The 57,671-nt window shown below is 68.7% G+C and carries 38 protein-coding genes (2 of these 38 cut by a window edge); 4 read left to right on the top strand and 34 right to left on the bottom strand.

The features are described from left to right. From JOE46_RS24265 to JOE46_RS24245, 5 genes are all read right to left on the bottom strand, one after another. A protein-coding gene (locus JOE46_RS24265; protein WP_209928708.1) for a non-ribosomal peptide synthetase crosses the window boundary here: on the bottom strand, nt 1-16,623 show its 5' portion. Its footprint begins 16,065 nt before the window's first position; 16,623 of the gene's 32,688 nt are visible here — the first part of the coding sequence; its start codon is at nt 16,621-16,623; its stop codon lies beyond the left edge, outside the window. Nucleotides 16,624-17,252: 629 nt separating this feature from the next. Next, nucleotides 17,253-17,678 (bottom strand): PPOX class F420-dependent oxidoreductase, encoded by a 426-nt coding sequence (locus JOE46_RS24260; protein ID WP_209928707.1) that lies wholly within the window; start codon nt 17,676-17,678, stop codon nt 17,253-17,255. A gap of 41 nt (nt 17,679-17,719) precedes the next feature. Continuing rightward, nucleotides 17,720-18,469 carry an SDR family oxidoreductase gene (locus JOE46_RS24255; RefSeq protein WP_209928706.1) on the bottom strand — a complete coding sequence of 250 codons (750 nt, stop codon included), beginning with the start codon at nt 18,467-18,469 and terminating at the stop codon, nt 17,720-17,722. Next, complete coding sequence (locus JOE46_RS24250; RefSeq protein WP_209929250.1) at nt 18,466-19,473, bottom strand: phosphotransferase family protein; 1,008 nt, start codon at nt 19,471-19,473, stop codon at nt 18,466-18,468. Before JOE46_RS24250 ends, JOE46_RS24255 begins: the two co-directional genes overlap by 4 nt. Nucleotides 19,474-19,484: 11 nt before the next feature. Next, nucleotides 19,485-20,693 carry an acyl-CoA dehydrogenase family protein gene (locus tag JOE46_RS24245; RefSeq protein WP_097211106.1) on the bottom strand — a complete coding sequence of 403 codons (1,209 nt, stop codon included), beginning with the start codon at nt 20,691-20,693 and terminating at the stop codon, nt 19,485-19,487. A 145-nt stretch (nt 20,694-20,838) separates the two neighbouring features. Between JOE46_RS24245 and JOE46_RS24240 the strand changes: the two genes are divergently transcribed. Further along, nucleotides 20,839-21,732: a TetR family transcriptional regulator gene (locus JOE46_RS24240; RefSeq protein ID WP_280923555.1), complete on the top strand. Its 894-nt coding sequence runs from the start codon at nt 20,839-20,841 to the stop codon at nt 21,730-21,732. Between the two features lie 8 nt (nt 21,733-21,740). Here JOE46_RS24240 and JOE46_RS24235 read toward each other — a convergent pair whose 3' ends face one another. Beyond that, entirely contained in the window at nt 21,741-22,655 is a 915-nt protein-coding gene (locus JOE46_RS24235) for an SDR family oxidoreductase (protein ID WP_209928704.1), read from the bottom strand. Nucleotides 22,656-22,682: 27 nt separating this feature from the next. Continuing rightward, nucleotides 22,683-23,147, bottom strand: coding sequence for a MarR family winged helix-turn-helix transcriptional regulator (locus JOE46_RS24230; RefSeq protein WP_097211104.1), 465 nt, complete (start codon nt 23,145-23,147; stop codon nt 22,683-22,685). A 57-nt stretch (nt 23,148-23,204) separates the two neighbouring features. On the opposite strand from JOE46_RS24230, the gene JOE46_RS24225 reads away from it, so the two are divergent. Next, nucleotides 23,205-24,737, top strand: a complete 1,533-nt coding sequence (locus JOE46_RS24225; RefSeq protein ID WP_209928702.1) for an MFS transporter — start codon at nt 23,205-23,207, stop codon at nt 24,735-24,737. Nucleotides 24,738-24,871: 134 nt separating this feature from the next. Next, nucleotides 24,872-25,867: a DUF6777 domain-containing protein gene (locus JOE46_RS24220; RefSeq protein WP_307861331.1), complete on the top strand. Its 996-nt coding sequence runs from the start codon at nt 24,872-24,874 to the stop codon at nt 25,865-25,867. An 18-nt stretch (nt 25,868-25,885) separates the two neighbouring features. Here JOE46_RS24220 and JOE46_RS24215 read toward each other — a convergent pair whose 3' ends face one another. From JOE46_RS24215 to JOE46_RS24160, 12 genes are all read right to left on the bottom strand, one after another. After that, nucleotides 25,886-26,641, bottom strand: coding sequence for a FadR/GntR family transcriptional regulator (locus JOE46_RS24215; protein ID WP_097211040.1), 756 nt, complete (start codon nt 26,639-26,641; stop codon nt 25,886-25,888). An 88-nt stretch (nt 26,642-26,729) separates the two neighbouring features. After that, nucleotides 26,730-27,467 (bottom strand): ABC transporter ATP-binding protein, encoded by a 738-nt coding sequence (locus JOE46_RS24210; protein ID WP_097211039.1) that lies wholly within the window; start codon nt 27,465-27,467, stop codon nt 26,730-26,732. Further along, entirely contained in the window at nt 27,464-30,181 is a 2,718-nt protein-coding gene (locus JOE46_RS24205; protein WP_209928700.1) for an ATP-binding cassette domain-containing protein, read from the bottom strand. The genes JOE46_RS24210 and JOE46_RS24205 overlap by 4 nt, the downstream gene beginning before the upstream one ends. A gap of 27 nt (nt 30,182-30,208) precedes the next feature. Continuing rightward, the gene (locus JOE46_RS24200) at nt 30,209-31,432 is read right to left on the bottom strand and encodes an ABC transporter substrate-binding protein (RefSeq protein WP_179800490.1); all 1,224 of its coding nucleotides are present in this window, start codon (nt 31,430-31,432) and stop codon (nt 30,209-30,211) included. Between the two features lie 203 nt (nt 31,433-31,635). Beyond that, nucleotides 31,636-33,594 carry an acetoacetate--CoA ligase gene (locus JOE46_RS24195; protein ID WP_209928697.1) on the bottom strand — a complete coding sequence of 653 codons (1,959 nt, stop codon included), beginning with the start codon at nt 33,592-33,594 and terminating at the stop codon, nt 31,636-31,638. A 15-nt stretch (nt 33,595-33,609) separates the two neighbouring features. After that, nucleotides 33,610-33,957 carry a carboxymuconolactone decarboxylase family protein gene (locus tag JOE46_RS24190; RefSeq protein WP_083742898.1) on the bottom strand — a complete coding sequence of 116 codons (348 nt, stop codon included), beginning with the start codon at nt 33,955-33,957 and terminating at the stop codon, nt 33,610-33,612. Nucleotides 33,958-34,022: 65 nt separating this feature from the next. Next, nucleotides 34,023-35,219, bottom strand: coding sequence for an acetyl-CoA C-acetyltransferase (locus JOE46_RS24185; protein WP_097211035.1), 1,197 nt, complete (start codon nt 35,217-35,219; stop codon nt 34,023-34,025). A 59-nt stretch (nt 35,220-35,278) separates the two neighbouring features. After that, the gene (locus tag JOE46_RS24180) at nt 35,279-36,115 is read right to left on the bottom strand and encodes a CoA ester lyase (protein ID WP_209928696.1); all 837 of its coding nucleotides are present in this window, start codon (nt 36,113-36,115) and stop codon (nt 35,279-35,281) included. Then, nucleotides 36,112-36,597 carry a MaoC family dehydratase gene (locus JOE46_RS24175; protein ID WP_077040797.1) on the bottom strand — a complete coding sequence of 162 codons (486 nt, stop codon included), beginning with the start codon at nt 36,595-36,597 and terminating at the stop codon, nt 36,112-36,114. Before JOE46_RS24175 ends, JOE46_RS24180 begins: the two co-directional genes overlap by 4 nt. Continuing rightward, nucleotides 36,594-37,757: an acyl-CoA dehydrogenase family protein gene (locus JOE46_RS24170; protein WP_097211033.1), complete on the bottom strand. Its 1,164-nt coding sequence runs from the start codon at nt 37,755-37,757 to the stop codon at nt 36,594-36,596. Before JOE46_RS24170 ends, JOE46_RS24175 begins: the two co-directional genes overlap by 4 nt. After that, nucleotides 37,754-39,799 carry a biotin carboxylase N-terminal domain-containing protein gene (locus JOE46_RS24165; RefSeq protein ID WP_097211103.1) on the bottom strand — a complete coding sequence of 682 codons (2,046 nt, stop codon included), beginning with the start codon at nt 39,797-39,799 and terminating at the stop codon, nt 37,754-37,756. The genes JOE46_RS24170 and JOE46_RS24165 overlap by 4 nt, the downstream gene beginning before the upstream one ends. Nucleotides 39,800-39,804: 5 nt before the next feature. After that, nucleotides 39,805-41,406 (bottom strand): carboxyl transferase domain-containing protein, encoded by a 1,602-nt coding sequence (locus JOE46_RS24160; RefSeq protein WP_097211032.1) that lies wholly within the window; start codon nt 41,404-41,406, stop codon nt 39,805-39,807. Between the two features lie 116 nt (nt 41,407-41,522). On the opposite strand from JOE46_RS24160, the gene JOE46_RS24155 reads away from it, so the two are divergent. Beyond that, a complete protein-coding gene (locus JOE46_RS24155; RefSeq protein ID WP_209928694.1) occupies nt 41,523-42,122 on the top strand; it encodes a TetR/AcrR family transcriptional regulator in 600 nt (199 codons plus the stop codon). A 111-nt stretch (nt 42,123-42,233) separates the two neighbouring features. Here JOE46_RS24155 and JOE46_RS24150 read toward each other — a convergent pair whose 3' ends face one another. From JOE46_RS24150 to JOE46_RS24080, 15 genes are all read right to left on the bottom strand, one after another. Then, nucleotides 42,234-42,905: a YoaK family protein gene (locus tag JOE46_RS24150; RefSeq protein WP_209928692.1), complete on the bottom strand. Its 672-nt coding sequence runs from the start codon at nt 42,903-42,905 to the stop codon at nt 42,234-42,236. Nucleotides 42,906-42,962: 57 nt separating this feature from the next. After that, nucleotides 42,963-43,226: a GlsB/YeaQ/YmgE family stress response membrane protein gene (locus JOE46_RS24145; protein WP_179800489.1), complete on the bottom strand. Its 264-nt coding sequence runs from the start codon at nt 43,224-43,226 to the stop codon at nt 42,963-42,965. A 182-nt stretch (nt 43,227-43,408) separates the two neighbouring features. Next, a complete protein-coding gene (locus tag JOE46_RS24140) occupies nt 43,409-44,518 on the bottom strand; it encodes an NDMA-dependent alcohol dehydrogenase (RefSeq protein ID WP_209928690.1) in 1,110 nt (369 codons plus the stop codon). Nucleotides 44,519-44,540: 22 nt separating this feature from the next. Then, the gene (locus JOE46_RS24135; protein WP_209928689.1) at nt 44,541-46,043 is read right to left on the bottom strand and encodes an aldehyde dehydrogenase family protein; all 1,503 of its coding nucleotides are present in this window, start codon (nt 46,041-46,043) and stop codon (nt 44,541-44,543) included. A gap of 85 nt (nt 46,044-46,128) precedes the next feature. After that, nucleotides 46,129-47,796: a sigma-54-dependent Fis family transcriptional regulator gene (locus JOE46_RS24130; RefSeq protein ID WP_097211028.1), complete on the bottom strand. Its 1,668-nt coding sequence runs from the start codon at nt 47,794-47,796 to the stop codon at nt 46,129-46,131. Between the two features lie 12 nt (nt 47,797-47,808). After that, the gene (locus JOE46_RS24125) at nt 47,809-49,482 is read right to left on the bottom strand and encodes an AMP-binding protein (RefSeq protein WP_097211027.1); all 1,674 of its coding nucleotides are present in this window, start codon (nt 49,480-49,482) and stop codon (nt 47,809-47,811) included. 159 nt (nt 49,483-49,641) lie between these two features. Beyond that, nucleotides 49,642-50,976 carry an MFS transporter gene (locus JOE46_RS24120; protein WP_097211026.1) on the bottom strand — a complete coding sequence of 445 codons (1,335 nt, stop codon included), beginning with the start codon at nt 50,974-50,976 and terminating at the stop codon, nt 49,642-49,644. A gap of 128 nt (nt 50,977-51,104) precedes the next feature. Beyond that, a complete protein-coding gene (locus tag JOE46_RS24115; protein ID WP_097211025.1) occupies nt 51,105-51,623 on the bottom strand; it encodes a hypothetical protein in 519 nt (172 codons plus the stop codon). 99 nt (nt 51,624-51,722) lie between these two features. Continuing rightward, nucleotides 51,723-52,577, bottom strand: a complete 855-nt coding sequence (locus JOE46_RS24110; protein WP_307861330.1) for an alpha/beta hydrolase — start codon at nt 52,575-52,577, stop codon at nt 51,723-51,725. A 62-nt stretch (nt 52,578-52,639) separates the two neighbouring features. Then, nucleotides 52,640-54,211: a long-chain fatty acid--CoA ligase gene (locus JOE46_RS24105; protein WP_097211024.1), complete on the bottom strand. Its 1,572-nt coding sequence runs from the start codon at nt 54,209-54,211 to the stop codon at nt 52,640-52,642. Nucleotides 54,212-54,254: 43 nt separating this feature from the next. Further along, nucleotides 54,255-54,902 carry a 3-oxoacid CoA-transferase subunit B gene (locus tag JOE46_RS24100; protein WP_097211023.1) on the bottom strand — a complete coding sequence of 216 codons (648 nt, stop codon included), beginning with the start codon at nt 54,900-54,902 and terminating at the stop codon, nt 54,255-54,257. 76 nt (nt 54,903-54,978) lie between these two features. Then, nucleotides 54,979-55,743, bottom strand: coding sequence for a CoA transferase subunit A (locus tag JOE46_RS24095; RefSeq protein WP_097211022.1), 765 nt, complete (start codon nt 55,741-55,743; stop codon nt 54,979-54,981). Further along, complete coding sequence (locus JOE46_RS24090) at nt 55,740-56,321, bottom strand: alpha/beta hydrolase (protein ID WP_097211021.1); 582 nt, start codon at nt 56,319-56,321, stop codon at nt 55,740-55,742. Before JOE46_RS24090 ends, JOE46_RS24095 begins: the two co-directional genes overlap by 4 nt. 158 nt (nt 56,322-56,479) lie before the next feature. Continuing rightward, nucleotides 56,480-57,535 carry a 3-keto-5-aminohexanoate cleavage protein gene (locus JOE46_RS24085; RefSeq protein WP_097211020.1) on the bottom strand — a complete coding sequence of 352 codons (1,056 nt, stop codon included), beginning with the start codon at nt 57,533-57,535 and terminating at the stop codon, nt 56,480-56,482. A gap of 58 nt (nt 57,536-57,593) precedes the next feature. Beyond that, nucleotides 57,594-57,671: the final stretch of a TauD/TfdA family dioxygenase gene (locus tag JOE46_RS24080; protein WP_097211099.1), read on the bottom strand. 771 nt of this gene lie beyond the right edge of the window; the window shows 78 of its 849 coding nt (coding positions 772-849); its start codon lies off the right edge, out of view; it ends in the stop codon at nt 57,594-57,596.

Genomic DNA, 57,671 nt, shown 5'->3' with positions numbered 1-57,671 from the left:
CTCGAAGGCGACCCGGTCACCGGCGAACGTCTGCGCGGCCGGACGGGGTCGGTCCGACGGCAGGTCGAGCTGGTCCGGCACTCCGTCCAGCGCCTCGCGCCAGTGGTTGATCTGGCGGGCCAGCAGGCTGTCGGGATCGTCCTCGTTGCCGAGCACCGCGCGCTGCCAGAGGCTGTAGTCCGCGTACTGCACTGCCAGCGGAGCCCAGTCCGGCGCCGCCCCGGCCGTGCGGGCCGAGTAAGCCAGCACCACGTCACGAGCCAGCGGGGCCATCGAGAATCCGTCCGCGGCGATGTGGTGAACCACCACCAGCAACACATGCTCGGTAGGACTGACCCGGTACAGGCGCACGCGCAGCGGCACCGCGTCGGTGACATCGAAACCGGTGCCCATCTCCGTGGCTGCGGCCGTCACCAACCCGGCCTCGTCGACGTCGATCGGGACCAGCTCGACGGCCACCTCGGTCACCGGCAGGATCACCTGCGACGGTCCTTCCGGCCCGTCCGGGTACACGGTGCGCAGCACCTCGTGCCGGGTGAAGACGTCCGCGACCGCGGCCCGCAGCGCGGCCAGGTCCAGGGTCCCGGTGAGTCGGATGCCGGCCGGCACGTTGTAGGCCGCCGAATCCGGAGCAATCCGGTTGAGCACCCACATCCGCTGCTGTGCCAGCGAGAGGGGGATCCGTTCCGGACGCTCCCCTGCCACCAGTGCGATCCGGTCGCCTGCACCGACGTGCGCCTGCACCCGCGCGGCCAACTCGACCACGGTCGGGGCCTCGAACAGCCAGGCCACCGGGATCTGGGTGTCGCGCGCGGCGCCCAACCGGGCGGCGACCTGGGTGGCGATCAGCGAGTTGCCGCCGAGAGCGAAGAAGTCGTCATCGAGACCGACGGCGTCGAGGCCGAGCAGGTCGGCGTAGACACCGGCCACCAGCTGTTCCGCCTCGGTGCCGGGCTCCCGGAACTCCGCAGCCTCGAACTCGGGCTCCGGCAGCGCCTTTCGGTCGATCTTGCCGTTGATGTTCAGCGGCAGCGCCTCGAGGACCACGAATGCCGCCGGAACCATGTAGCTCGGCAACGCCCCCGCCACGGCGGCCTTCAGGTCGGCGGTGTCGAGCACCGCACCGGCGGCAGGCACCAGGTACGCCACCAGACGGTCCCCGGTGCGCTCGTCCGATCGCGCGGTCACCACGGCGGCGGCGACCGACGCCTCTCGGGTGAGGGCGGACTCGATCTCACCGAGCTCGATCCGGAAGCCGCGCACCTTGACCTGGAAGTCGCCGCGCTCGAGGTATTCGAGTTCGCCGTCCTGGCGCCAACTGACCAGGTCGCCGGTGCGGTACATCCGCTCACCCGATGCCCCGAACGGGTTGGCCACGAAGCGATCCGCGGTGAGGTCCGCACGGCCGTGGTAGCCCCGTGCGAGCTGCGCTCCGGCCAGGTAGAGCTCCCCCGCGACCCCAACGGGAACCGGGTTCAGGCGACCGTCGAGCACGAACACTCGGGTGTTCCACTCCGGGACGCCGATCGGCACCGACGCGATATCGGCGTCGGTGACCTCGTGCGCAGTCACCGACACCGCGGCCTCGGTCGGGCCGTACAGGTTGAACAGGCGGGCAGCGTTCGCCGCCAGGAAGTCCTGCGCCGCGGCAGCGGGCAATGCTTCGCCGATCGCGAGCACGCGACGCAGCGAATCAGACAACGCCGCACCGGAAGCCGCCGCCGAGAGCATCGACACCGTCGAGGGCACCGCGTGCAGCGTGGTCACCCGCTGGGCACGCAGTAGGTCCAGCAGGTAGCCGGGATCCTGCTGGCCGCCCGGCTTTGCGATGACCATCCGGCCACCGGAGACCAGCGGGGACCAGAACTCCCACACCGACAGGTCGAAGGTCGCCGCGGTCTTGAGCAGCACCGAATCCGACCCGTCGAGCCCGAAAGCGTTGTTCTTCCACACCAACTGGTTGACGATCGCGGAATGACTGACCGCGACGCCCTTGGGCTTGCCGGTCGAGCCGGAGGTGAAGATCACGTACGCCGGGTGCTCCGGACGCAGCGGACGGATCCGCTCGGCGGCCTGCACCGGTCCGGCGGGGAATCCGGTCAGGTCGGCGCTGTCCAGGAAAAGGACAGACCTGTCCCCTGCATCGCGGAAATCATCTCGCGCGGTGGACAATACGCAGACCGGTGCCGCGGTCTCCAGGATGTGACCGGTCCGTTCCGCCGGCTGGTCGGGATCGACCGGCACGTAGGCGCCACCGGCCTGGACCACCGCGTACATGCCGACCACCAGGTCGATCGACCGACGCATGGCGAGGACGACCAGGGATTCCGGTCCCACGCCGAGCTCGATCAGCGCGCGGGCGACGCGGTTGACGCGCGCGTCGAACTCGCGGTAGCTCAGTTCCGTGCCGTCGAACCACAGCGCCGGTGTATCCGGGGTCGCCAAGGCCTGGGCACGGTAGAGATCGGCCAGGGTCTGGTCCGCGACGTCCGCACGGGTCTCGTTCCAGCCCGTCAGCACCTGCGTGCGTTCGGCCTCGTCGAGGACCTCGATGTCGCCGACTGCGGTGTCCGGCTTCGCGACTCCGACCTCGAGCACCCGCACGAACCGGTCCGCAAAGCGCTCGACCGTCTGCTGGTCGAAAAGGTCCGTGGCGAAGTGGAACAGCGCCTCGACACCGTCGGGAGAACCGTCGGCGGCGAATCGTTCGACGAGGAACAGCTGCAGGTCGAACTGGGTGATGCCGTTGTCCACGTCCAGTGCCGACACTGTGAGACTGGGCAGTTCCAGACTCGTCTGTGCGAGGTTCTGAAACGAGAACCCGACCTGGAACAGCGGGTGCCGGGCCGTGGACCGGGTGGGGTTGAGGACCTCCACGAGGCGTTCGAACGGCACGTCGGCGTTGCCGAAGGCCGCGAGGTCCGCATCCTTCACCGTGGCCAACAGCTCGGCGAAGGACTTGCCGCCGTCCACCGCGGTTCGCAGGACGAGGGTGTTGACGAACATGCCGATCAACCCGTCCATCGCGGCCTCGCCGCGACCGGCCGTCGGTGTGCCGACAGAGATGTCGTCGGTTCCGGACAGCCGGGCCAGCAGCACCGCCAGCGCGGTGTGGGTGGCCATGAAGACCGTGGCCCCCTCGCCGCGAGCGAACTCGGCAAGGTCCTTGTGCAGCTGCCTGTCCAGCTCGAAGACCACCCGGCCGCCCCGGTTGGACCGCACGGCGGGCCGGGGCCGGTCACTCGGAAGGTCGAGCTGGTCGGGGCTGCCGGCGAGCGTGCGCTGCCAGAAGTCGAGCTGCTGCCCGGCCACCGACCGCGGATCCGATTCGTCCCCGAGTACCCGTCGCTGCCAGAGCGCGTAATCGGCGTACTGCACCGGAAGCTCCACCCAGGCAGGCGCAGTCCCGCCGAGCCGGGAGGTGTACGCGGTCATGATGTCACCGACGAACGGCGCGATCGACGAACCGTCTGCCGCGACGTGATGGATGACCGCGGCCAGGACGTACTCGGTCGCCGACAGCTGGAACAGGGCGATCCGAAGCGGGATCTCTGCCGTCACGTCGAACCGGGTGGTCGCGAGTTCGTACAGCCGCTGGGGCAGTTCCTCGGAGTCCACCCGGATCTGGGTCAGAGCCGGGACCGCGTCCGCGGGCGCCGCGATGACCTGAATCGGGCCGTCCTCGGTCTCCGGGTAGTGGGTACGCAGCGACTCGTGCCGCGCGGCCACGTCCGCGAGTGCGACCTCCAGCACCGCGATGTCGAGCGCGCCGGTCAGTCGAATCGCCATCGGGATGTTGTAGGCAACCGACTGCGGGTCGAATCGGTTGAGGAACCACATCCGCTGCTGCGCCAGCGACAGCGGAATCCGTTCCGGCCGGGGCTGGGCCACCAGTTCCGGACGCGCTCCACTGCCCGCGAGGCCTGCGACTGCGGACGCCAGAGCGGCGACGGTCGTCGCCTCGAACAGCAGTCGCACCGGCACCCGGGCCTCGAATGCGGCACCCAGTCGCGCCGTCACCTGCGTGGCGATCAGCGAGTTGCCACCGAGCTCGAAGAAGTCGTCGTCCAAACCGACCCGCTCGAGACCGAGCACCTCGGCGAACACGGTCGCGACAAGCTCCTCCTCACGCGTCGACGGAGCCCGATACGCGGTCGCCTCGAAAACCGGTGCGGGCAACGCCTTCCGGTCCAGCTTCCCGACCGGAGTCAACGGAATCCCGTCGAGCACCATCACCACCGCAGGCACCATGTGCCCGGGCAACGACTCCGCCAACGCCGCCTTCAACGCAGCCGGCTCCAGAACGACCCCGTCCGAACCGAGCACATACGACACCAACGACGTCGTCCCACCCACACCCTGGTGACCCACGGTGACCGCGAACTCCACACCCGACAGCGCCGACAGCGCCGCATCGATCTCACCGAGCTCGATCCGGAACCCACGCACCTTCACCTGGAAGTCACTACGACCCAGGTAGTCCAGATCACCATCGGCAGTCCACCGCACCAGATCACCGGTCCGGTACATCCGATCACCCACCACCCCGGTGGGATCCGCCACAAACCGGTCCGCCGTCAACCCCGGCCGACCCCGGTAACCACGAGCCAACGCCGGCCCCGCCAGGTACAACTCACCGACAACACCGACCGGAACCGCACGCAGGCGACCGTCCAGCACCATCGCCCGCACTCCGCGCACCGGGGGTCCCAGTGTGATCGGCTTTCCGGGGACCAGTGGGGCGGTGGTCGTGACGACGATGGTGGCCTCGGTCGGACCGTAGCCGTTGAGGAAGATGTGGTCGTCGGCCCAGCGTGCCATCAACTCCGGCGGGCAGGCCTCACCACCGACACCGACCACCCTCAGGTCCGGCAACTCCTCCGGCTCGACGCTGGCGAGCGCGGCCGGGGTCATCATCACGTGGGTCACCCGTTCGCGGCGCAGCAGGTCGACGAGGTCGGCGCCGCCGTACACGGTGGTCGGCGCGATGACCAGCGTCGCGCCGGCGCCCGCGGCGAGGAGCATCTCGTTGACGGAGATGTCGAAGCTGGGCGACCCGATGTGCAGCGTCCGGTCGTCGGCCGAGATCCAGTAGTCCGCCTGCTGGTAGACGCTGAAGTTCGCCAGACCGGTGTGGCTGACGACCACGCCCTTGGGCAACCCCGTCGAACCCGACGTGTAGATGATGTAGGCGGGGTTCGTCACCCGCAGCGGGCGGAGTCGGTCGGCGTCGGCGATCGGCGCTGGCGACATGCTCGCGCATCGGCTGTCCATCTCGGCGCCGTCGAGCACCAGCCACGGCACCGAAGCGGGCAGCCCCTCGACATGTGCACCGATCGTGACACCAAGCACCGCACCGCAATCCGTCACCATGTGGGTGACACGGTCGGTCGGATACTTCGGGTCGACCGGCACGAACGCGGCACCGGACTTGGCGACGGCCCAGACCGCGAGGACGGATTCGATCGAACGGGGTATCGCGATCGCGACCGCGGTCTCCGGCCCGGCACCGGCCTCGATCAGGACGCGAGCCAGCCGTGACGACCGCTCGTCGAGTTCCTGATAGGTGACGTCGACGCCCGACAAGGTCAGGGCGACGGCCGACGGCCGCAGCGCCACCGCGGTGGTCAGCACGTCCGCCAAGTTCCTCGGCTCGACATCGGCCCCACCGGTGCGAACCGGAAGGGTGGCGCGTTCCGTGTCGTCGAGGATGTCGATGTCGCCGACGACGACCTCCGGGACGGAGGCCACGGCCGCCAGCACCCGAACCAGTCGACCACCGAACCCGGCCACCGTGGCCTCGTCGAACAGGTCTGTGGCGTAGCCGAGTTCGACCGCCAGCCCGGCGGGGACGCCGGCCTCGTCGATCGACTCCGACACCGTCACCTGCAGGTCGACCTTGGCCACGTGCGCGTCGAACTCGACCTGGGTCACCGTCAGACCGGGCAGTTCGAGACCGGGGAGCCCCAGGTTCTGGAAGGAGAGCGCGACCTGCGCCAGCGGGGCCCGCGCCTGCGAGCGGGTCGGGGACAGGACGTCCACCAATCGCTCGAACGGTACGTCGGCATTCCCGAACGCGGCGAGATCGACCGACCTGGTCCTATCGAGCAACTCGGCGAATGGCGCACCGGAATCCACCTCGGTGCGCAGCACCAGGGTGTTGACGAACATGCCGACGAGATCGTCCAGCGCCGCCTCGCCGCGACCGGCGATCGGCGCTCCGACCGCGATGTCGCTGGTTCCCGAGAGCCGTGCCAACAACGCGGACAGCGCCGCGTGCACGACCATGAACATCGTCACGCCGCGGTCCCGGGCCAGACCGGCCAGTGCCGCGTGCAGGTCGGCGTCGACCGTGAGGTGGTGCGCTGCACCACGGCCCGAGGCAACCGCAGGCCGCGGCCGGTCACTCGGCAGGTCCAGCTGGTCCGGCAACCCGGACAGCGCGGACTTCCAGTAGTCGATCTGCTTCGCCGCCAACGACTCCGGGTCGTCCTCCGAGCCGAGAACCCCGCGCTGCCACAGCGCGTAGTCGGCGTACTGCACGGCCAGTGGGGCCCAACCCGGCTGCTGACCGGCGACTCGGGCCGAGTAGGCGACCATCAGGTCACGCATCAGCGGCCGCATCGAGAACCCGTCGCCTGCGATGTGGTGCACGACGAACACCAGCACGTGTTCGATGCCGGGTTCGAGGACGAACAGTCGGACGCGCAGCGGGACCTCGACGGTGACGTCGAAGCCGGTGCCGGCCTCGCGCAGGATCTCCGCGAAGAGGTCATCCTCCGCCAGTGGGGTCGGCGCAAGGTCCGGGACGGACTGCTCGGTGGGAACGACGACCTGGATCGGACCGTCGACGGTCTCGGGGTAACGGGTCCGCAGGATCTCGTGGCGATCCACCAGGTCCGCCACTGCGGCCTGCAGGGCCGCGGCGTCGATGGGGCCCGAGAGTCGAATCGCCGCCGGAATGTTGTTCACCGCGGATGCGGTGTCGAACTGGTTCAGGAACCACATCCGTGACTGGGCCGGGGAGAGCGGAACCCGTTCCGGCCGAGGCTGCGCGACCAGTGCGGGCATGGCTCCGCCACCGGCCAGCGCGTCGACAGCGCCGGCCAGTCCCGCCACGGTGGGCGCCTCGAACAGGACGCGCACCGGCACCTTGGTCTCCAGTGCCGCACCGATCCGCGCGGCGACCTGCGCCGCGATCAGTGAGTTGCCGCCGAGGTCGAAGAAGTCGTCGTCCAGACCCGCCCGGTCGAGTCCGAGCACCTCCGCGAACACCCCGGCCACGACGACCTCGCTCGTCGACACGGGGGCACGGAACTCGCGTACTTCCACGGCAGGCGCGGGCAGCGCTCGCCGATCGAGCTTGCCGTTCACGGTCAGCGGAATCTCTTCGAGTACAACGAAGTTCGACGGAACCATGTACTCGGGCAGCACGCCGGCCAATCCCTCGCGCACCGCCCGCACATCCAGACCGGTGGTCTCCTCGGGCACCAGGTACGCCACGATCCGGGCCGAATCGGCGGTATCCTCGCGCACGATCACCGCCACCTGTGCCACGCCCGGCTCCGCCAGCAGCGCGGCCTCGATCTCGCCGAGCTCGATTCGGAAGCCGCGCACCTTCACCTGGTCGTCGGCACGTCCCAGGTACTCGAGCTCCCCGTTGCGGTTCCACCGAGCGAGGTCACCGGATCGGTAGAGCCGGCCCGATCCGAACGGGTTGGCGACAAAACGAATTGCGGACAGATCCGGCCGGCCCAGGTAGCCGCGCGCCAACTGAACGCCGGCCACATACATCTCACCGGGAACTCCGATCGGCACCGGCCGCAGCCGGTGATCGAGCACGAAGACCTGCAGGCCGGCGATCGCCTGACCGACGACGCTGCCGGCGGCCTCCGCGACCGTCCTGGCGTCGAGCGCCCGGAACGACACGTGCACGGTGGTCTCGGTGATGCCGTACATGTTCACCAGCACCGGGGTCTCGCCGCGGCGCCGGTACCAGTCGGACAGCCGAGGCAGCTCGAGCGCCTCACCACCGAAGATCACGTAACGCAGCGCGAGCTCGGCCGGGTTCCGCCGATCGGCCTCCGCCAGCTGGTAGAACGCCGACGGAGTCTGGTTCAGCACCGTCACCCGCTCGCGGGCCAGGAGGTCGAGGAACTGCTCCGGCGAACGCGACGTGTAGTAGTCGACAACCACCAGCGTCCCGCCGTACAGCAGCGGACCCCACAGTTCCCACACCGAGAAGTCGAATGCATAGCTGTGGAACATCGTCCACACGTCGGAGGAATCGAATCCGAACCGGCCCTCGGTGTTGCGCATCAGACGGGTCACCGTCCGATGCGGCACCTGCACGCCCTTCGGGCGTCCCGTAGACCCCGACGTGTAGATCACGTAGGCCACGTTGGCCGGGCGCAGCGGCGCGATTCGGTCCGAATCCTGCACTGCGGCCGACGAATGCGACGACACGTCCACCACGTCGATCTCGACGACCGGCAGGTCAGTCGGCAGATCCATCTCACGGCCGACCGTGGTCACCACGCACACCGGTGCCGCGTCGGCGAGCATGAACGCGATCCGGTCCGCCGGATACGTCGGATCCACCGGCAGGTACCCACCACCGGCCTTGAGCACCGCGAGCAACGCCACCACCAGGTCCGCAGACCTCGGCAGCGCCACCGCCGCGAGCGTCTCCGGTCCCACACCCATCGTGATCAACTCGCGTGCCAGCTGGTTGGCCCGCGCATCGAGCTCCCGGTACGTCAGGGACGCACCGTCGAACCGAACAGCGACGGCATCGGGACGAACCACTGCCGCGGCATCGAATGCCTCGACCAGGGTCGCGTCGACACCCTCGTCGACTCCGGAGGAGTTCCACGACGACAGCAGGGATTCCCGCTCGACGGGCTCGAGCAGGTCGATGTCGCCGACGACGACGGCGATATCGGCCACCACCGCCTCGAGCACTCGCACCCACCGGTTCTCGAACGCCCGCATGGACGGCTCGTCGAACAGGTCGGTCGCATAGGTCAGTTCGGTGACGATCCCAGCGAACTCATCTGCACTGTCAAAGGACTCAGTCAGGTCGAGCTGAAGGTCGAACTTTGCGACCTGCTCGTCGTACTCCAGCGCACGGATGCTGAGTCCGGGGAGTTCCAACTCGGTCTGTCGCTGGTTCTGGAAGGCCAGCGACACCTGGAACAAGGGGTGACGTGCCTGCGAGCGCGCCGGGGACAGCACCTCCACCAACCGCTCGAACGGGACGTCGGCATTGCCGAGGGCAGCCAAGTCGGTCTCCTTGGCCCGGGCGAGCACCTCCGCAAAGCTCGCACCGGGGTCCACCTCGGTGCGCAGTACCAGGGTGTTGACGAACATGCCGACGAGATCGTCGAGCGCCGCGTCACCACGGCCTGCCACCGGGGTACCGACCGCGATGTCCGTGGTTCCGGAGAGCCTGGCAAGCAACACCGACAGGGCCGCGTGCACGACCATGAACAGGGTCACGCCCTGCTCGCGAGCGACCCGATGCAGTTCCCGCTGCAGCGACGGCGCCAGCGTGAAGCGGTTCGTGGCGCCCCGATACGAGGCAACCGCGGGCCGCTGCCGATCGGCCGGCAGGTCCAGCTGGTCCGGCAATCCCGACAGCACGGACTTCCAGTGGTCGAGCTGCGTCACCGACAAGGACTCCGGGTCGTCCTCGGAGCCGAGCAGCTCATGCTGCCACAGCGCGAAGTCGGCGTACTGCACCGGCAGCGGCACCCACGCGGGCTCGACGCCCTGCGTCCGCGCCGAGTAGGCGACCATCACATCGCGGGCCAGGGGCGCCATCGACCAGCCGTCACCACTGATGTGGTGCACCACCATCGCCAGCACGAACTCGCCGGCGGCGCCGTCCGCACCGGCCACCCGGAACAGGGCGACGCGCAGCGGAACCTGCACGGTGACGTCGAAGCCCTTGGAGAAGAAGCCGACCAGCGTCTGGGGCATTTCGGAGGCCGCGACGACGACCGGTGCGAGCTCGGGAGCGACGTCTTCGGCGTCCAGGATCATTTGCCGCGGGACCGAATCGACCTCTGGGAACAACGTCCGCAGCGACTCGTGCCTACCGATGACGTCGGCGATGGCGGAGCGCAGCGCAGCGACGTCCAACTCACCCGAGAGAGAAAGGGCCAACGGCAGGTTGTACGCGGTCGACTCGGGATCGAACTTGTTGAGGAACCACATCCGCTGCTGCGCGGCGGACAACGGAATCAGGTCCGGGCGGGGGCCCGCTGCCAACGCCTTGCGGCCGACTCCGGCCAGGTCCTCGACGCGGGCGGCGAGTGCCTCGACGGTCGCCGCCTCGAAGAGCAGTCGAACCGGGACGACGGTGTCCAGTGCGGCACCCAGTCGCGCCGTCACCTGCGTGGCGATCAGCGAGTTGCCACCGAGCTCGAAGAAGTCGTCGTCCAAACCGACCCGCTCGAGACCGAGCACCTCGGCGAACACGGTCGCGACAAGCTCCTCCTCACGCGTCGACGGAGCCCGATACGCGGTCGCCTCGAAAACCGGTGCGGGCAACGCCTTCCGGTCCAGCTTCCCGACCGGAGTCAACGGAATCCCGTCGAGCACCATCACCACCGCAGGCACCATGTGCCCGGGCAACGACTCCGCCAACGCCGCCTTCAACGCAGCCGGCTCCAGAACGACCCCGTCCGAACCGAGCACATACGACACCAACGACGTCGTCCCACCCACACCCTGGTGACCCACGGTGACCGCGAACTCCACACCCGACAGCGCCGACAGCGCCGCATCGATCTCACCGAGCTCGATCCGGAACCCACGCACCTTCACCTGGAAGTCACTACGACCCAGGTAGTCCAGATCACCATCGGCAGTCCACCGCACCAGATCACCGGTCCGGTACATCCGATCACCCACCACCCCGGTGGGATCCGCCACAAACCGGTCCGCCGTCAACCCCGGCCGACCCCGGTAACCACGAGCCAACGCCGGCCCCGCCAGGTACAACTCACCGACGACACCGACCGGAACCGCACGCAGGCGACCGTCCAGCACCAGTGCGCGGACGCCCGTCACCGGGCCGCCGATGGTGATCGGCTGACCGACCGCGAGCGGTCCGGTGGTGGTGGCGATGATCGTTGCTTCCGTGGGACCGTAACCGTTGACGAAGTCACAGACAGGACTCCACCTGGCGACCAGTTCCGGCGGGCATGCCTCGCCGGCGACCATCACCATGCGCAGGTCGGTCAGGTCCGACGGGTCGACCGCGGCCAGCGCGGCCGGGGTGACCGATGCATGTGTCACCCGCTCGCGCCGCATGAGCTCGGCGAGTTCGGCACCGCCGTAGATCGTCGGCGGAGCAATCACGACGGTGCCGCCCGAGCCGTAAGCCAGCAGCATCTCGTAGATGGACACGTCGAAGCTCGGTGATACGAAGTGCAGGATCCGTGAATCGCGCGTCGTACCGAAGGACGCGCGCTGATCGGCAACGACGGCGGCCAGCCCGTCGTGTGTGACCGCGACGCCCTTCGGCCTGCCGGTGGAGCCCGACGTGTAGATCAGGTAGGCGACGTTGGCGAACTGCAGCGGACGCACCCGGTCCGGGTCGCCCACCGGTGTCAGTGCCAGTGCGGCGAGTTCGTCCTCGACTGCGTCTGTTCCGAGCGCCAGCCACGCGATGCCAGAGGGCAACTGACCGAGGAAGGTGTCGACGGTGACGCCGACGACGGCAGACGAGTCCTCGATCATGTAGGCAATACGGTCGATCGGGTAGTTCGGGTCGACCGGCACGAACGCGGCACCGGTCTTGGCCACCGCCCACACCGCCAGCACGGATTCGAGCGACCGGGTCAGCGCGACGGCAACTGTGGTCTCGGGCCCTGCGCCGCGGGTGATCAACAGCCGGGCCAGCCTCGACGACGCCTCGTCGAGGTCATGGTAGGTCAGTTCACGCCCCTGATCGGACACGGCGACACCGGTCGGATTCACGGCTGCAGCACTCTGGAGGATGTCAGGCAAGAGCCGCTCGGGCTCCCCCTCACGGCCGGAGCGGCTCAACAGGTCGATTCGCTCCTCGCCGGAGAGGATCTCGATGTCACCGACCGGGCGACTGGGCTCGCGCAGCGCCGACCGGAGGATCCGGACGAACCGCTCCGCGAATCCGGACACCGTCGACTCGTCGAACAGATCTGTGGCGTAAATGAATTCGGCGTCCATTACGGAATCGGAACCGCCGCGCAGGGTCAACTGCAGGTCGAACTTGGACAGATCGACCTCGACCTCGCTGGCGGACACCGACAGCCCCGGGAGCTCGAGGGTGGTCGCGCCCATGTTCTCGAACGACAGCGCCACCTGGAACAGCGGGTGCCGGGAGGTCGAGCGCGCCGGGTTGAGCACCTGGACGAGTTGCTCGAAAGGCACGTCGGCATTGGAGAATGCGGCCAGGTCGACGTCGCGGACGCGGGCAAGCAGATCGACGAAGGACGAACCGGCATCTACCTCGGTGCGCAGCACCAGGGTGTTGACGAACATGCCGATGACGTCGTCGAGTGCCTGCTCGCCTCGACCGGCGACCGGGGTACCGACCGCGATGTCGGTGGTACCGCTGAGGCGTGCCAACAGCACGCTCAGCGCCGCGTGCACAACCATGAAGGCGGTGACGCCCTGGGCCCGGGCCAGCGCGCCCAGCGCCCGGACCGTGTCCTCCTCGATGGTGAAGCGGACCCGGCCGCCGTCGAAGGACTGGACAACCGGGCGGGGTCGGTCCATGGACAGGTCCAGCTGGTCGGGCAGCCCCGCCAGCACCTCACGCCAGTGGCTGATCTGCTTGGCGGACAACGAGTTCGGATCGTCCTCGGATCCGAGCACCTCGCGCTGCCAGACGCTGTAGTCCGCGTACTGCACTCGCAGCGGCGCCCAGTCCGGTGCCACACCCGTGGCCCGGGCGGTGTAAGCCGTCATCACGTCACGAGCCAGAACCGCCCACGACATGCCGTCCGCGGCAATATGGTGAACGACCAACGCAACGGCGAGTTCGTCCGCCCCGACCGCGAACAGTCGCACCCGGAAGGGGATCTCCTCCGCCACGTCGAATCCGAGGGACGCGAAGTCCGTGAGCCGAGTCGCCAGTTCGTCCTCGGTCACCTCCTGCGCGACCACGTCCAGGTCCACTTCTGCGAGGGGCAGGATCACCTGGAACACGCCGGCCGCCGACTCGGGGAACACCGTGCGCAGCGCCTCATGCCGGCCGAGCACGTCGAGCAGGGCCGCGCGCAGGGCAGGCACATCGGTGCGTCCGGCGAGCCGGACGACGAGCGGCAGGTTGTAGGTGGCAGCTGCGGTGTCGTACTGATTGAGGAACCACATCCGCTGCTGCGCAAGCGACAGCGGAAGCTGCTCCTGCCGAGTCCTGGCCACCAGTTGCGGGCGCTGCTCCCCCTTGGCGCTGGCCTTCTCCGCCCGGTCCGTGATCGCCGCGACGGTCGGGGCCTCGAACAGCGTCCGCACGCCGAGCCGGATGCCGAATGCCGCGCCAATCCGGGCGACCACGTGGTTGGCGTTGAGCGAGTTACCGCCCAGCTCGAAGAAGTTGTCGTCCAGGCCCACCTGATCCGCGTCAAGCACGTCCGCGAACACCGAGGCGACGATCTCCTCCGCGGGAGTCCGCGGGGCACGATAGACCCGCTCACCGAGCGTGAACACGGGCGCGGGCAGCGCCTTGCGATCCAACTTGCCACTGGCGTTGAGCGGGAACGCCTCCAGCACCGTCAACGCCGACGGCACCATGTATGCCGGCAGCACACGCTCGACTGCGGATCGCAGCTCGTCGACGTCCAGCACGGCGCCCGCCGACGGCACCACGTAGCCGACCAACTGCTCGCCGGCCGCCGAATCCGCGCGCACCACGACCACACACTGCGCCACCTCGGGCAGCGCACAAAGCACCGCCTCGATCTCGCCGAGCTCGATCCGCAGACCGCGCAACTTCACCTGGAAGTCGGTGCGGCCGATGTAGTCCAGCTCGCCGGAGTCGTTCCAGGACACCAGGTCACCAGTCCGGTACATCCGTTCACCGGACGCCCCGAACGGGTTCGCCACGAACCGATCCGACGTCAGGTCACTGCGACCGACGTACCCGCGAGCCAACTGCCCACCCGCCAGATACAACTCACCCGGCACCCCCACCGGCACCGGCCGCAACCGCGAATCCAACACGAACACCTGCGTGTTCCACACCGGCGCACCGATCGGCACCGACACCTCATCCGCCGCAGTGACCTCATGGAAGGTCACGTCCACCGCGGCCTCCGTCGGCCCATACAGATTGTGCAAACGCGACGACGGCAACACCTCACGCAACAACGCCGCCGTCTGCGCGGGCAACGCCTCACCCGAAGCGAACACCCGCCGCAACGACACCGCCTCCACCACCGACGGCTCCGCCACGAACACCGCCAACATCGACGGCACAAAATGCGCCGTCGACACCGACTCCTCCACGATCACCCGAGCCAGATACGCCGGATCCCGATGACCATCCGGCACCGCGATCACCATCCGGGCACCAACCTGCAACGGCCAGAACAACTCCCACACCGACACATCGAAGGTCACCGGAGTCTTCTGCAACACCACATCATCAGCCGACAGCCCGTACTCGCCCTGCATCCACAACAGACGATTCACGATCGCCGCATGGCTCACGGCCACACCCTTCGGCCGACCCGTCGAACCCGACGTGAAAATCACATACGCCGTATTGGACGGCACCAACGGCGCCAACCGATCCACATCCGACACCGGCGCATCCGAGAACGACGCCAGGTCGACCGCGTCGATCTCGACGACCTCAGCCCCCGGGGCCGTGAACTCGTCACGCGACGTCGAGAGAACGCACGCGGGCTCGGCGGTGTCGAGGATGTTCCCGATTCGATCCGCTGGCTGATCCGGGTCCACCGGCACGTACGCACCACCGGCCTTGACCACCGCGTACACACCGACCAACAGATCGATCGATCGACGCATCGCCAACGCCACCAACGATTCCGGACCGACACCGATGGAGATCAGATGTCGCGCAAGGCGATTGACCCGAGAATCGAAATCCGAGTAGGTCACCGACTCGCCGTCGAACGACAATGCGACCGCACCGGGCGACCGCACCACCTGAGCGTCGAACATCGACACCAACGTGCCGTCCTCGACCACCCGATCGGTGGCGTTCCAACCCGACAGTGCGAGGGTCCGCTCGGCCTCGGTGGTGACGGTCAGGTCCCACACCCGCTGGGCCGGGTCCGCGGCGAGGAACTGATCGAAGAAGGCGAGGAACCGGTCGTGGTGCCCCTTCGCCTGCTCCTCGGTGTACAGGTTCGGGTTGGTCTCGAAATCGACGTGCGTCCGGGTGCCTGCGACGCTCTGGTAGAAGTTGACGGCCAGGTCCTCCACCGTGCCGGTGGACAGAATGCTGAGCTCACCGACGACGGGACCGAGGGCGAGCTCGTTGTGGAACAACATGATGTTGACCAACGGGCCGAGCAATTCGCGCTGCATCGTGCTGTTGGACGAATCGCGCCGGATGTCCTCGTGACGGTACCGCTGGTGGCGCAGCGCCCCGGCGACCGCGACCTGAACGGACTTGAGCAGCTCTTCGACGGTCGTGCCCGTGCCAACGTGCAGCCGCAGCGGGACCACGTTGGAGAGCATGCCGCCGGACTTGCGCATCGAGGCCGTCGTCCGAGCCGTCACCGGCAGGCTGAGGATCACGTCGCCGGCATCGGTCATCTGGGCCAGGTACGCGGCGAACGCCGCGATGAGCATCCCCGACGGCGAGGAGTCGTGCCGGGCCACCGATTCGGCCATCAGCGCCTCGGTGCCGGCGGACAGCGCCGCGCTCGCGATGCCGTTGAGCGCGGCGGGCGGCGCGGTCCGCTCGGTCAGGCTGGTGCCCTCCTCCATGCCCTTGACGCGGTCGGCCCAGTAGGCGGCGTCGGACTGGAACCGGGTGCTCTCGCGGTACGCGACCTCCGATTCGTAGAGGCTGCGCAGCGTGCTCGCCTTGGACGGGGTGGGCTCGTGCCCCTCGATCAGCGTCGAGTAGAGCTCGGCGACGCGGGTCATGTAGGCCATCGCACCGAAGCCGTCGAGCGCGATGTGATGCACGCGGGAGTACCAGAAGTACCGCTCGTCCTCGATCTGCAGCACGACCGCGGCGATGAGGCGGTCCTCGAGCAGGTCGATCGGTGCGCTGAATTCGGCCTGCATCCAGTCCTGCGCGGCACGTTCCGGGTTCTCGTAGCCGCGGAAGTCCTGGTAACCGACATGGTCGTCGATCGTCAGGTCGATCACCTGTTGCGGGGTGCCGTCCACCTCGATCAGGCGGAGGAACCCGGTGCCGAACTCGGCGGATCCGATCTGGCTGGCGTCGTCGAGAATCTGCAGATCGAGCGGGCCACGCAGGTCCACGAACTGCGCGATGTTGATGGGGACCTCAGGGTCGACATGCTGCGCGTACCACATTCCGAGCTGCGCGGGCGACAGCGGAAAGACATCGGACTGGCACTCGATCGAGCTGCGGCCGTCGTTGTCTTCGTTGAGCATGATCGGCTTCAACTGATACCTCATTTTCCGGAACACCGCGGAGTCCCAAACAACCACTTGAATCCCCTCGCCCCCAGCCCATGGGCGCAGCAAAGACAGGTAAGGATCCAAATCAGATTCGACAAGGAAGAGACCGCATCGCCGATACGCGCGAGCGGGAACGGGTGCGCGCCGAGCGCACTGAGAACTATCGTCTGGTCATGCGACCTGTCACGTGGTCACACAACTTCCCGCGGTTCGCGCGATCGCCGAACTGCGACGAGGTCTCAACCTCATCGTGAAGGACACCGAAGCAGCCCCCTGCGCACCGAGTCCATGGATCCACCCTGCGCTCATTGATCGCCCTCCCGAGGAACAATCACGCCGCCACGAGTGGCAACGTCCCGAAATCGCGGCGAGTTCTGCCCGCACCGCAGGATGTAATCTACATCTCAACCAGGTCCGCTCATGCCCTTTTGGTATTTCTTCTAACAAGCGTCCAAGACCTGGCCCGGATTGTCGCGATCCGCACGCTCATCCAGCGCTTCGACGCGGCGGACGCTCGATCATCTTCCCAGCTCAGCGGCGTTTCACAGCACGCGAACGCACCTTGTGCGCTAGTCACAGCGGTATTGTGATTCGGTCACAGGCCGTGACCTTGGGACACGATCCGGTCAGCCGGTGACGTCCAGATCGGCGATCACCTTGGTCGGACGGAGCCGCACCACCAGCTCCCCTGGCACGCCGTTCCGACGTCCGAACTCCTCCGCCCGGTCCGGCCCCATGTACCGGCCACCGATCGCGGTCGCGATGCGGATCAGCTCCTCGGGGTCCTCGGACACGGTGGCCACGCCCTGCACCTGGACGAAGGCATACGGCGGCTGTTCGAGGTCCACGCAGAGCACCACCCGGCCGTCGCGCGCCACGGCGCGGCCCTTGGCGGAGCCGGTGCCGGTGTTGAAGACCAGATCGTCACCGTCGACGACGAACCACACGGGAGCGACCAGCGGCCGGCCGTCGGACGCGGTGAAACCGAGCTTGCCCGTCCGGGTGCCCGCCGACAGGAACTCGCGTATCGCGGGATCGGCCAGAGTGATCACCCGCGGGAGGCTACGCGGTCGGGCCGTCGCGCGCGCGACTTTCAGGCGCGATAGCCGTCGGTGCCCGCCCTGGCCATGATGATATTCGGGATCACGGCCCGCGACGACAGCCTCAGCAGCGCGTCGACCACCTCGACGACATCGTTGACCTCGAGCATCGCCCCCGGCGGCACCTGCTCGTGGGTCCACGCGCTCATATCGGTGTCCACGAACGCGGGCGCAATGGTCGTGGCGCACACCCCGCGGCCGGACTCCTCGGCGTTCAACGTCGCCGCCATGCTGATCAGCGCCGCCTTCGTCGCGCCGTAGACCGCGAGGCCCTGCTCCGCGTACACACCGGTGATGGACGCGAGCGCGATCACCTTGGCACCACGGCCCGGGTTCGCGGCGGCGCCCGCCCGCAGCAACGGCAACGACTCCTGGAGCAACTGGAACGGCCCGCGGAAGTTCACCGCAACGGTCTTGTCGAACCGGCGCAACGGAAAGTCCCCGATCTCCCCCGCGGTGCCGACTCCCGCGTTCAGGATCAGCGCGGTCATCGGGCCGAGCCGGTCCGCGTGTGCGGCCGTCACCCTGGCGATATCGGTCTCGTCGGCCATGTCGCCCGCGATCGGCACCACCTCGGGCGCCCCTGCGGCGCGCAGCCCATCCGCGACGGAGTCGAGCCGCGCGGGGTCCCTTGCGGTGATCGTCAACGAGTGTCCCGACTGCGCGAGCCGAGTCGCGATCCCGAGCCCGATCCCCCGCGAGGCCCCCGTGACCAGGGCCGTCCTATTCTCGCCGCCGCTCACAGCGTCACTCCCTTCAGTGCCCGCAGCCCCGCCGCGATGAACTCGGGCGTCGCCTCGGCGGCCCGCACCGCGCCGGCGCCGGAGTCCGATCCCTGCAGCGCGCGATGGGTGATGCCCTCACCGATCACACCCAACTTGAAGTTGGCGAGCGCGAGATAGAAGTTCCAGTCCCCGAGGTCGCGGCCGGACGCGACGGCGTAGCTCTGCGCCAGCGCGCCCGCCGACGGCAGCCGATCGCTGGTCCAGGCCGCCTGGGATCCGAGCACAAGGTCGAACACCGGGTCCCGGTACACACACATCAGGGCGACGTCGGTCAGCGGATCACCCAGCGTCGACATCTCCCAATCCACCACCGCCCGGACCCGCCCCGGGTCACGGGGATCCAGGATCGTGTTGTCGATCCTGAAGTCGCCGTGCACGATCGACGCGGCCGAGGTCGCGGGCATGGCCTCGGTGAGCGCGGCATGCAGGACCGCCACATCGGGAAGCTCCCTCGTCTTGACCCGATCCCATTGTCCCGCCCAGAGTTTCACCTGCCTCGCGACGAAGCCGTCGGGCCGCCCGAAGTCGCCCAGCCCCACCGCCCGGTAGTCCACCGCATGCAGATCGGCCAGGACTCGCACCAGCGTGTCGGCACTGGCCTCGACCTGATCGTCGGAGAGCCCGGCGAGGTCGGCCTGATCCCGGACCACCGTGCCCTCGACGAATTCGACCACCGTCATCGGCGCGCCGAGGGCAGAGCCGTCGGCATCGAAGGCCACCGTCCGCGCAACCGGCACGGCCGTGCCCTGCAGCGCCGAGGTCACGGTGTACTCCCGAGCCATGTCGTGCGCCGACGGGGTCAACCCACTGGTCGGTGGCCGTCGCACCACCCACGACGACCGGTCGTCCCAGGCCCGGTAGGTCAGATTGGATCGGCCGCCGCTGATCAGCTCGACGTGCAGCTCCCCATGCAATTCGATGCAGCTGTCGGACAGGAACCGCTGCAGCGCAGCGATGTTCATTCCGGGAAGGCTCACTTCGCACCCCTCAGCTCGCGCTTGGCTGCCCCGACGACCCGCTTGGCGATGGCCCAACGGTGCACCTCGGACGGCCCGTCGTAGACCCGGAACGGACGGACCTCCCGGGAGAGCCGCGCCAGCGGCAGGTCGCCGGAGACCCCCATCCCGCCGCACATCTGCATGCTGCGGTCGACGATCCGGAAGACCGCCTCGGCGGCGTAGGTCTTCGCGATCGATGTCGCGTTCGACGCCGGGTCGCCGCTGTCGAGCTCCCAGCAGGCCCGTATCAGCAGAGCCCGGGTGGCGGCGATGTCGATTTCGTTGTCCGCCACCATCTTCTGAACCATGCCGAGGTCGCCCAGCCTGGATCCGAAGCCTTCCCGCTCGGCTACCCGGGCAACCGCGACGTCATGGCCGCGGCGCGCGGCGCCCAGCCAGCGCATGACGTGGGTCATCCGGGCCGGGCCGAGCCGCACCTGGGCGTACTCGAAGCCGCGGTCGACCTCGCCGAGCACCGCGGCGTCGGGAACCAGCAGGTCCTCGAAGAAGACCTCGCAGTGCCCGCCGATCATCGCCCGGTCCAGGGTGTCGATGTGTCGCCCCACCCGGATCCCGGGACTGTCGGCGGGCGCGAGGAACATCGTGGCCCCGCCACGCTGACCGGGCTCGCCCGAGGTGCGCGCCATGATGATGAAGAATCCGGCGCCGTCGGCGCCGGTGATGAACCACTTGTGCCCGTTGATCCGCCAGCCGCCATCCGCTCGGACCGCGCGGGTGGTCAGCGCCGACGGGTCCGATCCCGCTCCCGGTGCCGGCTCCGTCATCGCGAAGGCCGAACGGACGTCCCCGTGGGCCAGTGGCGCGAGGAACTGCTGCTTCTGCTCCGGGTTGGCGATGTGCGCCAACATGTGGACGTTGCCCTCGTCGGGCGCCGCGATGTTCAACGCGGTGGGACCGAACAGTGAGTAGCCGGCCTCCTCGAACACCGGGGCACGGTCCGACATGTTCAACCCGTGGCCGCCGAACTCGAGCGGGGCGTGCGGGGCGAACACCCCGGCGGCCTTGGCCGCCTGTTGCATGCCGATCCGCAGCGCGTCGCCGCCGCCGGCCGTGATGTCCCCGGCGTGCTCGTCCTCGATGGGCAGGATGACGTCGCGGGTGAAGGTCCTGGTGCGGTCGATGAGGTCCTGGACCTCGGGGGAATAGGTCAGATCGATCGACACACTCACTCCTCCTTCGTCACGTAGCCGAACGATCGCTCGGCAGCTGATTTCCACACGATCTCACAGGTTTGTCTGCCCGTCAAAGGAGTTCAGTAGATGCCAACGTGTAGCATGTTCAGCATTCCTGAACAGATTGGATCGAGAGTTGACCAAGCCGGAGCACCTGCCCGACACGATCAGGCGGACGCGCCGGTCGGCGGGCCTGACATTGCGAGAGCTCGCGGGGCGGATGGCGATCAGCCCGGCGACGCTCAGCGCCATCGAGAACGGCAAGACCGGCGTCTCGGTCGAGCGACTGCACGCCCTCGCCGGGGCGCTCGACACCACCGCCGCACGGTTGGTGGGCGATGCCGGCACCACCCTCGCCCGCGGACCCTCCACCGCGGACCGCCGAGTGCGCACTTCCCGGCGCGAATCCCCAGGAGCGACGGCGGCAACTGCACAGTCGACGGGTGACTGGCGTTTGTTCCCGTCACTGCGCGTCGACCCCGTGCTCGCGGCCGCGATCGACTCGTTCGTCGAGACCGGGTATCACGGCGCGACCATGCGCTCGATCGCCGAGCGGGCGGGCATGAGCGTTCCCGGCATGTACCACCACTACCGGGACAAGCAGGAGCTACTGGTGCGGGCGCTCGATCTCACGATGGACGAGCTGCACTGGCGGGTGCGGGCGGCACGGGACCAGGGCACCGGCGGGATCGAGCGCGTCGGCCTCATCGTCGAGGCGCTCGCGCTCTATCACACGCACCGCAGGGAACTCGCATTCATCGGCGCCAGCGAGATGCGTAGCCTCGAACCGGCGAACCGGGCGCGGATCACCGACTCCCGCAATCAGATCCAATACCTTCTCGACGACGAGATCGACGCTGCGATCGCCGAGGGAAGCCTCATGACGCGGCATCCGAGGGATGCCGGACGGGCCATCTCGACGATGTGCACATCACTGCCGCAGTGGTTCCGGATCGATGGACCGTCCTCGCCCGAGCAGATCGCCGCGGAGTACGCGAGCTTCGCTCTCGATCTGCTCGGGCGGGGGTGAGTGCGGGGCTACAGGCCCTGACGCGAGTTCTCGTTGCGCGACTGCCCGGCCATGTCCGAGTTCGGTCGCGCCTCGGCGACCAGCGCCGGGATGACCTCCCCCAGCTCCGCCGGATCCCAACGGGCGTTCTTCGACACCCCGGGGCCCGCCACCCAGGTCTCCGCGACGCTGATCGAACCGCCGTGCACATTGAAGATCCGGCCGGTGATGCCGTCGGACTCCGGCGATCCGAGCCAGACGACGGTCGGCGAGATGTTCGCCGGTGCGGCGGCATCGAAGCCGGTGCGTTCCTTCTCGGCCTCCATCGCAGCGACGAAACCCTCTAGGCCCGCGGTCATCTGGGTGAGAGCGGTGGGGGCGATCGCGTTGACGGTGACGCCGAGCCGGGCCAGCTCGTCGGCGAGGATCACGGTGAACGCCGCGATGCCCGCCTTCGCGGCGCCGTAGTTCGCCTGCCCGATGTTGCCGTACAGGCCCGAGGGCGAGGAGGTGTTGATGATGCGCGGGTGCGCGACAGGGGTGCCCGCCTTGTGCTGCTCCCGCCAGTACGACGCCACGTGCTGCGACGGCGCGAACGTCCCCCGCAGGTGCACGCGCATGACGTCGTCCCACTGATCGACCGTCATGTTGACGAACATCTTGTCGCGGAGGATGCCCGCGTTGTTGACGAGCACGTGCACGGTGCCGAACGTGTCGATCGCGCTGCGCACCAGCCGGCCTGCGCCGTCGAAGTCCGAGATGTCGTCCTTGTTCGCGATGGCCTCGCCGCCGAGCGCCTTGATCTCCTCGACGACCGCCTCGGCGGGCCCGAGGTCGTTGACGACGACCTTCGCTCCCTGCCTGGCGAACTCGAGCGCGTGCTCACGGCCGATGCCGCCCGCGGCGCCGGTCACGATCACGACGCGTCCCTCGTTGATGCCCATCCGTGCAACTCCCTCGCAGCTTGTCGGTCAGTCCCTCGGCCAGCTGAGACCCTGTCGGTCCTCGATCTGTTCGTTCAGCCGCCGCAACAAGGTAACCAGATCCCGTCGATCCTTCTCGTCCCAATCGGCGACGAGGGAGTTGATGCCGTCGACGTTGTGCTGCCGGTCGGAACGCAGCGCGCGCAGTCCGCCCTCCGTCGGCCGGAGTTTCCTCGCCGTGCCGCCCTGCGGGTCGGGAATTCTCTCGGCCAGTCCCTGCCGGACGAGCGCGGCGGTCTGCCGGTTGATCGTCGAGACGTCGAGGCCGAACGAGTCCGCCAGCTCCTTCAACGTCATCGGCTCGCCGATCTCGAGGCGACTCAACAACAGATACGCGGATCGGTCGAGCGCCTGCTGTTCCAGCCATCGCTTGGTCACCAGGGTGGTGTGGCGGGCCATCAGCGTGATCTCGCGCTCCAACCCGCGACCCGGGTCGATCTCCTCGGATTCCATCGGGGTCATCCTCGCATCACGCCGCCATACTCCCACCGATTGTGCACGATACATACGATGTGTACCGTACACATCTATTGCTTTCTTCGAACTCGATCAGCGCATAGAACACAAGAGAAGAGGTCCGTCGTGACCATTGCTGCCGACAGCGCGACGCGGCGCACCCGCTCCTCCACCTGGATCCTCGCCACGCTGGCGTTCTCCGGCATCGTGGTCTCGCTCATGCAGACCCTCGTCGTGCCGCTGATCCACATCCTGCCCGAGCTGTTGAACACCTCGGCCTCCACCGCGTCCTGGGTCATCACCTCCACCCTGCTGGCCGCGGCCGTCGTCACGCCGGTCTCGGGCCGCCTCGGCGATATGTTCGGCAAGCGGCGAATGATCCTGGTCAGCATGGCTTTCCTGGTCGCGGGATCGGTGGTGTGCGCGCTGAGCGAGACCGTCCCCCTTGTGATCATCGGCCGCATCCTGCAGGGCGCGGCGACCGGGGCGATCCCGCTCGGCATCAGCATCCTTCGCGACGAATTGCCCGCCGAGAAGGTGGGCGGCGCGATCTCAGTGATGAGTTCGACGATGGGCGTCGGCGGTGCGATCGGCCTGCCGCTGGCCGCGGCGACGGCACAGAACTTCAACTGGCACATGCTGTTCTGGGCATCCGCGGTGCTGGGCGCCCTGGTCGCGATCGCGGTCGCGATCCTGGTCCCCGAGTCATCCGTCCGCAATCCGGGCCGGTTCGACTACCTCGGCGCGGTGGGGCTCGCGGCCGGCCTCGTCTCGCTGTTGTTGGCGATCACCAAGGGCGCCGAGTGGGGCTGGACCAGTGCGACCACCCTCGGGTTGCTCGCCGCGGCCCTCGTCGTGTTCCTGGCGTGGGGGTTCGCCGAGCTGCGCACAGCAGCGCCCCTCGTCAACCTCCGGGTGTCCGCCTCCCGACCGATCCTGCTGACCAACCTGGCCTCGGTCATGACCGGATTCGCCATGTACGCAACGTCGTTGACGGTTCCGCAGCTGCTGCAGTCACCGCCGGAGACCGGCTACGGACTCGGCCAGTCGATGGTCATGGCCGGGCTGTGCATGGCGCCCGCAGGCATCGTGATGATGCTGCTCTCGCCGGTCTCGGCCCGCATCACCAACCGGTACGGCCCGCGGACGACCCTGATGGTCGGCACCGTCGTCATCGCCGTCGGCTACCTGATCGGCGCCGTGCTGATGAACGAGGTCTGGCAGATCGCGCTCGTCTCGACCATCATCGGTGCGGGGATCGGCGTCGCGTATGCGGCCATGCCCGCCCTGATCATGCGCTCGGTCCCGCTGCACGAGACGGCGGCCGCGAACGGCCTCAACTCCCTGATGCGGATGGTCGGAACGTCCTTCGCGAGTGCCGTGATGACCGTGGTGCTGGCCAACATGACCATGTCGTTCGGCCCGGCCCTTGTGCCGACGCACCGGGCGTTCGTGGTGACATTCCTGATCGGCGCCGCGGCCGCGTTGCTGGCGCTGCTCATCGCGGCCTTCATCCCGCGTCGGGTCCCCGCGTCCGTCGTTGCCCCCACGCCGGCCGCGGACCTGGAGCCCGAACCGGCTCGCTGAGCACCGCGCCCGAGGTCCCGTAATAGAGCCCGGCCGCCCCACCGAGTGCTTACGATGTGTGCGTGGCCACCGTCATCGCCGGGCAGGCCGCACGGTCTGCCCGACGAAGCACTGTCGCAAGGACCGGTCCACGTGTGGGACACGTGCCGGGTCGATGGCTCGTGGTCGCGTGTGCCGTGGTGGTCGCGGCGTGTTCGAACGGACAGGAGACCCAGCCGCGGCCCCTGGCGCTGGACCGGGTGATCTCCGACGGCCGGTTGCCCTGGACCGACCGCCTGCTACCCCCGCAGATCCCGACGGTCGTCCCGCCCGGTCCGCCCGGCGCCGACCTCCCGAACGCGGACGCAGGCGTCAGCGTCTCAGGCGATCGCGTCGGTCTGTACGGCGGAAGCCTCGACCGGGTCCTGTGCGACCGGGAGCGGCTGGTCGCAGACCTCGAGAGCGATCCGGTCAAGGTGGAGGCCTGGTCCGGCGTGCTCGATGTCGACGACGTGCGGAGCTACGTGCGCACCCTCACGCCCGTGCTGCTGCGCGCGGACACGAGGGTGACCAACCACGGCTACAGCGGACAGCGCGCGACGTCGTATCAGTCGGTCCTCGAAGCCGGGACCATCGTGCTGATCGACGACCACGGAACGCCGCGGGTCCGATGCGCGCGGGGAAGCCCGCTGAGCGATCCGCGCTCGAGTTCGGAGCCTGCCGCGGCGGAGGACGAGTGGCCCGGCTACGACGCCGAGCGACTACTGCTCGTACAACCCGCCCAGCAGCCGATGGCGCAGGTCACGGTCGTGGACCTGACGACCGGCGGCCTCGCGGCCGTACCGATCGGGGCGGGACCCCAGCAGCCGGCGGATCGGCCCGGCGCGCTGCCCCCGATGCCACCCCCGGGCCCGCCCCCGCCGCCTCCGCCCGCGGCACAACTAGAGCCGCTCGCGGTCGCGCCGCCACCCGTCCAGAGACAGGCGCCCGCTCCGGCGCCCGAGCCACCACCACCGGCGCCCGCACCGCCCCCACCCGCGCCGGAACCACCGCCGCCCGCGCCCGCGCCGGTTCCCGCGGCCCCACCCCCACCGCCGCAGATCCAGGTCCAGATACCCGGGCTGCCGCCGCTGGTGATCCAGGTGCCCTGATCCCTACGGTCTACAGAGCTACGACAACACCTCGACGAGGGTCGTCTCGGTGTCGCCGATCATGTACTTCTCGATCGCGTCGAGGTGCTTGCGCCAGAACTCCTGAGCGGCGGTGGCATCGCCCTCGCGCAGCAGCCCTAGCAGCTTGAGATAGGCGCGATGCGCCGCACGGGCGGCGGGACGCTCGTTGCCGCCGCCATGCGAGGCGATGAAGAGGGCGTTGTGTGCATCGATGATGTGCACCAGCATCCCGCCGAGCACCGCGAGCGTCTGGTTTCCGGCGAGGTCGATGAGCGCCTGGTGGACATCGACGTCGTGGCGGGCGAACCCGGCGGAGTCCTCCACGAGGTCGGCACCCGCCTCGATCAGTTCCGCGAAGGTCGCGAGTGCCTCGCCGCGGTTGCCCTCGGCCAACATTCCCACCGCGGACACCTCCAGCGATGCCCGCGCCCGGTACACGTCGATGAGCGGTGTGCCCTGGTACTGCAGCAGCAGGCCGGTGTACCGCGCGGCCACCGATGCGTCGGGCGCCAAGACCCTCGCGCCCCCGTGTGCGCCGCGCAGCACCGTGATGATCGATTCGGATTCGAGGATCCGGAATGCCTCGCGCAGGGTCGGCCGCGACACCCCGAACTGTTCCATGAGCACGGCCTCGTTGGGCAACGGGTCGCCCACGTTGAGTTCGCCGGTGATGATCCGGCGCCGCAGGTTGGCTGCCACCAACTCACCGGCCTTCGGCACCCGGACCACCGTCGACTTCGTTCCGGACGTCACTCGCACCCCTCGCTCCTTTTTGGGTCACGCCCCGCGCTGACCAGGACAGATGACCGACCAAGGGTACAAGAGTTGACCGAATTGCTTGTTAACCACTCTCCCCCGGCTCACCCGACGAGAGATAGGCCCGCTGAACCGCGTCGAGGTCCGCGCCGATCTCGGCGGCCGTCCCCTCCAGCATCACCTGACCGCGGCGCATCACGTACACGCGATCCGCGACCCGCAGGACCTGGCGAACGTGCTGCTCAACCAGCAACACCCCGAGATTCTGGGTGTCCGCGGCCGCCCGCACCACGTCGAGGAGCCGCGCCACGATCTGCGGTGCCAGCCCGAGCGACAGCTCGTCCGCCAACAGCAGCTTCGGGTTCCTGGCCAGCGCCCTTGCCAGGGTGAGCATCTGCTGCTCGCCGCCGGACAACAGGCCGGCCGGTCGCCCGAGCAGCGCGCGCAGTTCCGGGAAGATCGCGCACGCGGCATCGGCCTTGACGCCCGCCAGCCGCAGGTTGTCCGCGGCTGTCAGCCCCATGATCACCGACCGCTCCTCGGTGACATAGCTCAGGCCGCGCCGCGCCAGGGTGGCGAGCGATGCCTTCTTGTCGGAACCGAGCACGGACACTCGGCCCGAGATCGGCGCCAACTCGCCTGCCACCGTCAGCATCGTCGTGGACTTGCCTGCGCCGTTGGCTCCGATCAGCGCCACCACCTCCCCCGAACGCACGGTGATGTCGAGGCCGCGGCACACCACGGTCCCGCCGTAGCCGGCACTGAGGCCCTGGCATTCGAGCACCGTCGTGGACGGCACGGCCTTCTCCTGGGTGGTGGTCATCGTGCTGCCTCCGTCGTGTCGTCTTCTGTGCCCAGGTAGGCGTCGCGAACCGCCGGGCTGGCGGCGATCTCCTCGGGCGTGCCGGCCGCGAGCACCCGGCCGGCTGCGAGCACCACGATCCGGTCACAGGTGGACATCACCAGACCCATGTCGTGTTCGATCAGGAGCACCCCGGCCCCGCGTTGCACGGCCAGGTGCCGAATGGCGACCGCGAGTTCTCGACTCTCTGCGTCGTCCAGTCCGGCCGCCGGCTCGTCGAGCAGGATGACGGAGGGAGCGGAGGCAACGGCGCGGGCGATACCCACCAGCCGGCGCTGGCCGTATGACAGCTCGCTCGGCAGCACGTCCAGGTCGTTCTCCAGCTCGAAGTCCCGCACCACCGCCGATGCACTCGGTGAGAGGGGATGGCGGCCCGGGGTGACGAGGTCGGTGAGCCGGGCGAGCCAGGTGGACTCGTCGGCGCCGGCGTGGATGTTCTCGCCGACCGTGACGTCCTCGAACAGCTCGAGCGACTGGAAGGACCGGCGCAGGCCGCCCTTGGAGCGCCGCGCGGTGGACCAGCCGGTGATGTCCTGGTCCCCCAGCGTGAGCTTGCCGGCCGCGGGGCTGACGAATCCGGTGATGGCGTCGATGACGGTGGTCTTGCCTGCGCCGTTGGGCCCGATCAGGCCCACTACCTGCCCGGGCGCGATGTCGAGGTCGACGCCGTCGACGGCGGTCACACCACCGAACCGGACTGTCAGGCCGCGCACCGTCAGTGGCGTCGGGGTGACCGACCCGGTGGGCGCCTCGTCTGACAGCTCATGTCCACGGCGCTTCTTGCGCGCCAGCACCGCAGCCAGTGCGGGGTTCTTCCGCACCCCGCGGGAGATCATGTCGGCGATGCCGTTCTGGTTGGTGAGCAGGGTGACGATGAGGATCACGCCGCCGAGCAGCGCGGCGATGGCCAAGCCCGACAGCAGCCGGCTGAAGACGGCGCCGGGCGCCATGAGCGAGCCGATGAGGCTACCCGTGACAAACCCGAGGCCGCCGGTCACCGCCTGGACCACGGCGTTGATCGACGCGAACACGTTGAACTCGAGGTAGGTGACGGCGGTGTTGCGCAGGCCGAGGAGGATGCCTGCCACCGCGGCGAGGCCGGACGCGAGCGCGAAGGCGTAGATCTTGACCCCGAACACGCTGATGCCGAGGGAGGCCGCGGCCCGCTCGTTGGTGCGCACGGCGATGAGCCGTCGCCCGGTGCGCGAGCGCCGCAGGTTCGCGACAATCAGACCGCAGACGACCAGCGCCACGAGGCACACCGTCGCCCACCGCTCGGGATGGACACTGGGCGTCACATCGAGTCCGAACAGGCTCAGCTGATGGATCTTCACCGAGCCCTCGAGCTTGTCGCCGGTGAAGGTCGGGTTGTTGAACACCATCTCCTGGATGGTGAACCCGAGTCCGAGGGTGACCACCGCCAGGTTCACACCGCGCGTCCGCAACGCCGGCAGTGCGAACACCACACCGATCGCGATCACCGCCGCCACGCTCACCAGGGCCGCGGGCACCAGTGGCCAGCCGGCCTCGCCGACGAGTCGCGCGGCGAACAGCGCGCCCAGGCCGCCGACGGTGTACTGGGCGAGCGAGAGTTGGCCGGCGAAGCCGGTCAGCACCACGATCGAGAGCAGGAACACCGCCGCGGCCAGGGTCAGTGTCAGCGACCGCAGCCAGTCGCCACCGCCCAGGATGATGCCCACGGCCACCAGGATCCCGAGGACGACGAGCGGCCAGCGGATCTCGCCGGAACCGAGCTTGGGCAGCCGCTCTGAGACATGGCTGCGCAACGGCAGCCCCTTCCCCCGCACCACCAGCACCACCAGGATCACCAGGAACGGCACAGCCCGGTTGACGCCGGTGAGCGTTTCCATCCCGAGCAGATCCCGCAGGTCGTCCTGGTACAGGACGACCAGGCTCTCACCCACGCCGAGCAGCAGGCCGCCGATCAGGGTCAGGGGGAAGGAACGGAAGCCGCCGAGCAGCGCCGCGGCCAGCGCCGAGACCGTCACGATCACCACGAAGGCCGACGGGGTGAGCCCGGTCAGGGGCGCCACCATGATGCCGGCCGCACCGGCAAGGGCGCCGCCGACGGTCCAGGTCAGTGTGGCGAGCCGCTGCGGCGACCAGCCGAGCGCGGCGGCGGCCCGCTCGTTCTCGGCGGACGCGGTGATTGCCAGGCCCACCCGGGTGAAGTTGGTCCACGCCCATAGCGCAGCCGTCGACAGGATCGCGATACCCAGCAGGATCATCCGATCCTGCTGCACCACAACGCCTCCCCAGCGATACGCCTCGTCGGGCAGGAAGGTCTTCACCCGGATCGACGTACTGCCGTAGTACTGCTGCACCCCCGCCTGCAGGATCACCATCAGGCCGAGGGTGGCGGCCAGCCGGACGATCGGCGCGGCGTTGGCGAGCCACCGCAACACCAGCAGCTGAAATGCCAAGCCGATCAGTCCGGCCACCACGACCGCCACCAGGAAGGCCGGCAGCAGCCCCCAGTGTTGGTCGTGCCGAAGGGTTTCCAGGCATATGTAGGCCCCCACCATGGCGATCGCGCCCTGGGCGAAGTTCACCACTCCGGATCCGCGGTAAACCAGCACGATGCCCTGCGCCAGGAGCGCGTAGGCGGAGCCCGCTCCCAGGCCGAGAATCGCGAACTGCAAGAACTCAGTCATTCGTCAATCTCCATGGTGGGGCGTGAACTAGGCGGTGGGGGTGCGCAGGTCGTACTGCGTGGGATCGGTGACAAGCACGTCACCGTCGAACGACATCTTGTACATCATCGAGTTCGAGATCCGCGGGAAGATCCCGAACTGCTCCACCGCTCCCGGAGTCCAGGCCGGGATCAGGCCGGCCATGTCGATGTCCTTGGCGTTCTCGAATCCCTTCCAGATGTCCGCGGCGTCGATCGTCCGGTTCTTTGCCACCTCGCCGAACGCGCGCACCGACAACCACGGGTTCACCGCATCGCCGGTGAGGTTCTGCAGCTCGAGCTCCTCCTTGCCGGACTTGTCCATGTCCGCCAGGAAGTCCTTGAGGCCGGGGAAGTCCTCGGTGCTCGACGAGGGCGCGGGGGTCGGGCTGGTGTACGTCGAGCTGGTGGCGAAGGTGCCGAGGTCCTGCAGGTCGGCCTGGGTGAAGCCCGCCGTCCCCAGCGCGAAGGTCAGCTTCGACCCGAGCTGCTCGAACGCCTGGGCGATCGGGTTGGCGTCGGTGGCGCCCAGCGCCATGATCACGCCCTGTGCGTCATTGCGCTCGGCCGCGGCGATGAACTGGGTGTAGTCGGTCGCGCCCGCGCCCACCGCCACGTCGTTGACGATCTCGGCGCCCTTCGCCTGTACCGCCGGGGTCAGCAGGCCGACCAGCTGCGCGGTGACCGGCAGGTCGGGACGCATCAGGGAAAGCTTGGTCTTGCCCTGCGCCACCAGGATGTCGATCATCCCGTACAGGTTGAGCAGCGAGCCGGAGAACGGGGTGTAGACATTCGTGGCGGTGAAGTCCGCCATGTTCACCGGGTTCAGCCCGACCCGGGCGATGCCGGCGTCGAACAGGATCTTCGACGTCGCCTCGGACGAGGCCGGCGTGAAGTCTGCGAGGGTCGCGACTGCCCCCTCGGAGACCATCTTGTTCGCGCAGTCGACCTCCTTGTTCGGATCGCCCATGGAGTCGCACTGCAGCAGTTCGAGCGGGCGTCCGTTCACGCCGCCCCGCTCGTTGAATGCGTCGACCGACGCGACCGTGCTCGCGGCGTAGGTGGCGGATCCGAGGCCCGGCGCCTCGATGGGCACGATCTGACCGACCTTGATCGGATCACCGGTCGCGGCGTTGTCGGCCGCGTCTGCGCCGCTGTCGCTGCTACAGCCCGCGGCGAGCAGGCTTGCGGTCGCGAGAGCGGCGATCGCGGGGGCGATTCTCTTGAAGTTCACGGCGCGTCCTTTGCATGTGGGCAGCTTCCATCTCGGACGCCAACGCAGTTCCACCCCGTTGAACTGCGGTTACCCGCTCGCCCTCCGTCGCGGAACCGCGCTGCCGCCCGCCTTGGCTGCAGCGTATGGGAACGCGATGCAAAATATGGCGAACTTCACAAAAATTCAGTTACATGATGAGACGCAATTATCTCCCGCCCAGGTCAGGGCCTCTGCTGGAGATACCAGTCGATCAGCTCGGGGGCGTCGATCGCGCTCCGATCGAGGATCCGGTCCGCGTCGGCGCCCTGGAACATCCGCTTGATCGGCACCTCCAGCTTCTTGCCGGTGCGGGTGTGCGGGACACCGGGCGCCGCGATGATCTCGTCGGGCACGTGCCGCGGCGACGCCTGCTCGCGGATCGTCGACTTGATCCGATCCTCGAGCGCGCCGTCGAGCACCGCCCCGTCCGCGAGCACAACGAACAGGGGCATCCAATACCCGCCGTCCGGCTGCTCGGCCCCGATGACGAGCGCCTCGGCGATCTCGGGCAGGCGTTCGACGGCCTGATAGATGTCGGCGCTGCCCATCCGGATCCCGTTGCGGTTGAGCGTCGAGTCCGAGCGGCCGTGCATCAGCACGCTTCCCCGCTCGGTGATGGTGATCCAGTCGCCGTGCCGCCACACTCCGGGGAAGTCGTCGAAGTACGCGTCGTGGTAGCGCTTTCCGTCGGGGTCGTTCCAGAATCGGATCGGCATGGACGGCATCGGCTTGGTGATGACCAGTTCCCCCACATCACCACGGATGGGCACGCCGCCCTCGTCGTAGGCCTCGAGCGCGACGCCGAGGAAGGGCGCGGACAGTTCGCCCGGCCAGACCGGGACGGTGCGCGCGCCGCCGATGAATGCGGAGACCACGTCGGTGCCACCGGTGATGGAAGCCACCGGCACACCGACGTTCTCGGCGATCCAGAGCGAGGAGGACGCCGGCAGTGTCGATCCGGTGATCCCCACCGTGCGCAGCGCACTCAGGTCGTGGTCGCGACGCGGGACCACGCCCGCCTTCGCGCAGGCGAGCACGTAGCCCGGACTGGTGCCGAGCACGGTGGCCCGGTGCCGCGCGGTGAGCGCCCACAGCGAATCGACGTCCGGGTACCCGGGGTTGCCGTCGAAGCAGACGATGGTGGCACCGACCAGCAGTCCGGCAATCTGGAAGTTCCACATCATCCAGCTCGGGCTGGTGTACCAGAAGAAGGTGTCCTCGGGCCCGATGTCCATCTGCAGGGCAACCGATTTCAGGTGCTCGAGGAGCACACCGCCGTGCCCGTGCACGATCCCCTTCGGCAGGCCGGTGGTGCCCGAGGAGAACACCACCCAGAGCGGATGGTCGAAGTCGACGCCCACCGGTTCGAGCGGCGCCTCGCCCGCGGTCGCCGCGGCCCAGGACAGGACTCCCTCGGGCTCACCGGACTGGGAACCTGCGTCCGCACCGAGCCGCCGCACCAGCACGGTCGTCGTCAGGCTCGGCATCCCGGCCCGCAGTTCCGCGATCGAGTCGCGGCGGTCGTGCAGCTTGCCGCCGAAGCGGTAGCCGTCCGCGGTGATCAGCACCGACGGTTCGAGCTGGCCCAGCCGGTCCAAGGCGGCGGGGGCCGAGTAGTCCTGGCCGCAGGCCGCCCAGATCGCGCCGAGGCTCGCCGTCGCGAGGAAGGCCACGACGGTCTCCGGGATGTTCGGCAGGTAGCCGACCACCCGGTCGCCCGGACCGACGCCGTTCGCCCGCAGGGTCGCGGCCAGCGCACCCGCCTGCCTGCGCAGCTCCGCCCAGGACATGGTGACGTCCTCGGCGGCCGTCTCACCGGAGTAGACGATGGCGGGCCGGTCCGAGCGCTCGTTGCGCAGCACCTGGTCGACGTAGTTGAGCCGGACCCCGGGGAACCACACCGCACCGGGCATCCGGTCCTGCGCGAGCACCTCGCCGACCGGCGTCGCGGACCTGAGCCCGAAGTAGTCCCAGACCGACCGCCAGAAATCGTCGAGATGCTCGACCGACCATCGCCAGAGCGAGTGGTAGTCGGGCACGGACACCGAGTACTCCCGCTCCACCCATGAGGCGAAATCGGTGATCCGGGCGTTCCGCACGTCGTCGCGTGTCGGTTCCCACTGCGGCTGAAGCGATTCCATGCGGTTCGTCCTCTCTCAGTCAGTCTGTTTCGGCCCGAGGTCCTCGGTGAGGACCTCCTGCACCACGCGCATCGCGGCGAGCGCGGCAGGCGCGCCGCAGTACCCGCTGGTGTGGATGATCGCCTCGGTGATCTCCTCGCGGCTCAGGCCGTTCCGGAGTGCACCGCGGACGTGCCCGCGCAGCTCCGATTCCGCGCGCAGCGCCGTCAGCATGCCCAGGTTCAGCAGGCTGCGGTCCCGCCGGCTCAGACCGTCGCGGGTCCAGACCGAACCCCATACCGTCTCGGTGATGTGCCGCTGGATCGCCTCGCTGTCGGTGCCGAGGTCGCGGGTCAACGCGCGATCGACGAAGTCGTCGCCCATCACCTCACGCCGGACGGCGAGGCCGGCGTCGAACCGGCCGCCGCCCTCCCCTTGGCCCTGGCCTGTCACTTCTTCGGGACCCGGATGATCAGGGCGTCACCCTGACCGCCGCCGCCGCACAGCGCGGCCGCGCCGACGCCACCGCCGCGACGCTCCAGTTCCAGCGCCAGGTGCAGCGCGATCCGCGCACCGGACATGCCGAGCGGGTGTCCGACAGCGATCGCACCGCCGTTCACGTTGACCTTGGCCGGGTCCAGACCGAGCTCGCGAGTGGACGCGATGCCGACGGCCGCGAAGGCCTCGTTGATCTCGACGAGGTCGAGATCGGTTGGTGCGATGCCCTCCTTCGCGCAGGCCTTTGCGATCGCGCGTGCGGGCTGCGACTGCAGGGTGGAGTCGGGGCCGGCCACCACGCCGTGCGCGCCGATCTCGGCGATCCAGCTCAGGCCCAGCTCCTGCGCCTTGGCCTTGCTCATCACGACCACGGCGGCGGCGCCGTCGGAGATCGGCGAGGCCGAGCCGGCGGTGATCGTGCCGTCCTTGCTGAACGCAGGGCGCAGCGTGCTCAGCGACTCGACGGTGGTGTCGGCCCGGATGCCCTCGTCCTCGGCGAAGACGATCGGATCGCCCTTGCGCTGCGGGATCTCCACCGGCACGACCTCGTTGTCGAACAGGCCGTTCTTCCAGGCGCGCGCGGCGTTCTGGTGCGAGGCCGCCGCGAACGCGTCCTGCTCCTCGCGGGTGATGTGGGTGGCTTCCTGCTGGTTGACCTGCTCGGTCAGCAGCCCCATCGCCTGGTCGGTGAAGATGTCGTGCAGGCCGTCGTACGCCATGTGGTCACGCATTGTCACGTCGCCGTACTTGAAGCCCTCACGGCTCTTCTCCAGCATGTGCGGTGCGCGGCTCATCGACTCCTGGCCACCGGCGACCACGATGTCGAACTCGCCCGCGCGGATCAGCTGGTCGGCCAGCGCGATCGCGTCGACACCAGAGAGACACACCTTGTTGATCGACAGGGCGGGCACGTCCATCGGGATGCCCGCGGCGACGGCCGCCTGGCGCGCGGGCATCTGACCGGCGCCCGCGGTGAGCACCTGGCCCATGATCACGTACTCGACACTCTCGGGCGCGACGCCCGCCTTCTCCAGCGCGCCCTTGATGGCGATGCCACCGAGATCGGACCCGGAGAAGCCCTTCAGCGAACCGAGGAGCCGACCCATCGGGGTACGGGCTCCGGCGACGATGACAGTGGACTCGGACATCAGCTTGCTGTTCCCTTCACATTTCTCAGCCACTTCGGATTTCTCGGCGACTGAACTGTTCACAACGATTCACTCCGGCGGACGATCGCCTCCGCGTGCCGAAGCACCGGCGCGTCCACCATCTTCCCCTCGAAGGCGAAGACCCCGCGCTCCTCGGACACCGCGGCGAGCACCCTGCGCGCCCAGGCGAGGTCCTCCGCGCTCGGTTCGTAGGCGGCCCGGATCACCGCGACCTGGCTCGGATGGATGGCCACCTTGGCGTCGAACCCGACCGCGACCGCGTCGAGGGACTCCGCGCGCAGACCATCGAGGTCTTTGATGTCGAGGTAGACCGAGTCCAGCGCGAACCTGGCGTGTGCCTTGGCCGCCAGCAGTGAGCCGGAGCGCACGTGCCTGGCCACATCGCGATAGGAGCCGTCGGTGTGGCGGCTGGCGTTCCCACCGAGCGCCGCGACCAGGTCCTCCGCACCCCACATCACCCCGATCGCGTTCGCGACCTGTGCGGACTCGGCAACCGTCAGGGCGCCGAGCGGGGACTCGATCAGGCCGATCACCTGGCGCGGGGCGAGGGAGCGCACCTGTTCCGCCGACTCGCACTTGGGCAGCATCACCCTCGGGTAGCGGGTCTGTAGCAGCGCCTCCAGGTCGAGCGCCTGGTCCTCGGTGCCCGCCGCGTTGATCCGCACCACGGTGCGCTCGGGGTCGAGCGGGGTGTCGATCAGCGCGCGACGTGCGGCCGCCTTGTCCGCGGGGGCGACGCCGTCCTCGAGGTCGAGGATGACGACGTCCGCGGCGGCCGCGGCCTTCGCGTAGCGCTCCGGCCGATCCGCCGGGCAGAAGAGCCAGGCCGGGCCGGGCGGTGTCCACCCCGAGGAGTGACCGGAGTTCGCTGTCATGACGGCCTCTTCCTGACCAGCGTCTTGCGCACCGCGATCGCCACCACGTCGCCGTGCTGGTTCCGCGCGGTGTGCGCCAGGGTGATGATGCCCTCGCCCGGCCTGCTCTTCGACTCCCGCTTGTCGGTGATCACCGTCTCGGCGTACATGGTGTCGCCGTGGAAGAGTGGCTTGGGGAAGGAGATCTCGGAGAACCCGAGGTTCGCGACGATCGTCCCCTGGGTGAGCTGGGCGACCGACAGGCCGACCAGGGTGGACAGCGTGAACATCGAGTTCACCAGCCGCTGGTTGAACGGCGGCAACTGCTCGCTGAACGCGGCGTCCAGGTGCAGCGCCTGAGTGTTCATCGTCAGCGTGGTGAACAGGACGTTGTCCGCCTCGGTGATGGTGCGACCGGGGCGGTGCTCGTAGACGACGTCGGTCTCGAACTCCTCGAACCAGAGCCCGCGCTGGACGACCCTCTTGCGGTCCGGCTGGCTCACAGCCCGGCCTCGCGCGCGATCAGCATCAGCTGCACCTCGGTGGTGCCCTCGCCGATCTCGAGGATCTTGCTGTCCCGGTAGTGCCGGGCGACCGGGTACTCGTTCATGAAGCCGTAGCCGCCGAAGATCTGGGTGGCGTCGCGGGCGTTGTCCATCGCGGCCTCGCTGGCGACCAGCTTGGCGATGGAGGCCTGCTTCTTGAAGGGCTTGCCCGCCAGCATGAGTGCGGCCGCGTCGTAGTACGCGGTGCGAGCGACGTGCGCGCGCACCTCCATCCGCGCGATCTTGAAGGCGATGGCCTGGTTGGCGCCGATCGGCTTGCCGAACGCCTCGCGCTCCTTGGCGTACTTGACCGACTCGTCCACGCAGCCCTGCGCCGCACCGACGCTCAGCGCCGCGATCGCGATCCGACCCTCGTCGAGGATGCGCAGGAAGTTCGCATACCCACGCCCGCGCTCGCCCAGCAAGTTCTCCTGGGGCACCCGAACATCCTGGAAGGTCAGCGGGTGGGTGTCGGAGGCGTTCCAGCCGACCTTGTTGTACGCCGGCTCCGCGGTGAATCCCGGCGTGGAGGTCGGCACCAGGATGGTGGAGATCTCCTTCTTCCCGTTCTCCTTCTCGCCCGTGACCGCGGTGACGGTGACCAGGCGGGTGATGTCGGTGCCGGAGTTGGTGATGAACTGCTTGTTGCCGTTGATGATCCAGTCGCCGCCGTCTTCCTTCGCGGTGGTCCTGGTGCCCCCTGCGTCGCTGCCCGCTCCCGGCTCGGTGAGGCCGAACGCGGCCAGCGCCTTTCCGCTCGTGAGCTGCGGCAGCCACTCCTGCTTCTGCGCCTCGTTGCCGAAACGGTAGATCGGCATCGCGCCGAGCGAGACGCCCGCTTCCAGGGTGATGGCCACGGACTGGTCGACCTTGCCGAGCTCCTCGAGGGCGAGGCACAGCGCGAAGTAGTCGCCGCCCTGTCCGCCGTACTCCTCGGAGAACGGCAGGCCGAACAGGCCAAGCTCGGCCATTCCCGCGACGACCTCGTACGGGAAGGTGTGGTTCGCGTCGTGCTCGGCGGCGACCGGCGCGACGACGGTCTGCGCGAAGTCGCGGACCACCTTCGCGAGCTGCTGGTACTCGTCGGGCAGCGATCCGGAGGAGAGGTAATCGGTCATGACGCGGCGCCCTTCGTTGTCGTCTCTGCGAGTTCGGGTTGTCCTGAGTTATCGGAAGTTTCGGATGCATGTGGGATCACGCGAGCGAGGATCTGGTCGACCTTCACCTGGTCGCCCGCCGCGACGAGCAACTCGACGGTGCCGTCGATGGGCGAGGTCAGCGAGTGCTCCATCTTCATCGCCTCGACCACGACCACCGCGGTGCCCGCGGCGACGGTCGCGCCGTGCTCCACGCCGACCGCGATGACCGCGCCCGGCATCGGGCTGGTGATCTCGGCCTCCCCCGCGTGCGCGTCACCCGTGCGGACGCTGACCTCCCGAACCTCGCGAAGGACCGCGGTCCCGTCGGTGCCCGAGAGCCAGATGTGACCGTCGTGGGCGGCCACCAGGTAGCTCGCCCGCAATCCGTCCACCGCGACGGACAGCGTGGAACCGTCCAATGATGCGGTCAGCCTTCGTGTTTCGCCATCCTCCATCGACACCAGCGCGTCGCCGGGCGTACCGATGATCCGCACGTGGTCGGTGCGGGCAGGCGAGGCGAGCCGGATGCTGGTCGGCGCCGGGGTACCGACCCGCCAGCCGGTCGGTCGCTCCCACAGGTCGGCCTCGGTGCCCTGGGGCCAGCGCGTCAGCCACCGGTAGGCGCCCGCCGCGATGAACTGCGCATCCGAGGCGTCGGCCGCGACATAGTCCTCGAGCCTGCGGTCGAGCAGACCGGTGTCGAGGCGGCCCGCGACGACGTCCGGGTCCGCGAGCAGGAACCGCGCGAAGTCGATGTTGGTGACCACACCGAGCACCGCGGTGTCGGCGAGCGCCCGGTCGAGCTTGCGCAGCGCCCCGGCGCGGTCGGCGGCGTGCGCGATGACCTTCGACAGCATCGGGTCGTAGTCGCTGCCGACCTCGGTTCCCGCCCGCAGGCCCGAATCGATCCGGATACCGGGGCCGGACGGCTCCACGACGTCGAGGACCAGTCCGCCCGTCGGCAGGAAGCCGCGGGCGGGGTCCTCGGCGTAGACGCGGGCCTCGATGGCATGGCCGGTCATGGTGATCTCGTCCTGGGAGATGCCGAGCTTCTCGCCTGCGGCAACCCGGACCTGCCACTCGACCAGATCGAGCCCGGTGACCATCTCGGTGACCGGGTGCTCCACCTGCAGGCGCGTGTTCATCTCCATGAAGAAGAACTCGTCGGGGCGGTCCGCGGAGACGATGAACTCCACAGTGCCCGCGCCGGTGTAGTCGACGCTCCGCGCGGTGTTGCAGGCCGCCTCGCCGATCCGGGCGCGGGTGGCCTCGTCGAGCAGCGGCGACGGCGCCTCCTCGATGACCTTCTGGTGACGACGCTGCAGGCTGCACTCGCGCTCGCCGAGGTGTACGACGTTGCCGTGGGTGTCGGCGAGGATCTGCACCTCGATGTGCCGGGGGCGCAGCACGAACCGCTCGAGGAACAGGGTGTCGTCGCCGAAGGCGGAGGCGGCCTCTCGGCGCGCGCTGGCCAGCGCGTCGGCGAGCTTGTCCGGCTCCTCGACCAGCCGCATGCCCTTGCCGCCGCCGCCCGCGGACGGCTTCACGAGAACCGGGTACCCGATGTCCACGGCCGCGGCGATCAGCTCGGCGTCGGTCAGTCCGGGCCTGGCGATGCCGGGCACCACAGGGACGTCGAACTCGGCCACCGCGTTCTTGGCGGTGATCTTGTCGCCCATCACCTCGATGGCCCGGGCGGAGGGCCCGAGGAAGGCGATGCCCGCGTCCTCGAGGGCGGCCGCGAAGGCCGCGTTCTCAGAGAGGAATCCGTAGCCGGGGTGCACCGCCTGGGCACCCGTCCGCTTCGCCGCGTCGACCACCTTGACGATGTCGAGGTAGCTCTCGCGCGCCGCCGCGGGGCCGAGCAGGACCGCGGTGTCGGCCTCGCGCACGTGTCGCGCGCCTGCGTCCGCCTCGCTGTACACCGCCACCGAGCGGATGCCCATGGCACGCAGGGTGCGGATGACGCGGACCGCGATCTCGCCGCGGTTGGCGACGAGAACGGTGGAAAATTCAGTCATCTCACTCACATCCTGAAGACGCCGTAGGAGACCGGCTCGAGCGGCGCCTGAGCGCACGCCGAAAGTGCCAGTCCTAGAACAGTTCTGGTGTCCGCGGGGTCGATGATTCCATCGTCCCACAGTCGGGCGGTCGAATAGTAGGGGTTGCCCTGTGCCTCGTACTGCGCCCGGATCGGCGCCTTGAAGGACTCCTCGTCCTCGGCGGACCAGGGCTTGCCCGAGGCGTCGAGCTGGTCGCTGCGGACGGTGGCCAGCACCGAGGCCGCCTGCTCGCCGCCCATCACCGAGATCCGCGCGTTCGGCCACATCCACAGGAACCGGGGCGAGTAGGCGCGGCCACACATCGAGTAGTTGCCCGCGCCGTACGAGCCGCCGATCACCACGGTGAGCTTCGGGACGCGTGCGCACGCCACCGCGGTCACCATCTTGGCGCCGTGCTTGGCGATGCCGCCCGCCTCGTAATCGCGGCCGACCATGAACCCTGCGATGTTCTGCAGGAACAGCAGCGGCACGCTGCGCTTGTCGCACAGCTCGATGAAGTGGGCGCCCTTCATCGCGGACTCGGCGAAGAGCACGCCGTTGTTGGCGACGATGCCGACCGGGTGTCCGTGGATGTGGGCGAAGCCGGTGACCAGGGTCTTGCCGTACTCCGCCTTGAACTCCTGGAAGCCGGATCCATTGCCGGCACCGCCGGCGCCACCGTCCACGATCCGGGTGATCACCTCGTGCACGTCGTACGGGGTGCGCGGGTCCGTCGGGACGACGTCGTAGAGCTCCGCCTGCGGCGCGGTCGGCTCGACCGTCGGGATCACGTCCCATGGCCGGTCCGTGCGCGGGCCGAAGGTCGCGACGATCCGCCGCACGATGCGCAGCGCGTCCTGATCGTCCTCCGCGAGGTGATCGGTGACGCCGGAGACCTTCGAGTGCAGGTCACCTCCGCCCAGGTCCTCGGCCGTGACGACCTCGCCGGTCGCGGCCTTCACCAGCGGCGGGCCACCGAGGAAGATGGTGCCCTGGTTGCGCACGATGACGGCCTCGTCGCTCATCGCGGGGACGTAGGCGCCGCCCGCGGTGCAGGAGCCCATCACCGCGGCGATCTGCGGGACGCCCTTGGCGCTCAGGTTGGCCTGGTTGAAGAAGATGCGCCCGAAGTGCTCGCGATCGGGGAAGACGTCGTCCTGGCGAGGCAGGAAGGCGCCGCCGGAGTCGACCAGGTAGAGGCACGGCAGGTTGTTCTGCAGCGCGATCTCCTGCGCGCGCAGGTGCTTCTTCACGCTCATCGGGTAGTAGGTGCCACCCTTGACGGTGGCGTCGTTGGCCACGATGACGCACTCGCGACCGGAGACCCGACCGATGCCGGCGATCACGCCCGCGCCGGGGCACTCGTCGTCGTACATGCCGTTCGCGGCCAGCGGCGAGAACTCGAGGAACGGGCTGCCCGGATCCAGCAGGGTGTCCACCCGCTCGCGCGGCAGCAGCTTGCCCCTGCTCACGTGGCGTTGTCGCGATTGCTCACTGCCGCCGAGCGCAGCGGTCGCGAGCCGCTCGCGCAGCTCGGTCACCAGGCGTACGTGCTCGCCCCGGTTGCGCTCCCCGTCGATGGTCATGTCGTCGCCCTGTCTGCTCAGATCGGTTCGCGGTCAGTTAATTGCCAATAACCGAATCTAAGATAACTATGATTAACTGAGTTGTCCAGACCCACAGGTTGAAGGGAGGTGCCGACGTGACAACCGATAATTCGGCGCTGACCAAGCGCGGCCGCGCGAAAGCAGATCGCCGTCGGCAGCTCCTGCAGGCCGCCGCCCGCCTGATCGCCGAGCGTGGTTTCGCCGGGGTTCGCCTCGAGGACCTCGGATCCGCGGTCGGGATCAGCGGCCCCGCCGTCTACCGGCACTTCCCCAACAAGGAGGCGCTGCTGGTCGAACTGCTGGTCGACATCAGCCGTCGCCTGCTCGAGGGCGGTATCTCCGTCGCCGACGTGGCCTCGACCCCGGACGAGGCGCTCGCCGGCCTGATCGAGTTCCACCTCGACTTCGCGCTCGGCGAGCCCGACCTCATTCGAGTGCAGGACCGCGACCTGGAGTCGCTGCCCGCGGCCGAGCGCAGGCAGGTCCGGCAGTTCCAGCGCCGCTACGTCGAGGTGTGGGTCGAGGTCCTCCGGAAGGTCGACGCGGACCTGGCGGAGTCGGATGCCCGGATCAAGGCGCACGCGACGTTCGGCCTGATCAACTCCACCCCGCACAGCGTGAACCCGTCCGCTCCCGCCCACACCAGGGCGGTGCTGCGCGCGATGACGGCGGCGGCGCTGGCTCCTGGGGTCTGAGGCCTCGGCGCCCTCGCCGTGAGGACGCACACCCCTTCACAAGGTCGCACCCCCTTTGGGGCGCCAAATCCTGTGCGTTCTCAACAAAAGCTGTGCGCGGCCGGCTCCGGCCTACGGCCCGATCGACGGGATGTCACGCGCCGCGCTGAGGCGATCCCGCGCAAACATCACCGCGAGCAGCAGCGCCAACGCGACCGCGGCCCACAGGCCGGCCAGCCCGACCCCGCGGTGCACCGCCGCGCCCGCGGCCACCCCGAGCACCAGGCCGAGCCACAGCCCGGCGAACCGTACCCACTCCCACCGCGGCCCGCCGGTCAGCGCCGCGGCGATGCGCTGCCCCAGCTTGACCAGCGTGCCGGTCATGTAGGTGAGGCTGATCGAGGACTCGCCCGTCCGCTCGAACACGGTGTTCTCCGCCCCCATCGCCAACGCAAGCGCGGCGACCACGACCTGCCGCGGGCCGATAGCCGAGGCCGTCACCGCCGCAACCAGCAGGCCCGCGACGAGGCACATCACAATCGATCTGCGGCGCGCGTGAGCAATCCGCCCCAACACCGAACCCAGCACCACACCGAGCACGAACAGCCCGATGACCGCGGCGCCGACCGCAGCGACATGCCAGTGGCCGTCGACCGCACCGACCGCCATGCGAGTGGAGTTCCCGCTCATGAACGAGACGAAGAACCCGCCAAGGGTGATGTACCCCATGGCATCGACGTAGCCGGCCAGGGCCGCGAGTAGCACCGCGTAGACAAACGTTCGGCGCCCGACATCGACTACCACTGAGTCCCTACCCGGATGGGGTCGGCCGCAGACGCCGCGGCGGCACGCCGGTCGCGGCTACTCCTTCCTCGTCAGCGCGGTGTAACCGAGGGTCAGCACGGCCGCTGCCGCGATGCTGATGATCCAGCGCCACCAGTCGATGCCCTTCGTGTCGCCGGTGTCGCTGATCATGCCCCAGATCCAGTACCCGATGAGTGCACCGGCGATGCCGAGCAGGACGGTGATGACCCATCCCATTGCCTGCTTGCCAGGGATCACCAGGCGTGCGAGCACGCCGATGACCGCGCCGAAGATGATGGTGCCGATGATGTCGCCGATCATTGTGGGCTCCTCTCGTGCCACCTCAGTCGCGCGATCGCGTGCTGGGTTGTCGATCTTGATAGTGACACGGTGACGTCGTCGGAGGAACCCCTGCCGCCCCAGACCGGCGGTGCCCCGCTCTCCTGTGGTCCGGAGAGCGGGGCACTCGGTGCACGGCCGGTCGGGGGAACCGGCGTCACCGGTCAGGCGTGCACGATCACCCCGCGGATGTTCTTGCCGCTGCGTAGATCCTCGTAACCCTGATTGACGTCCTCGAGGCGGTACCGCGTGGTGATCAGCTCGTCGAGCTTGAGCTGACCCGCGTCGTAGAGCCGCAGCAGCTTGACGATGTCGTACTGCGGATTCATGGACCCGAACAGCGAGCCCTTGATGGTCTTCTGGTTCAGCGTCAGGTCGCAGCCGGACACCTGCACGGTGAGCTTCGCCGGATCGGCCAGCCCTGTGATGACGACGGTGCCGCCCTTGCCGATCACCGCGGTCGCCGCGGACACGACCTCCGCGTCCACGGTGCCGACCAGGATCAGGGCGGCGTCGGCGCCCTGGCCCCAGGTCAGTTCGTTCACCTTCTCGGCGGCACTCGCCGCGTCGGCGAAGGCATGGGTGGCGCCGAACTTCAGCGCGGTCTCGCGCTTGAGGGCCACCGGATCGACGACGACCACGTACTTGCAGCCCGCGCTGACCGCTCCCTGCACGGCGTTGATGCCAAGGCCGCCGATGCCGTAGATGACGGCGGTGTCACCCGCGTGCAGGTTGCCCGCGTTGACCGCGGTTCCCCACCCCGAGGGGACCCCGCAGCCGACCAGCACCGCGGTCTCCAACGGCAGCCAGTCGTCCACCTTGACCACCGAGTGCTGCGAGATGGTGGCCCGCTCGGCGAACGTGCCGAGCATGCACATGGCACCGAAATCGGTTCCCTTGGAGTGGAACCGGAAGGTGCCGTCCGGCATCGAACCCTCCAGGATGGTGGCACCCATGTCGCAGAGGTTCTGCCTGCCCGTCGAGCAGTAGCGGCAGGTGCCACAGTTCGGGATGAAGCTGCACACCACGTGGTCGCCGGGCTTGACCTTCGTGACGCCCGGCCCGACTTCCTCGATGATCCCCGATCCCTCGTGCCCACCGACGATCGGATAGCGCGGCGGCAGGTCACCGTCCGTCAGGTGTAGGTCCGAGTGGCACAGGCCAGCGGCGGTGTACTTGATCAACACCTCACCGGGGCCGGGGCCGTCCAGATCGAGCTCCATCAACTCGAACGGCTTTCCGGGCTCCAGGAGCACGGCTGCGGTCGTCTTCATGGTTTCTCCTCGTAAGTTGTTGTCAGAGCGCGATGTTGACGGACTTGGTGATCGTGTAGGCGTCGAGTCCGGCCGCCCCCAGCTCGCGGCCCCAGCCGGACTGCTTGTATCCACCGAAGGGCATCGCGGTGTCGAAGCCGTTGTACTGGTTGATCCACACGGAGCCGGCCTTGATCTGCCGCGCGGTGCGGTGCGCCTTGGAGATGTCGCGGGTCCAGATTCCCGCGGCCAGGCCGTAGATCGAGTCGTTCGCGGCAGCGGCGACGCCGGCCTCGGCGTTGAACGGCAGCGCCGCGACCACGGGGCCGAAGATCTCCTCGCGGACGATGCTGAACTCCGGCTTGACGTCCACGAAGACGGTCGGCTCGACGAAGTAACCGGTCTCGCCCCACCGCTTGCCGCCGGTCAGCGCCCGGGCGCCGTCCGCGAGGCCCTCGCGCAGGTAGCCGGTCACCTTGTCGAACTGTTCCTGCGAGACGAGCGGGCCCAGTTGGGTCGCCGGGTCGAGACCGGGTCCGATCTTCACCTGGCTCGCCGCGTCGGCGACCGCCTGGGTGAACTCGTCGAAGATCCTGTCCTCGACGAACAGCCGCGTCCCGGCGACACAGCACTGACCGTGGTTGAAGAGCCAGGCATTGAGCGAACCCTCCACGGCGGCATCGAAATCGGCGTCCGCGAAGACGATGTTCGGGCTTTTGCCGCCGAGCTCGAGGGAGACCTTCTTCAGGTTGCCCTTGGCGGCCTCGACGATCTTCTTCCCGACCTCGGTCGAGCCGGTGAAGGCGATCTTGTCGACGTCGTCGTGCGCGGACAGCGCGGCGCCCGCGTCGCCGAATCCGCTGATGATGTTCACGACGCCGGGCGGGAAGCCTGCCTCCTGGAACACCTCACCGAGCAATAGCGCCGTCAGCGGCGTCTGCTCGGCGGGCTTGAGGATGACGGTGTTACCTGCGGCGAGTGCGGGCGCCAGCTTCCACGAGGCCATCAGCAGCGGGAAGTTCCACGGCACGATCAGCCCGCACACACCCACCGGCTCGCGCAACGTGTAGGCGTGGAACTGGGCACCCGGTGCAAAGGGCATCGACACGTTGACCGTGCTGCCCTCGATCTTGGTTGCCCAGCCGGCGTAATAGCGGAACACGTCCGCGGCCCAGGCGACATCCACCGCGGACGCGATGCCCGCCGACTTGCCGTTGTCGAGCGCCTCGAGCTGACCGAACTCCTCGGCCCGCTCGCTGAGGATGTCGCCGACGCGCCAGAGCAGGCGCTCGCGCTCGTTCGGCTTCATGCCGGGCCACGGGCCGTCGTCGAACGCCACCCGCGCGGCGCGAACCGCCCGGTCGACGTCCTCGGCCTGACCGTGTGCGACCTCGGTCAGCGCGTTCCCGGTCGCGGGGTCGTAGGTCGGGAAGGTGCGACCCGAGGCGGCCGGGGTCCATTCGCCGCCGATCAGCAGCTTCTTCGGGCCGCCGGTCAAGAACCCCTGCACCTCGGTCTTGAGCGGGAAATCGGCGATCGCCGTCATCGGTTCCTCCTGCGAGAGTTGGTGTGTGATGCACGCCATACTTCGCCGGTTCCGATACGGATAACTGTGCGACTTCCGGACAGCCCTAGGGCGTCACCTCGAGCGCACGGATTCTCGAATACAGTGTGCTACGGCTGATTCCGAGCTTCGCGGCGGCATGCACCTTGTTTCCGCCGCATTCCTGCAATGCATCGATGATCGCCTGGCGTTCCGCACGCTCGCGGCCCGCGAGGCGGGAGACGCGCGAGCTGGTCCGGTACGCATCGGGCAGATCCGCGAGCCCGAGCCTGGTGCTCGCGCGGTCGCGCGCCGTCCTGGTCAGCACCACCCGCAACTCGGTCAGGTTGCCCGGCCACTCCCCTGCCACCAGTGCCTCGAGCGCGGTCGAGGTCAGGCTCAGCCCGGGCTCGATCTCGTCGAGCATCGCCTGGGCGATCTCCGGCAGTTCGCCGAGCCGCTGACGGAGCGGGGGCACCGCGATGCGCTCGGGGCACCGCGCGATCATCGCCGCCGCGGCCGGGGGGAGTTCCTCGATCGGGCTGCTCGTCAGCACCATCCGAGGTCCGCCCTCGGCGACCAGGAGGTCCGTGACCACGGGAAGTATCGACGCGGGCAACAGGTGCGCGTGTTCGACGGCCAGCACGCCACCCGACGTCGATGCCTGCTCCAGCAGCGCCGACAACCATCGACCCTGCCCGACTATCGGTATCCGCGAGGCATCCGTCCAGTGCACGGCGTCGACGCCTGCGAGATCGCGCACGGCCGTGGTGCGGCCCGAACCGGACTCGCCGACGATCGCAACGGACTCGGCGGTCGCGCGCACCCGTCGCAATTCCGAGCGCGCCCGGTCCACGACCCCCGCACGGTCGGCGCGGCGCCTGATCGGCACGTGCTGTCGGTGCACCTGCTCGACCAGAAACAGTGTGCCCCCGTTCGTTCCGGCGATCCGGTCGGCCTGCACCTTCGCCAGCTGGCCGGAGGCCAGTTCGAGGTTCACCGTGCGCGATTGGTCCGGCAAAAGGTCGGCCGCGAGCCCGCGCAGCGCGGCGTGGTCGGCCACGTCGAGGAGATCGAGCGCGGTCCGGTTGCTCAGCAGGATGTCCTCGCCGATCGCGGCGACGGCGACATGGCGTTGCGGCGATACCCGCTGGAAGGCGTCCACCAACCGCTGCTCCGACGCCCGCGAACCCTCGAGCAGGCGCCGCTCGATGTCCGCCGCGGCGCGCTGCAGAAAGGGCGCGAACAGCGAGTTCGCCCGCGGGGCAATGCAGGTCATGTCCAGGATCCCCTCGACCCTGTGCGTCACCGGATGCAGGATCGGATGCCCGTAGCAGCTCAGCCCCTTCAGGCGCTCCAGGTAGTGCTCCTCGCCGTTGATGACGATTCCGCGCCGCACCTCGACCGGGGTACCGATCGCGTTGGTGCCCGCGGTGTCCTCACCGAACCTCGAGCCGATCACCGCGCCGAGCTTCTCCATCTTCCGCTCGACCTGATGGTTGTCGAACACCCGCGCCACGATCCGGCAGTCCCGGTCGGCGAGCAGGAGGCACAGCCCGGTGCCCGCGATCTGGATCGCAACCTCGTCGAGGATCGGGCGCGCGGCCCGCAGCAATCGGCTGGAGAGGTCCAGGTCGGTTGCCGGGTCAGCGTCGAAGCCGTCCCCCGGGCCGACGCCACTCAACGCGGATCGCTTCCAGGACAGCGCTATCTCGGGCCGGACCGGTTCCCGCCCGCTCGTCTCGCCGGGGTTCATCAGCCGGCCCGCCTAGCCCCGCCCGATCAACTCGACGGACTGCTCGCGCATGTCGATCTTGCGGATCTTGCCGGTCACCGTCATCGGGAACTCGTCCACGACGTGGACGTACTTCGGGATCTTGTAGTGCGCCAGCTTCCCCGCGCAGAAGGCCCGCACCGAGTCCGCGTCCAGCTCCGGCGCGCCCTCACGCATCCGGATCCACACCATCAGTTCCTCGCCGTACTTCGCGTCCGGCACGCCGATCACCTGGGCGTCGAGGATGTCCGGATGCGAGTAGAGGAATTCCTCGATCTCGCGGGGATAGATGTTCTCGCCACCGCGGATCACCATGTCCTTGATCCGGCCGGTGATGGCGACGTAGCCGTCGGCGTCCATCACTCCGATGTCGCCGGTGTGCATCCACCGTGCGGTGTCGATGGGCCCCAGTTTGTATGGTCGCTCCGCAGGCTCCGCTCCGGCAGGCTTCTCCGGGGTGTTCTCCCAGTAGCCGAGCATCACCGAGTACCCGCGCGTGCACAGCTCGCCCGCCTGTCCACGGGGCAGCGTCAGCCCCGTCGCCGGGTCGACGATCTTCACCTCCAGGTGCGGACCCACCCGGCCGACGGTGGACACCCGTTGCTCGATCGTGTCGTCGGATCGGGTCTGCAGCGAGACCGGCGAGGTCTCGGTCATGCCGTAACAGATGGACACCTCCGCCATTCCCATCTGCTCGATCACCTGCTTCATCACCTCGACCGGGCACGGCGAACCGGCCATGATCCCGGTGCGCAGGCTGGACAGGTCGTAGCTCGCGAAGTCCGGGTCGGCGAGCTCGGCGATGAACATCGTCGGCACCCCGTACAGGGAGGTGCACCGCTCGGCCTGCACGGCCTCGAGGGTGGCCTTCGGATCGAACGCGGGGCCGGGGATCACCATGGTCGCGCCGTGGGTGGTGCACGCGAGGTTGCCCATCACCATGCCGAAGCAGTGGTAGAACGGCACCGGGATGCACACCCGGTCCGCCTCGGTGTAATGGCACAGCTCGCCGACGAAGAATCCGTTGTTGAGGATGTTGTGGTGACTGAGCGTCGCACCCTTCGGGAATCCCGTTGTACCCGAGGTGTATTGGATGTTGATCGGGTCGTCCGCGGAGAGTGCGGACTGCGCCGTCGCCAGCCTCGACGGGTCGGCGGACTGGGCTGCGGTCCCGTCCGTGACCAGCGCCTGCCAATCCGTGCTGCCGAGCAGGATCACCGATTCCAGGTCGGCGCACTGCGGCCGGACCGTCTCGATCATCCCGGCGTAATCGGAGGTCTTGAAGCTCGGCGCGGCCACCAGCATCTTGATGCCCGCCTGCTCGAGCACGTACTGCAATTCGTGCGACCGGTAGGCGGGGTTGATGTTCACCAGGATCGCGCCGATCTTCGCGGTGGCGAACTGGATCAGCGTCCACTCCGGGCAGTTCGGGGCCCAGATGCCCACCCGGTCACCCATGCCGACCCCGCGCTGCAGCAGGCCCGCCGCGACACCGTTCACGTCGGCGGCCAGCTCGGCATAGGTCCATCGCCTGTCTGAGGGCCGGTCCACGAGCGCGTCACGGTCGCCGTGCGCCGCGACCGTCCGATCGAAGTTGTCCCCGATGGTGTCGCCCAGCATGGGGGCATCCCAGACTCCCGAGGCGTAGCTGGGCAGTGCGGTGCTCATGTGATTCCTCTCCTGGGCGCCGGTGAGCGCCTCGGGGAGGGCCCGCCGGTGCGGGCCCTCCCGTGGTCGAACCTACTCGTGCGGATGTGACCTACGACATAGTCGGCGGTGCGGGGTGACCGTAACTGTCCAAGGTCCGGACACCCCGCCCGCGGGTGGCTAGAGCGCGTGGTCCTTGGTCTCGACCAGCGCCTTGGTGCAGAAGAAGCTCAGCACCGACAGTCCGGCGAGCATCAGACCGATCGCGAAGCTGCCGTAGGTGGAGGCGAGCGGCGCGGCGATCAGCGGCGGGATGGCGCCACCGAGCACGCCCGCCAGGTTGTAGCCCAGGCCCGCGCCGGTGTAGCGGTACCGCGTCTGGAACATCTCGGGCAGCAGCGCACCGCAGGGGCCGTAGGCGATCCCGAAGATGGCGAGCGTGCCGAACATGCCGATCACGAACGCGACGGGCGATCCGGTGTCGAGGATGGGGAACAGGGCAAGCGCCCAGACCAGCGCGGCGACGCAGGACGCCATGATCACCTTGCGGCGACCGATCCGGTCCGAGTAGAGCGCGGAGACGATGATCGCGATACCGAAGACGACGGCGGAGGCGATGCCGACCATCAGCACGAACGGACGGCTGAAGCCGAGCGTCTTGGTTCCGTAGCTGGTGAGGAAGGCCGTGCCGAGGTAGAAGAAGGCGAACAGCGTGGCCAGGGCCCCTGCGGAGAGCAGGATCTCCTTGCGCTGGTAGCGCCAGGCGTCGAGGAACGGCAGGGTCCTGGGCGCCGCGTCCGGCCCGTCGAGTGCCCGCTGCGCCTGGTTGGCGCGGAAAACCGGGGTCTCCTCGATGGCGAGGCGCATGTACAGGCCGATGCCGACCAGGACGATGGAGAACAGGAACGGCACACGCCAACCCCAGGTGAGGAAGGCCTCGTTCGAGTCGCCGAGCACTGCCCCGGTGATGAGGAAGGTGCTGCTGGAGAGGATGAAGGCGATGGCGGGGCCGAGCTGCGGGAACATCGCGTACAGGCCGCGCTTGCCCGGCGGTGCGTACTCGGCGGTCAACAGCGTCGCGCCTGCCCACTCGCCGCCGACCGCGAAGCCCTGCCCGAAACGGAGCAGCACGAGGATCAGCGGTGCCGCGACCCCGATCGTGGAGGCGCTCGGCAGCAGACCGATGAGCAGGGTCGAGATGCCCATCAGGAGCAGCGTCGAGATCAGGGTCTTCTTGCGGCCGATCCGGTCGCCGTAGTGGCCGAACAGCATCGCGCCGACGGGCCGGGCGATGAACGCGACGGCAAAGGTCGCGAACGAGGCGACTGTTCCTGCTGTCGATCCCAATGCCGGGAAGAACACCTTCGGGAACACCAGCGCCGCTGCCGTCCCGTAGATGAAGAAGTCGTAGAACTCGATGGTGGTGCCGATGCAACTCGCGATGGCCACCCGGCGCACGCTGGTGCGCGGGGGCGCGGCGATCACCGTTCCTTCTACTGGCGACACTGTCGTCATGTGTTCCTCTTCTCGAGCCAGGAGTGATGCCCGGTCGGGCGTCACTGACTGCGAGGAAAGGTAGTGACGTGGCTCACGTGACGACTACCCCCGAAAGGGGGGGTGGCGTGAGCCACGCCACTGTCGGCCTACTGCGCGGAGGCGCTGAGGATCTCGCGGCGCAGCTCGGACCACACCACCGCGTAGGTGTCCGAGAACGAATCGCCCGACTTCACCCGGTCGAGGGAATCCGCGAGCAGCTCCTGGTAGCGGGCCAGGCGGGGCACGTACGCGGAGACGTCGTCGAACACGTCCGACGCGCGGCGGTCCAGGTCGACGAGCGAATCGATGTCATCCTCGGTCAGCTCGGCGAACTCCTCGTCGAGCGGCTCGAAGCGCTCGACGACCTCCGCGAACAGGTCCTCGTCGATGGAGACGCGCTCGGCGTCGAGCTGATCCTCGAGCTCGGTCACCCCCGCGTCGGTGAGCGAGACCCCGGCGTCGCCGGAATCGGAGGCGCGGCCAGCCGCGACCAGCGCGTCGAGCGCGGCCTGCGCCGAGGACTCGGTGACCCCGAGCTGCACGGCCAGTACCGGTGCCGACACCGAACCCTTCAGTCGCACCGACTGCAACAGAGCCAGCTCATCGACATTGCCTGCAAAGGCCATTGCGTATCTCCTTTTGGTGCCCGGAACCGGGCGTCGTCACCGCCCCGAGGGTCAGGGGCGAGCTACATCCTTTTGGATGACCGTCACCGGCGTCAACACTTACGCCAGGCCGTCGAGAAAGCCGCCGACCTCCATGGTGAACACGGCATTGTCGTCCCCGTCGACCATGTGCCCCGCAGCGGAGACGTTGACGGCGGAGGCGTGCGGGATCAACCCGAGCAGCTCCTCGACCCCGTCGGTGCTGACGATGTCCGACTTGCCGCCGTGCACCAGCAGGGTGGGCACCTCGACGGCCCTCGCCGCCGCGACCATCCGGCCGTGGTGGTCGGAGGTGATGACGTCGCCAACTCCCCCCGGCCGGGCGAACGCGGGATCCCAGTGCCAGTACAGGCGACCGTTCGACCGTTCCCGGACGTTTCGGCGCAGCCCTTCGATGTTCGACGGCCTGGTGCGGTGCGGCTGGTAGGCGGCCACCGCGTCGGCGACCTCGTCGAGGCTGGCGAATCCGTCGGGATTGCCCCGCATGAAGTCGGCGATCCGCCTGACGCCCTCGGGTTCCACCTTGGGCGTGATGTCGACAAGGACCAGGCCACGCATCAGTCCGGGGTTCTCACCCTCGGCGATCAATCCGGTCATCCCGCCAAGGGAGGCCCCGAAGAGCACCGGCATCTCGCCGAGCTGGTCGATGACGCCGCGCAGGTCGTCGACCAGGCCGTCGACCCGGTAGTCGCCGTCCGGCGCCCAGTCGCTGTCGCCGTGACCGCGCGCGTCGAGGGTGTAGACGGTCCAGCCGTCGCGCGACAGGGTCGCCGCGGCCCGGTTCCAGGAGTGACGGGTCTGGCCGCCGCCGTGCAGCATCAGGACCGCACCGCGGCCGGCCAGCCCGTCGTCTGATGTCCAGCGGTCGGCGGCGATGGCCCCCGCTCCCCCGCGGAACTCGATGGTTTCATTCACGCCTCACACCGTAGGAAGCGCCCGGCACCGCCGTGTGGGCGGTGCCGGTGGACGTGCCCGGATCAGCGCGCGGGTTCGGACATCGCCGCGAGTTCGCGCTTGAGGATCTTGCCGGTGGCGGTCATGGGCAGGACGGTGGCGAACTCGATCGAGCGCGGGTACTTGTAGCTCGCCATCTGTTCCTTGCACCAGGCGATCAGTTCATCCTCGGTGATCTGCGCATTCGGCTCGAGGATGACGAACGCCTTGATCTCCTCGCCGTGGCTCTCGTGCGGCACGCCGATGACGGCGACGAGGGAGACGGCCTCGTGGGTCAGCAGGACCTCCTCGATCTCGCGCGGGTAGACGTTGAACCCGCCACGCACGATGAGGTCCTTGGCACGGTCGACGATGTAGTAGAAGCCGTCCGCGTCGCGGCGGGCGAGGTCGCCCGTCCGGAACCATCCGTTGTGCATCGCCTCGGCGGTGGCCTCGGGACGATCGAGGTAGCCCGCCATGATGTTGTGCCCCCGCAGCGCGATCTCCCCGACCACGTCGGCGCCCGACACGGTGTTCCAGTTGTCGTCGATCAACCGCGCCTCGACGCCCCAGACCGGCACGCCGATCGACCCGGGACGCGGGTCCCGCTCGGGGTCGCTGAAGAGGGCCAGCGGGGAGGACTCGGACAGCCCGTACCCCTCGAGGATCTGGACGCCGAACCGCTCGGCGAACCGGGTCAGGATCTCGACGGGCAGCGCCGCACCGCCCGAGATGGCGCGGCGAATGGTGCCTGCGATCCGGTCGACGTCCACCGTGCCGTCGAGCGCGCCGAGCAGGGCCCAGTACATGGTCGGGACCCCTGCGAATACGGTGATGGCCTCGTCGACCATCAGGCGCAGGGCCGCGGCGGCCTCGAATCGGGGCAGCAGCACCAGGGTGGCACCGACCGACAGGCCCGCGTTCATGGTGACGGTCTGCCCGAAGGAGTGGAACAACGGGAGGGTCACCAGGTAGTTGTCGTGCCGGACCGGGTTGCTGTCGAAAAGCCGGTTCGCCGTCGCAGCGTTCATCACCATGTTGGAGTGGGTGAGTTCGGCGCCCTTGGGCTTGCCGGTGGTGCCGCTGGTGTACAGGATCACCGCGGCGTCGCCCGCCTCACGGACCACCGACTTCGCCTCCGTCGACACGCCGTCGAGTGCGGCGGTCAGCGTGGTGACGCCGTCGACCGGTGCCACCGCGCCTGGTTCCGCGGTGATCAGGTACATCTGCCTGCACCCGTCCGTCGCGTCGAACCCGGCGCGGCCGAACTCGCCCATCGGCAGGTCCGCTGTGCCCTCGAAGCAGAAGTACGCCTTCGCGCCCGAATCGGCCAGGTGGTAGGCGATTTCGCGGCCCTTGAGCATCACGTTGAGCGGGACGACGACCGCACCGGCCTTGAGGATCCCGTAATAGACGATCGGGAACTGGGGCAGGTTCGGGCAGGAAAGCGCCACCCGGTCTCCCGGCTCGATGCCCCGCGACGTCAACAGATTTGCCACCTGGTTCGCACGGGCGTCGAGCTGCGCGTAGGTCAACCGCTCCCCGTCGAGGACAAGCGCCGCCCGGTCGGGGTACCGGCGGGCGGAGTCTTCGAGGAGCATGGACAGGTTCAGCACGCTGAACTCACTTTCGGTTGTCGTGGTGGAGGTGGTCGGTGGCCTATGCGAGCGGCGCGTCGGTGGCCGCGCGCACCGACTCCTCCGTCACGCCGGGTGCGCATTCGCGCAACACCAGACCCGCCTCGGTGACGTCGAGGACGGCGAGGTTGGTGATGATCCGGTGCACCACACCCTGACCGGTGAGCGGAAGGGTGCACTCGCGCACGATCTTCGATGCCCCCGACCTGTCGGTGTGTTCCATCAGCACGAGGACCCGGCGGGCGCCGTGGACGAGGTCCATCGCGCCGCCCATGCCCTTGACCATCGCGCCGGGCACCATCCAATTCGCCAGGTCGCCGGTCTCGGACACCTGCATCCCGCCGAGCACGGCGGTGTCGATGTGCCCGCCACGGATCATCCCGAACGACAGCGCGGAGTCGAAGAACGAGGCGCCGGGGTTGACCGTGACGGTCTCCTTCCCTGCGTTGATCAGATCCGCGTCCACTCCGTCCTCGTCCGGATATGCCCCGGTACCGAGGATCCCGTTCTCGCTGTGCAGGACCACCTCGAGCCCGGGCGGGAGGTGGTTCGGGATCAGGGTCGGCAGCCCGATGCCGAGGTTGACGTACTCGCCCGCCGAGAGCTCCGCCGCGGCCCTGGCCGCCATCTGCTCGCGGGTCCAGCCGACCACTGTCAAGGTCGAGGTCATGAGGGAAGGTCCTTTCGGAGCATCGCAGCGAGGAACGAGCGAGGAGCGAATGGAAGGGCCGTACCGGGTAACACGGTCATACCACTGCCGCCTTCCGCGCCGTCACCGTGCGCTTCTCGATCTGCTTGTCCTGCACGCCCGTTGCGACGATGCGGTCGACGAAGATCCCCGGCAGATGGACCTGCGCCGGATCCAGCACACCGGGCCGCACCAGGGTCTCCACCTGCGCGATGCACACCCGGCCCGCCATCGCGGCGAGCGGGTTGAAGTTGCGTGCCGCCATGTTGAACACCAGGTTGCCCTCGGTGTCCCCGATCGCCGCGTGCACCAATGCGAAATCGGTGGTGATCGATTCCTCGAGCACGTACCGCTTGCCCGCGTACTCGCGGACCTCCTTCGGCGGGGACGCCACGGCGATCGATCCGTCGCCGTCGTAGCGCCACGGCAGCCCACCCTCCGACACCGGGGTACCGACCCCGGCCGGGGTGAAGAACGCAGGAATGCCCGCACCACCGGCGCGGAGCCGCTCGGCCAGTGTCCCCTGCGGCGACAGCTCGACCTCCAGCTCACCGGCCAGGTACTGCCGGGCGAACTCCTTGTTCTCACCGACGTACGACGCGATGACCCGACGAATTCTCTTCTGCTCCAACAGCAGACCGAGCCCGTGGCCGTCTGTTCCGCAGTTGTTCGAGGCGACCTCCAGATCGGTCGCCGACCCTTCCGCGATCGCGGCGATCAGCGCGTCGGGGATCCCGCACAGACCGAACCCGCCCACCGCCAACGAGGCACCGCTGCGGATGTCGGCGACCGCATCCGCGGCCGAGACGAACACCCGGGTCACGAGGCGACCTGCTTCGCACGAGTCAGCTCGAGGAGGAGTTCCTCGGCTTCCGGCCAATACCCGTAGCCGGAAGCGGGGTTGAGATGTCCGACCTCACCGAGATCGACCAGGCGGCTGCCCCACGTCTCGGCCATCCCCGCGATCCGTCGGTGGCTCCCGAGCGGGTCGTTGCTGCTGGCGGCGACGATGCTGGGGAACGGCAGCCGGCGCCGCGGGATGGGGTTCCAGCCATTGCGCTCGAGGTCCTCGATCACCGGGTAGCCCTCGGGCAGAGGCTGTTCCAGGTCGGCGGGGGTGGCGAGCAGAGCGCCCTGGATCGTCCGGGTCGGCTGCTGGGCCCAGTGCACGGTGATCATGACGCCCGCGCTGTGGGCGACCAGGACGACCGGCCCCGGGATCTCGGCCAGCACGGCGTCGAGCGCCGCGACACGCGCGCTCAGGCTGAGCTTGTCGTGTTCGAGCGGCGGCACCGTGCGCACTCGGTCGAGCTTGTCTGCGAGCAGGGTCTGCCAGTGGTCGGCGACGTGGTCGCGCAGACCGGGCACGATCACCACGGTCGGATCGGCGATGCTGTTCAAGTGGACTCCCGAAGCTGCTGTTTCACAATGAGATCGGGATCCGGATCGGATCCCTGTCGGGTCGGGGCGCGGCACAAGCAGGTGCCGCGTCCCGACCCGTCCGTCGATCGTCGAGCCGGCGCTGCTGCCTCGGCTCGACGATCGGTTGGGTGGCCGGATCAGGCGTGCTGGGTGAACCCGACCTGCCCGGGCTTGCGGTTCGGCGCGTAGCCGAGCTTGGCGAGGGTCTCATCGGCATCGGCGTAGGTCTCGCCGATCCGGTAGATGTCGCGGGCCTCCTTGGCGGTGGCGACCTCGCGGCCGAGCTCGTTGGCGACACGCACCAGCTGGCGGACCTGCTCGGCGGAGGTGATCTTGACCTCGCCGCTTGGCGCCCACAAGTTGTCCTCGTTGCCGCAGCGCGGGTGCAGGCCCATCGCGATGGCCATCGTGTTCACCGGCAGCACGCTGCGCATCAGCGTCTCCAGCGTCAGGCAGGCGCCGTCCGGGACCCTGTTGATGAACTGCATCATGTTGTACGGGTTCGGGCCGTCGAAGCCGCCGCCGATCGCGACCCAGGTCAGGTTCAGCGGGCCGGTGTAGAAGCCGCGGCGGATCAGGCGCTCCACGGTCTCGAGCTGGGGGATGCTCGAGAGCTGGAAGTGCGGCTGGATGCCTGCGGCCTGCAGGCGGCGCAGGTGCTCCTCGACCCACTCGGGGCCGGCGGGGACGGTCATCTCGCGGTAGGTGTGCGCCAGTTCGGCGTTCTCAAGGGAGGTGCCCTTGATGTCGCCCGGGGTCATCAGGTCCATGATGTTCATCTGGCTGGTGTTGATCGCGATGGTGACCTGGTCCGGCTTCGGGTCCAGCTCGGCGAGCATGTGGCGCACGTCGTCGGAGAGCCACTTGGCGTCCGCACCGTCGCCCTCGGGGGCGAAGGAGATAGAGCCGCCGACCTGCAGGATCATCTCCGGGACTGCCTCGCGGAGGCGGCCGAGGAGCTCGTTGAACTTCGACAGGCGCTTGGAGCCCTTGCCGTCCTCCTCGCGGACGTGGATGTGCAGCACGGTGGCGCCGGCCTCGAAGCAGTCGACGGCCTGCTGGACGTGCTCGTCCATCGTCAGGGGTAGGTCCTCGGGGAAGTCCTCCACCGCCCACTCCGGGCCGTACGGCGCAACGGTGATGACCAGCTTGTCCTGGTTTTCCGGGAACAGCGCGTCGTCGTGAAAGTGCATGTCTTTTCTCCTGTCGATTTGGCTGGAAAAGCCTGGAGTGGAAGAGAATTCGTATGGATCAGAAGGGACGGTCGCCGACGATGCCCGCGCGTTCCATCTTTCGGACCGCGGGCCAGTAGTCCTGGACCGCATAGTG

It is taken from the genome of Rhodococcus sp. PvR099 (assembly GCF_017833315.1).
GTDB classification, from domain to species: domain Bacteria; phylum Actinomycetota; class Actinomycetes; order Mycobacteriales; family Mycobacteriaceae; genus Rhodococcus_G; species Rhodococcus_G oryzae.
Note: the sequence above shows the minus strand (reverse complement) of the source record. Positions and strands in the feature narration are given on the sequence as shown.

Coding starts and splice junctions, on each gene's coding strand:
- JOE46_RS24250 (WP_209929250.1), bottom strand. CDS start 19,473: ATGAACATCGCTGCGCTGCAGCGGTTCCTGTCCGACAGCTGCATCGAA.
- JOE46_RS24235 (WP_209928704.1), bottom strand. CDS start 22,655: ATGGGCATCAACGAGGGACGCGTCGTGATCGTGACCGGCGCCGCGGGC.
- JOE46_RS24230 (WP_097211104.1), bottom strand. CDS start 23,147: ATGGAATCCGAGGAGATCGACCCGGGTCGCGGGTTGGAGCGCGAGATC.
- JOE46_RS24225 (WP_209928702.1), top strand. CDS start 23,205: ATGTGTACCGTACACATCTATTGCTTTCTTCGAACTCGATCAGCGCAT.
- JOE46_RS24210 (WP_097211039.1), bottom strand. CDS start 27,467: ATGACCACCACCCAGGAGAAGGCCGTGCCGTCCACGACGGTGCTCGAA.
- JOE46_RS24205 (WP_209928700.1), bottom strand. CDS start 30,181: ATGACTGAGTTCTTGCAGTTCGCGATTCTCGGCCTGGGAGCGGGCTCC.
- JOE46_RS24195 (WP_209928697.1), bottom strand. CDS start 33,594: ATGGAATCGCTTCAGCCGCAGTGGGAACCGACACGCGACGACGTGCGG.
- JOE46_RS24190 (WP_083742898.1), bottom strand. CDS start 33,957: ATGGGCGACGACTTCGTCGATCGCGCGTTGACCCGCGACCTCGGCACC.
- JOE46_RS24185 (WP_097211035.1), bottom strand. CDS start 35,219: ATGTCCGAGTCCACTGTCATCGTCGCCGGAGCCCGTACCCCGATGGGT.
- JOE46_RS24180 (WP_209928696.1), bottom strand. CDS start 36,115: ATGACAGCGAACTCCGGTCACTCCTCGGGGTGGACACCGCCCGGCCCG.
- JOE46_RS24170 (WP_097211033.1), bottom strand. CDS start 37,757: ATGACCGATTACCTCTCCTCCGGATCGCTGCCCGACGAGTACCAGCAG.
- JOE46_RS24165 (WP_097211103.1), bottom strand. CDS start 39,799: ATGACTGAATTTTCCACCGTTCTCGTCGCCAACCGCGGCGAGATCGCG.
- JOE46_RS24160 (WP_097211032.1), bottom strand. CDS start 41,406: ATGACCATCGACGGGGAGCGCAACCGGGGCGAGCACGTACGCCTGGTG.
- JOE46_RS24145 (WP_179800489.1), bottom strand. CDS start 43,226: ATGATCGGCGACATCATCGGCACCATCATCTTCGGCGCGGTCATCGGC.
- JOE46_RS24140 (WP_209928690.1), bottom strand. CDS start 44,518: ATGAAGACGACCGCAGCCGTGCTCCTGGAGCCCGGAAAGCCGTTCGAG.
- JOE46_RS24135 (WP_209928689.1), bottom strand. CDS start 46,043: ATGACGGCGATCGCCGATTTCCCGCTCAAGACCGAGGTGCAGGGGTTC.
- JOE46_RS24130 (WP_097211028.1), bottom strand. CDS start 47,796: ATGAACCCCGGCGAGACGAGCGGGCGGGAACCGGTCCGGCCCGAGATA.
- JOE46_RS24125 (WP_097211027.1), bottom strand. CDS start 49,482: ATGAGCACCGCACTGCCCAGCTACGCCTCGGGAGTCTGGGATGCCCCC.
- JOE46_RS24120 (WP_097211026.1), bottom strand. CDS start 50,976: ATGACGACAGTGTCGCCAGTAGAAGGAACGGTGATCGCCGCGCCCCCG.
- JOE46_RS24115 (WP_097211025.1), bottom strand. CDS start 51,623: ATGGCCTTTGCAGGCAATGTCGATGAGCTGGCTCTGTTGCAGTCGGTG.
- JOE46_RS24100 (WP_097211023.1), bottom strand. CDS start 54,902: ATGACCTCGACCTTGACAGTGGTCGGCTGGACCCGCGAGCAGATGGCG.
- JOE46_RS24085 (WP_097211020.1), bottom strand. CDS start 57,535: ATGCACTTTCACGACGACGCGCTGTTCCCGGAAAACCAGGACAAGCTG.